54 protein-coding genes, 3 tRNA genes and 1 pseudogene (2 of these 58 only partly in view) are annotated in these 55,000 nt (G+C 66.7%); 29 read left to right on the top strand and 29 right to left on the bottom strand.

Features of this window, described 5'->3' with window-relative positions; all coding sequences use genetic code 11:
- Positions 1-855: the 5' portion of a GTP 3',8-cyclase MoaA gene (gene moaA, locus Q9235_RS06020; protein ID WP_306228131.1), read on the bottom strand. Its footprint begins 159 nt before the window's first position; only the first 855 of its 1,014 coding nucleotides appear in the window; it begins with the start codon at positions 853-855; its stop codon lies beyond the left edge, outside the window.
- A 160-nt stretch (positions 856-1,015) separates the two neighbouring features.
- Between moaA and Q9235_RS06015 the strand changes: the two genes are divergently transcribed.
- Positions 1,016-1,378, top strand: a complete 363-nt coding sequence (locus Q9235_RS06015) for a gamma-butyrobetaine hydroxylase family protein (protein ID WP_306225916.1) — start codon at positions 1,016-1,018, stop codon at positions 1,376-1,378.
- A 57-nt stretch (positions 1,379-1,435) separates the two neighbouring features.
- Here Q9235_RS06015 and Q9235_RS06010 read toward each other — a convergent pair whose 3' ends face one another.
- Together Q9235_RS06010 and Q9235_RS06005 are read right to left on the bottom strand one after the other, a co-directional pair.
- A complete protein-coding gene (locus tag Q9235_RS06010) occupies positions 1,436-2,014 on the bottom strand; it encodes a L,D-transpeptidase (protein WP_306225915.1) in 579 nt (192 codons plus the stop codon).
- A 178-nt stretch (positions 2,015-2,192) separates the two neighbouring features.
- Positions 2,193-3,128: a lytic transglycosylase domain-containing protein gene (locus tag Q9235_RS06005; RefSeq protein WP_306225914.1), complete on the bottom strand. Its 936-nt coding sequence runs from the start codon at positions 3,126-3,128 to the stop codon at positions 2,193-2,195.
- A 148-nt stretch (positions 3,129-3,276) separates the two neighbouring features.
- Between Q9235_RS06005 and Q9235_RS06000 the strand changes: the two genes are divergently transcribed.
- Positions 3,277-4,335, top strand: coding sequence for a hypothetical protein (locus tag Q9235_RS06000; protein ID WP_306225913.1), 1,059 nt, complete (start codon positions 3,277-3,279; stop codon positions 4,333-4,335).
- A 148-nt stretch (positions 4,336-4,483) separates the two neighbouring features.
- Positions 4,484-4,690: a hypothetical protein gene (locus Q9235_RS05995; RefSeq protein ID WP_306225912.1), complete on the top strand. Its 207-nt coding sequence runs from the start codon at positions 4,484-4,486 to the stop codon at positions 4,688-4,690.
- Positions 4,691-4,760: 70 nt separating this feature from the next.
- Here the strand turns inward: Q9235_RS05995 and Q9235_RS05990 are convergent.
- Positions 4,761-4,835 (bottom strand) — tRNA-Val (locus Q9235_RS05990).
- A gap of 28 nt (positions 4,836-4,863) precedes the next feature.
- Complete coding sequence (locus tag Q9235_RS05985; protein WP_306225911.1) at positions 4,864-5,562, bottom strand: HAD family hydrolase; 699 nt, start codon at positions 5,560-5,562, stop codon at positions 4,864-4,866.
- Positions 5,563-5,718: 156 nt separating this feature from the next.
- Between Q9235_RS05985 and Q9235_RS05980 the strand changes: the two genes are divergently transcribed.
- From Q9235_RS05980 to Q9235_RS05970, 3 genes are all read left to right on the top strand, one after another.
- Complete coding sequence (locus tag Q9235_RS05980; protein ID WP_422678279.1) at positions 5,719-6,105, top strand: hypothetical protein; 387 nt, start codon at positions 5,719-5,721, stop codon at positions 6,103-6,105.
- Positions 6,106-6,215: 110 nt separating this feature from the next.
- Positions 6,216-6,917: a ribose-5-phosphate isomerase RpiA gene (rpiA, locus tag Q9235_RS05975; RefSeq protein WP_306225910.1), complete on the top strand. Its 702-nt coding sequence runs from the start codon at positions 6,216-6,218 to the stop codon at positions 6,915-6,917.
- Positions 6,918-7,031: 114 nt separating this feature from the next.
- Positions 7,032-7,529, top strand: a complete 498-nt coding sequence (locus Q9235_RS05970) for a DUF2059 domain-containing protein (protein ID WP_306225909.1) — start codon at positions 7,032-7,034, stop codon at positions 7,527-7,529.
- Between the two features lie 72 nt (positions 7,530-7,601).
- Here the strand turns inward: Q9235_RS05970 and Q9235_RS05965 are convergent, their stop codons facing one another.
- Positions 7,602-9,032, bottom strand: a complete 1,431-nt coding sequence (locus Q9235_RS05965; protein ID WP_306225908.1) for an APC family permease — start codon at positions 9,030-9,032, stop codon at positions 7,602-7,604.
- A gap of 174 nt (positions 9,033-9,206) precedes the next feature.
- Here Q9235_RS05965 and Q9235_RS05960 point away from each other — a divergent pair, with 174 nt between their 5' ends.
- Complete coding sequence (locus tag Q9235_RS05960) at positions 9,207-10,250, top strand: SDR family oxidoreductase (RefSeq protein WP_306225907.1); 1,044 nt, start codon at positions 9,207-9,209, stop codon at positions 10,248-10,250.
- On the opposite strand, the gene Q9235_RS05955 is transcribed toward Q9235_RS05960, so the two are convergent.
- From Q9235_RS05955 to Q9235_RS05945, 3 genes are all read right to left on the bottom strand, one after another.
- Positions 10,231-11,730: a tripartite tricarboxylate transporter permease gene (locus Q9235_RS05955; protein WP_306225906.1), complete on the bottom strand. Its 1,500-nt coding sequence runs from the start codon at positions 11,728-11,730 to the stop codon at positions 10,231-10,233. The two genes, Q9235_RS05960 and Q9235_RS05955, sit on opposite strands and share 20 nt — an antisense overlap.
- 13 nt (positions 11,731-11,743) lie before the next feature.
- Positions 11,744-12,223, bottom strand: coding sequence for a tripartite tricarboxylate transporter TctB family protein (locus Q9235_RS05950; protein WP_306225905.1), 480 nt, complete (start codon positions 12,221-12,223; stop codon positions 11,744-11,746).
- A gap of 100 nt (positions 12,224-12,323) precedes the next feature.
- The gene (locus tag Q9235_RS05945) at positions 12,324-13,289 is read right to left on the bottom strand and encodes a Bug family tripartite tricarboxylate transporter substrate binding protein (RefSeq protein ID WP_306225904.1); all 966 of its coding nucleotides are present in this window, start codon (positions 13,287-13,289) and stop codon (positions 12,324-12,326) included.
- A 224-nt stretch (positions 13,290-13,513) separates the two neighbouring features.
- Here Q9235_RS05945 and Q9235_RS05940 point away from each other — a divergent pair, with 224 nt between their 5' ends.
- The 3 genes from Q9235_RS05940 (at position 13,514) to Q9235_RS05930 (ending at position 17,941) form a co-directional block, all read left to right on the top strand.
- Positions 13,514-14,785, top strand: a complete 1,272-nt coding sequence (locus Q9235_RS05940) for an O-antigen ligase family protein (protein WP_306225903.1) — start codon at positions 13,514-13,516, stop codon at positions 14,783-14,785.
- Positions 14,778-16,148, top strand: a complete 1,371-nt coding sequence (gene gor, locus Q9235_RS05935; RefSeq protein ID WP_306225902.1) for a glutathione-disulfide reductase — start codon at positions 14,778-14,780, stop codon at positions 16,146-16,148. Before Q9235_RS05940 ends, gor begins: the two co-directional genes overlap by 8 nt.
- A 407-nt stretch (positions 16,149-16,555) precedes the next feature.
- Positions 16,556-17,941, top strand: coding sequence for a class II 3-deoxy-7-phosphoheptulonate synthase (locus Q9235_RS05930; protein ID WP_173047230.1), 1,386 nt, complete (start codon positions 16,556-16,558; stop codon positions 17,939-17,941).
- Positions 17,942-18,020: 79 nt separating this feature from the next.
- Here Q9235_RS05930 and Q9235_RS05925 read toward each other — a convergent pair whose 3' ends face one another.
- The gene (locus Q9235_RS05925) at positions 18,021-18,995 is read right to left on the bottom strand and encodes an outer membrane protein (protein WP_306225901.1); all 975 of its coding nucleotides are present in this window, start codon (positions 18,993-18,995) and stop codon (positions 18,021-18,023) included.
- 47 nt (positions 18,996-19,042) lie between these two features.
- On the opposite strand from Q9235_RS05925, the gene gltX reads away from it, so the two are divergent.
- Positions 19,043-20,383, top strand: coding sequence for a glutamate--tRNA ligase (gltX, locus tag Q9235_RS05920; protein ID WP_306225900.1), 1,341 nt, complete (start codon positions 19,043-19,045; stop codon positions 20,381-20,383).
- 28 nt (positions 20,384-20,411) lie between these two features.
- Here gltX and Q9235_RS05915 read toward each other — a convergent pair whose 3' ends face one another.
- The 3 genes from Q9235_RS05915 to Q9235_RS05905 form a co-directional block, all read right to left on the bottom strand.
- Entirely contained in the window at positions 20,412-20,714 is a 303-nt protein-coding gene (locus tag Q9235_RS05915) for a hypothetical protein (RefSeq protein WP_306225899.1), read from the bottom strand.
- Positions 20,711-22,033 carry an MFS transporter gene (locus tag Q9235_RS05910; protein ID WP_306225898.1) on the bottom strand — a complete coding sequence of 441 codons (1,323 nt, stop codon included), beginning with the start codon at positions 22,031-22,033 and terminating at the stop codon, positions 20,711-20,713. The genes Q9235_RS05915 and Q9235_RS05910 overlap by 4 nt, the downstream gene beginning before the upstream one ends.
- Before the next feature lie 191 nt (positions 22,034-22,224).
- Positions 22,225-23,349, bottom strand: a complete 1,125-nt coding sequence (locus tag Q9235_RS05905; protein ID WP_306225897.1) for a DUF2865 domain-containing protein — start codon at positions 23,347-23,349, stop codon at positions 22,225-22,227.
- A gap of 303 nt (positions 23,350-23,652) precedes the next feature.
- On the opposite strand from Q9235_RS05905, the gene Q9235_RS05900 reads away from it, so the two are divergent.
- The gene (locus tag Q9235_RS05900) at positions 23,653-24,603 is read left to right on the top strand and encodes a phosphoribosylaminoimidazolesuccinocarboxamide synthase (protein ID WP_306225896.1); all 951 of its coding nucleotides are present in this window, start codon (positions 23,653-23,655) and stop codon (positions 24,601-24,603) included.
- Between the two features lie 12 nt (positions 24,604-24,615).
- Here Q9235_RS05900 and Q9235_RS05895 read toward each other — a convergent pair whose 3' ends face one another.
- Positions 24,616-25,113 (bottom strand): MarR family winged helix-turn-helix transcriptional regulator, encoded by a 498-nt coding sequence (locus tag Q9235_RS05895; protein ID WP_306225895.1) that lies wholly within the window; start codon positions 25,111-25,113, stop codon positions 24,616-24,618.
- Positions 25,114-25,132: 19 nt separating this feature from the next.
- The gene (locus tag Q9235_RS05890) at positions 25,133-26,218 is read right to left on the bottom strand and encodes a TRAP transporter substrate-binding protein (protein WP_306225894.1); all 1,086 of its coding nucleotides are present in this window, start codon (positions 26,216-26,218) and stop codon (positions 25,133-25,135) included.
- A 70-nt stretch (positions 26,219-26,288) separates the two neighbouring features.
- Here Q9235_RS05890 and Q9235_RS05885 point away from each other — a divergent pair, with 70 nt between their 5' ends.
- Positions 26,289-27,299: a fumarylacetoacetate hydrolase family protein gene (locus Q9235_RS05885; protein WP_306225893.1), complete on the top strand. Its 1,011-nt coding sequence runs from the start codon at positions 26,289-26,291 to the stop codon at positions 27,297-27,299.
- 195 nt (positions 27,300-27,494) lie between these two features.
- Positions 27,495-28,028, top strand: coding sequence for a hypothetical protein (locus Q9235_RS05880; RefSeq protein WP_306225892.1), 534 nt, complete (start codon positions 27,495-27,497; stop codon positions 28,026-28,028).
- Here Q9235_RS05880 and Q9235_RS05875 read toward each other — a convergent pair.
- Positions 28,009-28,560, bottom strand: a complete 552-nt coding sequence (locus Q9235_RS05875; protein WP_306225891.1) for a GNAT family N-acetyltransferase — start codon at positions 28,558-28,560, stop codon at positions 28,009-28,011. The genes Q9235_RS05880 and Q9235_RS05875 overlap by 20 nt on opposite strands.
- A 123-nt stretch (positions 28,561-28,683) precedes the next feature.
- On the opposite strand from Q9235_RS05875, the gene Q9235_RS05870 reads away from it, so the two are divergent.
- Entirely contained in the window at positions 28,684-29,199 is a 516-nt protein-coding gene (locus tag Q9235_RS05870; RefSeq protein WP_422678278.1) for a CreA family protein, read from the top strand.
- Between the two features lie 9 nt (positions 29,200-29,208).
- Here the strand turns inward: Q9235_RS05870 and Q9235_RS05865 are convergent, their stop codons facing one another.
- Positions 29,209-29,538: a hypothetical protein gene (locus Q9235_RS05865; protein WP_306225890.1), complete on the bottom strand. Its 330-nt coding sequence runs from the start codon at positions 29,536-29,538 to the stop codon at positions 29,209-29,211.
- A 331-nt stretch (positions 29,539-29,869) separates the two neighbouring features.
- On the opposite strand from Q9235_RS05865, the gene cysS reads away from it, so the two are divergent.
- Together cysS and cimA are read left to right on the top strand one after the other, a co-directional pair.
- A complete protein-coding gene (gene cysS / locus Q9235_RS05860; protein WP_306225889.1) occupies positions 29,870-31,330 on the top strand; it encodes a cysteine--tRNA ligase in 1,461 nt (486 codons plus the stop codon).
- 103 nt (positions 31,331-31,433) lie between these two features.
- The gene (gene cimA / locus Q9235_RS05855) at positions 31,434-33,032 is read left to right on the top strand and encodes a citramalate synthase (RefSeq protein ID WP_306225888.1); all 1,599 of its coding nucleotides are present in this window, start codon (positions 31,434-31,436) and stop codon (positions 33,030-33,032) included.
- Positions 33,033-33,069: 37 nt separating this feature from the next.
- On the opposite strand, the gene Q9235_RS05850 is transcribed toward cimA, so the two are convergent.
- Positions 33,070-33,408, bottom strand: a complete 339-nt coding sequence (locus Q9235_RS05850; RefSeq protein WP_306225887.1) for a hypothetical protein — start codon at positions 33,406-33,408, stop codon at positions 33,070-33,072.
- A 177-nt stretch (positions 33,409-33,585) separates the two neighbouring features.
- Here Q9235_RS05850 and Q9235_RS05845 point away from each other — a divergent pair, with 177 nt between their 5' ends.
- The 5 genes from Q9235_RS05845 (at position 33,586) to Q9235_RS05825 (ending at position 38,290) form a co-directional block, all read left to right on the top strand.
- Positions 33,586-35,496: an ABCB family ABC transporter ATP-binding protein/permease gene (locus Q9235_RS05845; protein WP_306225886.1), complete on the top strand. Its 1,911-nt coding sequence runs from the start codon at positions 33,586-33,588 to the stop codon at positions 35,494-35,496.
- Between the two features lie 99 nt (positions 35,497-35,595).
- Positions 35,596-36,087, top strand: a complete 492-nt coding sequence (locus Q9235_RS05840) for a hypothetical protein (RefSeq protein ID WP_306225885.1) — start codon at positions 35,596-35,598, stop codon at positions 36,085-36,087.
- A gap of 158 nt (positions 36,088-36,245) precedes the next feature.
- On the top strand, positions 36,246-36,947 hold the full coding sequence (locus tag Q9235_RS05835; protein WP_422678277.1) for a phosphatidylserine decarboxylase: 702 nt from the start codon (positions 36,246-36,248) through the stop codon (positions 36,945-36,947).
- 7 nt (positions 36,948-36,954) lie between these two features.
- Positions 36,955-37,380 carry a DUF4279 domain-containing protein gene (locus Q9235_RS05830; RefSeq protein ID WP_306225883.1) on the top strand — a complete coding sequence of 142 codons (426 nt, stop codon included), beginning with the start codon at positions 36,955-36,957 and terminating at the stop codon, positions 37,378-37,380.
- Between the two features lie 67 nt (positions 37,381-37,447).
- Entirely contained in the window at positions 37,448-38,290 is an 843-nt protein-coding gene (locus tag Q9235_RS05825; protein WP_306225882.1) for a CDP-alcohol phosphatidyltransferase family protein, read from the top strand.
- Between the two features lie 15 nt (positions 38,291-38,305).
- Here the strand turns inward: Q9235_RS05825 and Q9235_RS05820 are convergent, their stop codons facing one another.
- Complete coding sequence (locus tag Q9235_RS05820; protein ID WP_306225881.1) at positions 38,306-38,689, bottom strand: hypothetical protein; 384 nt, start codon at positions 38,687-38,689, stop codon at positions 38,306-38,308.
- A gap of 303 nt (positions 38,690-38,992) precedes the next feature.
- On the opposite strand from Q9235_RS05820, the gene Q9235_RS05815 reads away from it, so the two are divergent.
- From Q9235_RS05815 to Q9235_RS05790, 6 genes are all read left to right on the top strand, one after another.
- Positions 38,993-39,601 (top strand): Maf-like protein, encoded by a 609-nt coding sequence (locus Q9235_RS05815; RefSeq protein WP_306225880.1) that lies wholly within the window; start codon positions 38,993-38,995, stop codon positions 39,599-39,601.
- Between the two features lie 97 nt (positions 39,602-39,698).
- Complete coding sequence (locus Q9235_RS05810) at positions 39,699-40,520, top strand: SDR family NAD(P)-dependent oxidoreductase (protein ID WP_306225879.1); 822 nt, start codon at positions 39,699-39,701, stop codon at positions 40,518-40,520.
- Positions 40,513-40,719 (top strand): DNA gyrase inhibitor YacG, encoded by a 207-nt coding sequence (yacG, locus tag Q9235_RS05805; protein WP_306225878.1) that lies wholly within the window; start codon positions 40,513-40,515, stop codon positions 40,717-40,719. The genes Q9235_RS05810 and yacG overlap by 8 nt, the downstream gene beginning before the upstream one ends.
- A 140-nt stretch (positions 40,720-40,859) precedes the next feature.
- Positions 40,860-42,140, top strand: coding sequence for an NAD(P)/FAD-dependent oxidoreductase (locus Q9235_RS05800; protein WP_306225877.1), 1,281 nt, complete (start codon positions 40,860-40,862; stop codon positions 42,138-42,140).
- Between the two features lie 140 nt (positions 42,141-42,280).
- Entirely contained in the window at positions 42,281-42,610 is a 330-nt protein-coding gene (locus Q9235_RS05795) for a hypothetical protein (RefSeq protein WP_306225876.1), read from the top strand.
- Positions 42,611-42,778: 168 nt separating this feature from the next.
- Positions 42,779-42,854: transfer RNA gene (locus tag Q9235_RS05790), tRNA-Phe, on the top strand.
- A gap of 257 nt (positions 42,855-43,111) precedes the next feature.
- Here Q9235_RS05790 and Q9235_RS05785 read toward each other — a convergent pair.
- The gene (locus tag Q9235_RS05785) at positions 43,112-43,855 is read right to left on the bottom strand and encodes a creatininase family protein (protein ID WP_306225875.1); all 744 of its coding nucleotides are present in this window, start codon (positions 43,853-43,855) and stop codon (positions 43,112-43,114) included.
- 337 nt (positions 43,856-44,192) lie between these two features.
- Here Q9235_RS05785 and selD point away from each other — a divergent pair, with 337 nt between their 5' ends.
- Complete coding sequence (selD, locus tag Q9235_RS05780) at positions 44,193-45,266, top strand: selenide, water dikinase SelD (RefSeq protein ID WP_306225874.1); 1,074 nt, start codon at positions 44,193-44,195, stop codon at positions 45,264-45,266.
- 6 nt (positions 45,267-45,272) lie between these two features.
- On the opposite strand, the gene Q9235_RS05775 is transcribed toward selD, so the two are convergent.
- The 9 genes and pseudogenes from Q9235_RS05775 to fdnG form a co-directional block, all read right to left on the bottom strand.
- Positions 45,273-45,656, bottom strand: coding sequence for a hypothetical protein (locus Q9235_RS05775; RefSeq protein WP_306225873.1), 384 nt, complete (start codon positions 45,654-45,656; stop codon positions 45,273-45,275).
- A 76-nt stretch (positions 45,657-45,732) separates the two neighbouring features.
- Positions 45,733-45,828 (bottom strand) — tRNA-Sec (locus tag Q9235_RS05770).
- A gap of 105 nt (positions 45,829-45,933) precedes the next feature.
- Positions 45,934-47,748, bottom strand: a pseudogene (gene selB, locus Q9235_RS05765) (selenocysteine-specific translation elongation factor); the annotation flags it as partial.
- Positions 47,745-48,494, bottom strand: coding sequence for a tetratricopeptide repeat protein (locus Q9235_RS05760; RefSeq protein ID WP_306225872.1), 750 nt, complete (start codon positions 48,492-48,494; stop codon positions 47,745-47,747). The pseudogene selB and the gene Q9235_RS05760, both read right to left, overlap by 4 nt.
- Positions 48,481-49,887, bottom strand: a complete 1,407-nt coding sequence (gene selA / locus Q9235_RS05755) for an L-seryl-tRNA(Sec) selenium transferase (protein ID WP_306225871.1) — start codon at positions 49,885-49,887, stop codon at positions 48,481-48,483. The genes Q9235_RS05760 and selA overlap by 14 nt, the downstream gene beginning before the upstream one ends.
- Positions 49,888-49,912: 25 nt before the next feature.
- Positions 49,913-50,833, bottom strand: coding sequence for a formate dehydrogenase accessory protein FdhE (gene fdhE / locus Q9235_RS05750; RefSeq protein ID WP_306225870.1), 921 nt, complete (start codon positions 50,831-50,833; stop codon positions 49,913-49,915).
- A gap of 65 nt (positions 50,834-50,898) precedes the next feature.
- Positions 50,899-51,594 carry a formate dehydrogenase subunit gamma gene (locus Q9235_RS05745; protein ID WP_306225869.1) on the bottom strand — a complete coding sequence of 232 codons (696 nt, stop codon included), beginning with the start codon at positions 51,592-51,594 and terminating at the stop codon, positions 50,899-50,901.
- Positions 51,578-52,498 carry a formate dehydrogenase subunit beta gene (gene fdxH, locus Q9235_RS05740; RefSeq protein ID WP_306225868.1) on the bottom strand — a complete coding sequence of 307 codons (921 nt, stop codon included), beginning with the start codon at positions 52,496-52,498 and terminating at the stop codon, positions 51,578-51,580. The genes Q9235_RS05745 and fdxH overlap by 17 nt, the downstream gene beginning before the upstream one ends.
- A gap of 10 nt (positions 52,499-52,508) precedes the next feature.
- A protein-coding gene (gene fdnG / locus Q9235_RS05735) for a formate dehydrogenase-N subunit alpha (protein ID WP_306225867.1) crosses the window boundary here: on the bottom strand, positions 52,509-55,000 show its 3' portion. 592 nt of this gene lie beyond the right edge of the window; only the last 2,492 of its 3,084 coding nucleotides appear in the window; its start codon lies off the right edge, out of view; it ends in the stop codon at positions 52,509-52,511.

Genomic DNA, 55,000 nt, shown 5'->3' with positions numbered 1-55,000 from the left:
GGCGGCGTCCTCCTGACCGAGGCACATATAGAGCGTGCCGGTGCAGGTCAGGCGCACGCGGTTGCAGCTTTCGCAGAAATTATGGGTCAGCGGCGTGATGAAGCCGACGAGCCCGCCAGTCTCCTTGACGCGGACATAGCGCGCCGGTCCGCCGGTCCGATAGGGGTCGTCGACGAGCGTATACTTGTCCATCAGGCGCCCGCGCACCACCGAGAGCGGCAGGTACTGGTCGACGCGGCCGACCTCGATCTCGCCCATCGGCATGACCTCGATCAGGGTCAGGTCCATGCCGAGCCCGTGCGACCACAGCATCAGGTGCTCGATCTCGTCGTCGTTGACACCCTTCAGCGCGACCGCATTGATCTTGACCCGCATCCCGGCCTTGCGCGCCGCCTCGATGCCGTTGAGCACGACCTTCAGGTCGCCCCGGCGGGTGATCTCGCGGAACTTGTCGGGGTCGAGCGTGTCGATCGAGACATTGATGCGGCGCACGCCATAGCCGGCGAGCTCGTCGGCATAGCGATGCAGCAGCGAGCCGTTGGTGGTCAGCGTCAGTTCGTCCAGCGCGCCGGAGGTCAGATGGCGGGAGAGCGAGCGGAACAGGCTCATGATGTCGCGGCGCACCAGCGGCTCGCCGCCGGTCAGGCGCAGTTTGCGGGTGCCGCGCGCGACGAAGGCGCTGGCGATCCGGTCGAGTTCTTCCAGCGTCAGCAGTTCCTTGCGCGGCAGGAACTTCATGTCCTCTGACATGCAATAGACGCAGCGGAAATCGCAGCGATCCGTCACCGAGATGCGCAGATAGGAAATCTTGCGGCCGAACGGGTCGACCAAAGGCGACCGCGTCAGCGGCTTCATGTCGTCGAGCAGCACGTCTGCCTCACGTTCCCGCATTGTGGAGCGGCCGGTCCGCGCAGGATGCGGGCGCGCCTTCACATTGCTATAGCATGACATTGGCACTGCTTTGGCGAAGGTCAAGCGCCTGCCGGTCACCGCCTGCGAAGGACGAATACCGCCCATGTCATCCTGGCCGACCGAACTGCGCCTCTCCAAGGACCGCCGGACGCTGCACGTCGTCTTCGACGACGGCGCGAGCTTCGCGCTGCCAGCCGAGCTTTTGCGCGTCGAAAGCCCCTCGGCCGAGGTCCAGGGCCATCATCCCAGCCAGAAAACCATCGTGCCCGGCAAGGCCGCGGTCGAGATCCTCCGGATCGAGCCGGTCGGCCACTACGCCGTCAGGCTCGGCTTCGACGACATGCACGAAACCGGCATTTACGCCTGGGACTATCTGCGCGAGCTCGGCGAGCAGGGCGAGGAGAAGATGCGCGCCTATGTCGCGGCGCTGGCCGAGAAGGGCTTGTCGCGCGAGCGGAAGCGCTAGGCCACAACGAAAAAGGCCGGCATTTCCGCCGGCCTCTTCATCGATTGAAGCGGTCGCTCAGCGCGCGACGACGACGCGGGTGCCGACCTTGGCGCGCTCGTAGAGGTCGATGACGTCGTCGTTGAGCATGCGGATGCAGCCCGAGGACACCGCCTGGCCGATCGTCTCCGGCTCGTTCGAGCCGTGGATGCGGTACAGGGTCGAGCCGAGATAGAGCGCGCGCGCGCCCATCGGATTGTCCGGGCCGCCCGGCATGAAGCGCGGCAGGTCGGGGCGGCGCTTGAGCATCTGGGCCGGCGGTGTCCAGGTCGGCCATTCCTGCTTGCGGGAGATGGTCTGCGTGCCGGCCCAGTCGAAGCCGGGGCGGCCGACGCCGACGCCGTAGCGCACCGCCTTGCCGTCGGGCATCACGAAATAAAGGCGGCGTTCGGTCGAGTCGATCACGATGGTGCCGGGCCGCTGCTTCGTCGGATAGTCGACGATCTCGCGCGGAATGGCGGTCGCCTGCGCCTTGGTCGGGTCCACGTACTGGACGAGCGGCTGGCGGGTCAGAGGGTCGATTTCGGCTCGGGCGGCGGAGCCCAGGGCGAGCAGGCCAAGGCCAGCGAGCAAGGCCAGGCGAGTGGAGCGGGTCATCGGAGGAACCTCGGGCGGGTCGGGACGGCTGGTCGCGAAAATGACGCAGAAAAGTCAACGTCTCCTCAACGTCCTGTCAGCTTCCCCACAGCCGTGCAATCGTGCCGCAATCACATCGCCGGGAGCGATCGAGCTTTGCCGTGCTGCGTTGCGTGCATGCAACATCGGCCGCTGGCCGTCAGCTCCTCAGCACGACGCAGGCGCCGCGATCGGCCTGGATGCGTCGGCACAGCGCGACCGCCTCGGCGCGTGTCGCGGCCGGTAGTCGTACCCGGTAGAAGGCGCGTGTGCCGCGGCTGCGCAGACGTGTCCCGATCACCATCGGCGGCAGCGCTCCGATGATGGCGCGGTGGCGGGCGCCGGCCCTCTGGAAGGTGGCGAGCGCCCGCGCCTTCGAAAAATTGCCGGCAAGCTGCACGCCCCAGGGCGCGAAGGGCGCCTCCGCGATCGCGGGAAGGGCAGGGCGGGATTGCCGGATCGCGACCAGCGTCGGCGCGCAGCTCGCCTGTGCATCCTTGTCGCCGGTTGCCGGCGGCATCGGCGGCGAGCGTCCGTCGCCATTGGCGCGGTCGACCGCTTCCTCGGCCCAGTCCTCGGCGGTCCGGCCGGTGATGGCGAACACATAATTCTCGGTCTCGCTCGGCAGGAAGCGTGCCTGCCCGGCCTTGCGCGCGGCAAGCCAGCCCGCGACGCGGTTGGGTCCGCCATTATAGGCTGCCGCCGCGAGGCCCCAGTTGCCGAAGCGGTCGCGCAGTTCGCTGAGAAAATGCGCCGCCTTGGGTACCGCCTGCTCGGGATCGAACGGATCGACGAGGCCGCGCTCGCGCGCCGTGCCGGGCATGAACTGGGCGACGCCCTGCGCCCCGGCCGGGCTGGTGACGTTCGCGCGGAAGCTCGATTCCTGGAAGATCAGCCGGGTCAGGAAGGCGGCGGGCACGCCTTGCGCCTTCGCTGCATCGTCGATCAGGCGGCACAGCGCATCCTGGATGCCGGACGATGCCGGCAGCGGCTCCTCCGCGGCCTGCGCCGGGCAGATCAGCAGCGCGAAGGCGACGAGCAGCGCAGGCAGGCTGCGCGAAGCCTGGATCGAACGGCGGAGGCGGCGTGGTCGCATCGGCCTTCTCTGCCATGTTCGGTTGCCTGGGGCCATGTGGCGCGCCTTTCGCGTTGTGGCGAGGTGGCGGCCTGTGCGAAGAGGACGCCGCGCAGGCGCCCGTTCACCGGGGCAGCCGCGCTTCGGTTCGACGGAGCGGAAGGCCGGAATGGCGAGAGCCTGGATTCAGTGGTCGCGATGGTTCCTGGCGGCGGCGGCGGTCGCCGGCCTCCTGCTCTTCGCCTTCGTCGCGCTGCTCGATCCCTTTGGCATGCGAGTCCATGCCGGGCAGGCGCCGCGGCCGATCATGGATATCAACCAGCGCTTCATGTATCCGCAGCTCGTCCGCTCCGGCCGTTTCGATGCGGCGGTGGTCGGTACCTCTACGATGCGCCTGCTCGATCCGGAGGTTCTCTCGCGCGGCCTCGATGCCCGCTTCGTCAATCTCGCGATGAATGCGGCGACGCCCTGGGAGCAGGTGCAGATGGCGCAGCTCTTTCGCGAGCATGTCCGCGCGCCGAAGCGCCTGATCTGGGGCATCGATACGACCTGGTGCGAGGCCGATGCGACCGACGAGGGCAAGCGCCTGACGCCGCGGCCGGTGCCGGCCTGGCTCTCCCGCGAGGTCGGCTGGAGCGACTGGCCGAAGCTGCTCAACCTGACCAATCTGGAGATCGCCGGCCGGCTGTTGGCCTACCGGCTCGGCTGGTCGCGCGAGCGCATCCGCGGAGATGGCTACGAGGTCTTCACCCCACCGGAGGCGAGCTACGACCTCGCCCGGGCGCGCTGGCACATCTACGCGGGCCAAGGCGGTGCGGTCACCGACCTTGGGGCCTTGTCGCCACCGGCCGCCGTTGCGCCGGCCGAGAGCGCAGCCTGGCGTTTCCCGGCCCTGTCATGGCTGGAGGAGAGCATCGCCGCTTTCCCCAAGACGACGCAGGTCATGCTGGTGCTGCCGCCCGCCCATCTCGCCGCCTATCCGCGCGAGGGCTCGGCCGGCTGGCAGCGTTATGCCCGCTGCAAGGCCGATATCGCCGCTCTGGCCCGCCGCCACGGCGCAGTGGTCGTCGACTACGCCCGTGCCTCGCCGATCACGACGCAGGACGGCAATTACTGGGATCCGCTGCATTTCCGGCTGCCGATCGCGGCCCGCTTCGGCGAGGAACTCGCGCGCATCGGCAAGGGTGACGCGCCGTTGGTCGATGGGGCGGCGATCATTCTGCCCTGACGGCTGCGCCTTCTCGCGGCAAGAGATGCCGCCGGCGGGCCTTTTGCGCTCTCGGGGTTCGGCCGGTATTGGAGCAGAACGGCAGCGGGCCGATGTCCAGGCCACGTTCCTTTCGACACGAGATCGCAGCACAGGACCGAAACCGATCATGCCGAAGCTCTGCAAATTCACTTCGCCGGCCGATGGAAAGCCCGTCTACGTCAATCCTGAGCAGGTGGCCGTGGTCTATCAGTTCAAAGGCCAGCCGGCGGACACGATCATCGCATTCGGGAAAGACTTCCTGCTCGGCGTCAAGGAGAGTGTCGACGAGGTCGTGGCGGCCTTGGATCGGGCAAGGCTGGACAAGGCCGAGTAGGGCCGCGGGACCAGGCACAACTCGGCCAAGGCGCCGCTACGCTCAGGAGATATCGGAAAATCCGGAAAAATGGTGGGCGATACAGGGATCGAACCTGTGACCCCTCCCGTGTGAAGGGAGTGCTCTACCGCTGAGCTAATCGCCCGGACCCGGCCTCTCCTAGTCGGCGCGCCTCATGCCGTCAAGGACGTCCGGGGAGGAGATTTGAGCACGCGGCCGACAGCCCCGTGCAACTCGTCGAAATGCTGGATCACCAGATCGGGCTCCAGCGTCTCGATCGGCACGTCGGTATAGCCGAAGGGCACGCAGATCGTCGGGATGCCGGCGGCGCGCGCGGTCGCGATATCCGTGCGGGAATCGCCGATCATCACGGCCCGTGTCGGATCGGCCTTCGCCGCCGCGATCGTCAGGGTGAGGTGGCGCGGATCGGGCTTGAAATAGGGAAAGCTGTCGCGCCCGGCGACGGCCGCGAAGCGGCCGGCGATGCCGAAATGAGCGAGCATCAGGTTCGTGTGCAGGACCGGCTTGTTGGTGCAGACGGCGAGCGCATAGCCTTCGCCCGCCAGCGCATCGAGCGCGCCGAGCACGCCGTCGAAGAGATGGCTGCTTCCTGCCGTGTCCTGTGCATAGATATCCATGAACTCCAGGAAGAGCCGCTCCAGTGTTTCCGGATCGAGCGGCCGGCCGGAGACCTTGAAGCCGCGCTCGATCAGGACGCGCACGCCCGCGCCGACGAGTTCGCGCGCCCGCTCCAGCGGCAGCGTCGCCAGTCCCTCGCGCACCAGGATCAGGTTGAGGACCCGCATGATGTCCGGCGCGGTCTCGGCGAGCGTTCCGTCGAGATCGAAGACGACGATCGGGGGCAGACTCATGGTCGGAACCTTCGGAGTGATTCGGTCGGGCGCGATTCGGTTAGAGGTCGTTGCGGCCGGGCTGGCAAGCCCCGTTCGGCCACCTCCCCAAATTTGCCGCGCGAGATGGTATCGTGTGCGCGATTCGTCGCGCGGCCGGCGGCAGGGAAGATCATCATGTCGAATTTCACGGGAAGACGGGCTGGAATCGCAGGGCTGATGCTCGGTGCGGGGCTTGCGATGACGAGTGCGGCGCCGGCATGGGCCGCACCTTTCGAATTCGCACCCGCGCCGCAGAACGATCTCAACCGCGTCTATCGGATCGACAAGGCGACCGGCGAGGTCGGCGCCTGCCAGTTCCAGTTGAAGGAGGGCGGCGTCGGCCTGACCGTCTGCTTCCCCTCGGGCGAGGGAGCTGGCCCCCAGACACCGAGCGATTACGGCCTGATGCCGTCGCGCCACGAGAAGGAGGGCGGCATCTTCCGGGTCAATATCCGCACCGGCGAGATGAGCATCTGCTACGTCTTCGACGACAAGACGGTGTGTACGCCCCAGACGAAATGACGTCCGGACGCTTCGGCGCGCTGGACACGCACGGCCCTACGGGGCAGGAGAGCGCCGTCGTCCGGCCCGGGCGGCGGGCGTTTTCCACAACCTGAGCCGGACGAACCATCATGAATGCCGACGACCTGAAGAAGCAGGCTGCCGCCCGCGCGCTGGAGCTCGTGCAGCCGGGCATGCGTCTCGGTCTCGGCACCGGCTCGACCGCGAAGCATTTCGTCGACCTGCTCGGTGTGAAAGTCGCCGCCGGTTTCGAGGTGCTCTGCGTCTCGACCTCCGAGGCCACGCAGGCCCAGGCCGTCTCGCTGGGTATTCCGATGTCGACGCTCGACGAGACGCCGGAGCTCGATCTCACCGTCGACGGTGCCGACGAGGTCGATCCGCAACTGCGCCTGATCAAGGGCGGCGGCGCGGCTCTGCTGCGCGAAAAGATCGTCGCGGCGGCCTCTGCCCGCATGATCGTGATCGCCGATGACGGCAAGCTGGTGCAGACGCTCGGCCGCTTCCCGCTGCCGATCGAGGTCGTGCCCTTCGGGCTGGAGGCGACGCGCCGTGCCGTGGCCGCGGCCATCGCCGCATCGGGAGCCGAGGGCAAACTGACGCTGCGCCAGAAGCCGGACGGCGCGACCCTCGTCACCGATGGCGGGCATTACATCCTCGACGCGCATCTCGGCGCGATCGAGCGCCCGGAATTGCTGGCGCAGGCCCTGAACATTGTCCCCGGCGTCGTCGAGCACGGCCTGTTCATCGGCCTTGCCTCCGGCGCGATCCTGGCGGGTGCCGATGGCCTCAAGCTCCTCGGCAGGATCGAATGATTCCATTCCGGCGCGATCCACGCTAAGGAACGCGCCACAATGACCGGTCCGTCGTTGTCGGTGGCGCAATCGCGCGCTCCGGCGATGGTTCGCTGATAAAAGGGGTTTCAACGCATGATCCGTCGTTTTCTCGCCCAGGCTGCCCTAGGTTTGGCGCTTGTCTGCGCAGCTCCCGCCTTCGCCCAGGCGCCGGCGCTGACGCCGAGCCATCTCCAGGTGGCGCGCGAGGTCGCGGAACTGACCGGCATCACGCAGACCTTCTCGGGCATCTTCAACGAGTTCGAGAAGAACGTGCAGGAACTCCTCGCGACCCGGCCGGAGATGAAGAAGGACTCGGATGCCGTCGTCGCCGCGCTGAAGCCGGAAGCCGACAAGCGCATCGACGAGATGACCAAGACCGCGGCCGAGGTCTTCGCCCGGAAGATGAACGAGGCGGATCTCAAGGAGGTCGCCGGCTTTTTCAAGTCTCCGGTCGGACAGCGCTACAATGCGATGCGGCGCGAGGCGATGGACGACCTTTTCAGCGTCCTGCAGCCCTGGACCTTGCAGACCAGCCAGTATCTGTTCGACCGCTTTTCGCAGGAGATGCGCAAGCGCGGCCACTCGCTGTGATCAGGCGGCGTAACGGCGCTTCAAGACATCAAAGGCCGGCGAGCGATCGCCGGCCTTTTTTCTTGCGGTCGATCAGTTCACCGGCCCGCGACCGCCGATATCCTCCATCAGCGGGTCGCTCGCGGCGGTGCCGGTCTTGCGGTTGACGATGACCGTGACCACCCAGAGCAGCACGCCGACGCCGATCAGAACGCCGGCAATCGTGTACTGGACCGAGGCGCGCCCCGTCCATGGCCCGGCCAGGAAGGCGCAGGAGATCGCGCCGATGATCGGCAGGAAGGTCGGCGTGCGGAAATGCTGATGGTCGACCGTGTCCTTGCGCAGCACCAGCACGGCGACATTGACCACTGTGAAGACGCAGAGCAGCAATAGCGCCGTCGTGCCTCCCAGCGCCGGCACCTCGCCGACGAAGGTGATCAGCGCGAAGGCGAGCAGGCTGGTGAAGCCGATCGCGACATAGGGGGTGCGGCGCGTCGCATGGACCTTGCCCAGGATCGGCGGCAGCACATGCTCGCGGCTCATGCCGTAGACCAGCCGGCTTGCCATCAGCATGTTGATCAGCGCGCTGTTCGCGACGGCGAACATGGTGATGAAGCCGAAGATCCAGATCGGGAAGTTCGGCGCGCCGGCCTGCACCACCTTGAGCAATGGCGTCTCGCCCTCGCCGAGCTGCTCGGGCGGGACGAGCGTGATCGACGAGATCGAGACCAGCACATAGATCACGCCGGTAATGGCGAGGCCGGCGAGCAGGATTTTGGGGAAGATGCGGCTCGGGTCCTTGGTCTCCTCGGCCATGTTGACCGAGTCCTCGAAGCCGACCATGGCGAAGAAGGCCAGCGTCGTCGCCGCGATGACCGGCCAGAACACGCCGCCATCGGCCGTGGTCTTGAACTGCATGACGCGCGAGACGTCGCCCTGTCCGGCGGCGATCGCCATCATGCCGATGGTGATGATGATCAGAAGGCCAGTGAGCTCGACGCAGGTCAGCACGACATTGGCCTTCACGCTCTCGCCGACGCCGCGCAGGTTCACGATCGCGACGATCGCCATGAAGCCGAGGCCGATCAGCGTGATGCCCCAGCCGCCGGAGAGGCCGAGCCCGAATGCGTTGGACATGTTGGCCGCGAAGGCACGCGAGGCGGTCGAGGCCGAGGTTATCCCTGAACACATCACCGCGAAGGCGACGATGAAGGTGATGAAATGGATGCCGAAGGCTTTGTGCGTGTAGAGCGCGGCGCCGGCGGCCTGCGGATATTTCGTGACGAGTTCGAGATAGCTGAAGGCCGTCACCATCGCGACGGCGAAGGCCACCAGGAAGGGCAGCCAGACGACGCCGCCGACCTGGTTCGCGACCTGGCCGGTCAGCGCGTAGATGCCCGTTCCCAGGATGTCGCCGACGATGAAGAGAAGCAGCAGCCAAGGGCCCATGACACGGTGCAGGCTGGGTTCTGCGGCGGCTGGCTGACCGGTGCCGGCCTGCCCGCCTAGCGTGGTATCGCTCATCGATAGTCTCCCTCTGCCGCGACACCGCTGAGGATGCCGGCACCGGGACAACACGTTTCCGCCGCAATTGTTCACCCGTCGGCCTGCTCTGTTCATCGGCCTGCCGCGCTCTGGCGTCATGCCGAAACCGACGCTATGGCCGAGCGACTGAATTGAACTGGCGGAGCCGGCGACATGACCCGTGATCTCGTCCTCGTGACAGGAGGCTCCGGCTTCCTCGCGGGGCATTGCATCCTGACGCTGCTCGCGGCCGGCTACGATGTCCGCACGACGCTGCGCGATCCGGCGCGTGAGACGCCTCTCAGGGAGGCGCTCCGGGCTGCGGGGATGGATGCCGGAGACCGGCTGCAGGTCGCGGTCGCAGATCTGATGCGCGACGAGGGCTGGGCGGAGGCGGCCGCCGGCTGCACCAACGTCCTGCATGTCGCGTCGCCGGTCGCCGCGGCCGAGCCGAAGGAAGAGAACGAGCTGATCCGCCCGGCGCGGGAGGGCACGCTGCGCGTGTTGCGCGCCGCGCACCGGGCCGGGGTGAGGCGTGCCGTCCTGACCTCCTCTTTCGCCGCGATCGGCTATGGCCGCTCGGTGAAGCGCCCCTATGACGAGCGCGACTGGTCGAACGCGGCTGCGCCGGGGCTCGCCGCCTATCCGAAGTCGAAGACGCTGGCCGAGCGCGCCGCCTGGGATTTCGTCGATGGCGAAGGGCAGGGGCTGGAGCTCGCGGTGGTCAACCCCGTCGGCATCTTCGGCCCGCTGGTCGGGGCGGACCTCTCGCCCTCGATCCTGCTGGTCAAGACCATGCTGGATGGCCGGCTCTGGGCGGTGCCGCGGCTGATGTTCGGTGTCGTCGACGTGCGCGATGTCGCCGACCTGCATCTGCGCGCCATGACCGATGCGGCAGCGGCCGGCGAGCGCTTCCTCGCCACGGCCGGCGACTTCATGACGATGCAGGCGATCGCCCAGGCTCTGAAGGACGGGCTTGGCGAGAATGCGGAGCGGGTTTCGACCCGCGTGCTGCCGGACTGGCTGGTGCGCTTCGCCGCGCGCTTCAGCGCGACCGCGCGTCAGGCGGCGACGGCCGAACTCGGCCGCGGCAAGACTGCGACGAGCGCCAAGGCACAGGCCATGCTGGGCTGGCAGCCGCGCCCGGCGGCAGAGGCTCTCGTCGCCACCGGCGAGAGCCTCATCCGGCTTGGCCTGGTCAGTCCTCGGAAGCCTTGAACTTGTTCAGCCCATTCATCACGAAGGGTGCCACCAGCGCTATGAAGGCGATGCCGAGCAGTGTCGCCGAGATCGGGTTCTCCAGCAGGATCATCGGATCGCCCAGGCTGATCTGCAGCGCGCGGCGCAGTTGCTGTTCCGCCATCGGCCCGAGGATCAGGCCGACCACCATCGGCGCGACCGGATAATCGTAGCGGCGCATCAGGTAGCCGAGGAAGCCGAACAGGAAGAGCATGGTCAGCTCGACCGGCGAGCCGTTGACCGCGAGCGTGCCCATCGTCGCGAAGACGAGGATGCCGGCATAGAGCCAGGGCTGCGGGATCGCGAGCAGGCGGACCCAGAGGCCGATCAGCGGCAGGTTCAGAATCACCAGCATGACGTTGGCGATGAACAGCGAGGCGATCAGGCCCCAGACCAGGTCCGGCTTCTCGGCGAAGAGCAGCGGGCCGGGGTTGAGCCCGTATTGCTGGAAGCCGGCAAGCATGATCGCCGCCGTCGCCGAGGTCGGCAGGCCGAGCGTCAGGAGCGGGACCAGCGTGCCGGCGGCCGAGGCGTTGTTCGCCGCTTCCGGCCCGGCGACGCCCTCGATCGCGCCCTTGCCGAACTCGTCCGGGTATTTGCAGAGCTTGCGCTCGGTCGAATAGCTCAGGAAGGTCGGCACCTCGGCGCCGCCGGCAGGCAGGGCGCCGATCGGGAAGCCGAAGGCGGTGCCGCGCAGCCAGGGCGCCCAGGAGCGCTTCCAGTCCTCCTTGGTCATCCAGAGCGAGCCCTTGATCGGGATGATCTCCTCGGGGTCGCGGGCGCGCTTGGAGGCGACGTAGAAGGCCTCGCCCACCGCGAACAGGCCGACGGCCAGCGTGGTGACCTCGATGCCGTTGAGCAGTTCGGGCACGCCGAAGGTCAGGCGCGCCTGGCCGGTCAGCTTGTCGATGCCGACGAGCCCGAGCGTGATGCCTAGGAACAGGCTGGTGAGCCCGCGCAGGGGCGAGTCGCCGAAGGTCGCGGAGACCGTGACGAAGGCGACGATCATCAGCGCGAAATAATCCCAGGGCCCGAACTTCACGGCGAGTTCGACCAGCAGGGGCGCGAGGAACGCAAGGCCGATCGTCGCGATCAGGCCGGCGACGAAGGAGCCGATCGCCGAGGTCGCGAGCGCCGGGCCGCCGCGCCCGGCCTTGGCCATCTTCGAGCCTTCGAGCGCAGTGGCGAGCGAGGCGCTTTCGCCCGGGGCGTTCAGCAGGATCGCGGTGGTCGAGCCGCCATACATGCCGCCATAGTAGATGCCGGCGAACATGATCAGCGAGCCGGCCGGATCGAGCTTGAACGTCACCGGCAGCAGCAGCGCGACCGTCAGTGCCGGGCCGATGCCGGGCAGCACGCCGACGGCGGTGCCGAGGAACACGCCGATCAGGCAGAACATCAGCTTGGAGGGTTCGAGCGCGACGCCGAAGCCGGAGAGCAGGGAGAGCAGGGTATCCATGGCGGGGCTCTCCTCAGAGGAACAGGCGCTCGAGCGGGCCCGACGGCAGGATCAGCGTCAGGACCTTGGCGAAGACGAGGAAGATGATCAGGCCGAGCACGAAGCCGATCACGGCGTCCACGGCCAGTGCTTGCCGGCCCATGCCGCGCGCGGTGCAGGCAAAGACCACGGCGATCGCGATGACGAAACCGCCGCCGAGCCCGATGCAGGCGATCAGGAAGACCAGCCCCCCGGCGATCCAGAGCAGCGCCTTGTTGTCGGCGTCCTCCGGCTGCGGCAGGCCTTCGCGGAAGGCGACGACGAAATGCGCCAGCCCGAGGATGACGAGGCCGGCTGCCACGACATAGGGCATGGCGGTCGGGCCGACGCCATAGGTCGAGGTGATCGTCTGCTGCGAGGCGTCATAGCCGACGAGGGCGGCGGCGATCAGCAGCAGGACGCCTACCACGAGGGCCGGCTTGTTGGCGCCTTGGGTGCGCGTGTCGTTGGTCATGGCGTTCCCGCAGTGATGGCCGGCGTCGTTCTTGGCGCTTCTGGCGGTTGGAAAAGGGGCCGGTCGCCCGGCCCCTCCTGATTCTGGCGTCGCTGTCGGCTTACTTCACCAGGCCGACATCGACCATGACCTTGGAGACACGATCGATCTCGCCCTTCAGGAAGGTGTCGAACGCGGCGCCAGCGAGGAAGGAATCATCCCAGCCGCGGGCCTTCAGGATTTCCTGCCATTCCTTCGACTTGACCATTTTCTCGACCGTGTCGGTCAGGGCCTTGGTCTGCTCGGCCGAGAGGCCGGGAGGGGCGACGACCGAACGCCAGTTCAGGAGCTCGAGATCGATGCCCTGCTCCTGCAGCGTCGGTGCATCCGGCGCGTTCTCAAGGCGCTTGGACGAGGACACCGCGAGCACGCGCAGCTTGCCGGCCTTGATCTGGCCTTCGAACTCGCCATAGCCGGAGACGCCGGCGGTGACGCGCCCGCCGAGCATGGCAGCCAGAGCCTCGCCGCCGCCCGAGAACGGGATGTAGTTGATCTTCTTGGCGTCGGCGCCGACCGCCTTGGCGAACAGCGCGGCGAGGATATGGTCCGTGCCGCCGGCCGAGCCGCCCGCCCAGGTCACCTTGGCCGGGTCGGCCTTCAGGCGCTCGGCCAGGTCCTTGGCGGTCTTGAGCGGCGATTCCGTAGGCACGACGATGACCTCGGCCTCTGCGGTGAGGCGCGCGATCGGCGTGACCTGGGTCAGGTTGACCGGCGACTTGTTGAGCAGGATCGCGCCGACCATGACGAAGCCGTTGACCATCAACTGATCGCCGGCGCCCTTGGCGCCGATCAACTGGGCGAGGCCGATGGTGCCGCCCGCGCCGGTGACGTTGTTGACCTGCACGCTCTTGACGATGCCGGCGGCCGTCAGCGCCTGCTGCATCGAGCGGGCCGTGCCGTCCCAGCCGCCGCCCGGCGCCGCGGGCGCCATGATCTTCAATTCGTTGACCTGGGCGAAGGCGGCGGTGGAGAGGGCAGCCAGCGCCACCGCCGTCAGGGCCGTGCGCTTCAGGATGGATGTCAGCATGAATTCCTCCGCTTGCGGGCTTTGGCCCAAGGTTTCCTGGGCGGTCCGCCTGTGGCACCTTGCCGCTCCGGTCGTCAATTGCGCCAGATTGCATAATCGGAAGTCAAGAATTTTCGGCGGAGCTGCGCGTTGGCGGCAGAATCTACACCTTTTCTCCTACGACTATGGAGCTCGTGCGCGACAACGCGCTGGCGGCGTTTCCTGGGATCGCGTAAGCGCAAGCCATGAGCCAGACGCGTCTTGCCGATCGCCAGGAAACCGTGCCGGACGGCGGGCCGTTGCCGTCGCGCCTGATCGGCATCGGCGTCGCGCTGATGGTGCTGATGCCGATGGCGATGTGGCTCGCGAACCGCTCGTCGACGCTTGTGCTCGGGCTGGCGGTGATCCCCTTCGTTGCCGCGGCCATCGCATCGGGCGGGGCGGGCGCTTTCGCCGGGCGTATCGGGCGCCTTGTCGCGACGCCGCTTGGGCTGGCCCTGGCCGCCTTCCTCGCCTGGGCGCTCATATCGACGCTATGGAGCCACAGGCCGCTCGCCTCCCTGCGAGCCTGGGGCGAGCTCACGCTGCCGGTCGTCTTCGCCCTCGCCATCACCGCTTCCGGCCGGTTCAGGCCGCAGCCTGCCTGGCTGCGGGCGCTCGCCCTCGCGATCATCCTCGCCTGCCTGCTGGCGATGGTCGAGCTCGCGTCCGGGCTGTCGCAGCGGGCTGCGCTCGGCGTCGGCAAGCTGATGGGCTTCGTCTTCAACCGCCCCGCGATCACGGCGCTCGTGCTGGCCGTGCCGACGATCCACGGATTGTGGAACCTGCCGGGCACGCGCCGGTCCGATCGCATCCTGGCGATCGTTCTCGCCCTTGCCGTGGCCGTGCTGGCCCTGCGCTCGGAAAGCGCCTCGGCCCGGCTCGGTGTCGCCGTCTGCGCCGTCTGCTGGGGGCTGTCGGCCCTCTGGCCGCGCCTGACGCTGACGGCCGCGGGTTGCGCCTTCCTGCTTGCCATGATGGTGGCGCCCGTTCTCGGTATCGCCGCGCAGAACTGGCTGCCGTCGCTGATCCTGAACCGGTTCGCCGTAATGACCGGCCAGGCTCGTATCGATATCTGGCAGAGCTTCGGCGAGGTCGCGCGGGCACGGCCGATCGTCGGCGCGGGCTTCGGGACCTCGGCCACCATGCAGGATCATCCGGTCGCGGCTGAGGTTGCTCCCGCGCATCGCCCGCTCCTCGCGGCGAGCCATCCGCACGATATGCCGCTGCAGGCCTGGGCCGAGACCGGGGCGGTGGGAGCGGGCATTCTCATCGTGGTGGGCCTTCTGTTGCTGGCGCGTCTGCGCCACCTGCCGGCACGGGAGATGGCACCGCGCCTGGCGCTGTTCGCCGGCACCTTCGCGATCGCCGTCGTCGGACATGGCGCCTGGCAGGGCTGGTGGGTTGCCGTTCTGGGGGGCGCAATCCTCTGGTTCGGTCCGGGCAAGGCATTGCCCCAAGGAGAAGACCATGGCTGATTTCGACGTCGATCTCTTCGTCATCGGTGCTGGTTCCGGCGGCACGCGTGCGGCGCGCATAGCGGCCGGCCACGGCGCCCGCGTCATGATCGCCGAGGAGGACCGCATCGGCGGCACCTGCGTGATCCGCGGCTGCGTGCCCAAGAAGCTCTTCGTCTATGCCAGCCGCTTCGCCGAGGATTTCGAGGATGCGGCCGGCTTCGGCTGGACCTTGCCCCAGGCGCCGGTCTTCGACTGGCCGACATTGCGCGACGCCGTTGCCAACGAGGTCACCCGCCTGTCGGGCCTCTATCGCAAGGGACTCGAAGGGGCGAAGGTCCAGATTCGCGAGGAACGCGCTGTCGTCGAGGGGCCGCATCAGGTCCGGCTGGCGAAGAGCGGGGAGGTGATCCGCGCCCGCCATATCCTGGTCGCGACCGGCGGCTGGCCGTCCTTCGATCCGCCGATCCCCGGCGGCGAACTCGGCATCTCCTCGAACGAGATCTTCCACCTGCCGGCGCTGCCGAAGCGCCTGCTCGTGGTCGGCGGCGGCTATATCGCGCTCGAATTCGCCAGCCTCTTCGCCCGGCTCGGCGTCGCGGTGACCGTGCTGCACCGGGGCGACAACATCCTGCGCGGCTTCGATGAGGATATCCGCAACCGCCTGCGCGATGCGCTTGTCCATGCCGGCATCACATTGCGGCTCGGCTGCACCATCGATCGGATGGAGGAGCTGGCCGACGGCACCCGCCGCGCCCATTGCGCCAAGGGCGAGCCGATCGATGCCGATGTCGTTCTCGTCGCCACCGGCCGCCGGCCGAACACCAAGGGGCTCGGCCTTGAGCAGGCCGGCGTCGCGATGGGCCCGCTCGGCGAGATCAAGGTCGATGCGGCGTCAGTCAGCAGCGTGCCTTCGATCCATGCCGTCGGTGACGTGACCAACCGGGTCAACCTGACGCCGGTCGCGATCCGCGAGGGCCATGCCTTCGCCGACTCGACCTTCGGCAATCGCAACTGGACGGTCGACCACGCCACCATCGCCTCGGCCGTCTTCACGACGCCGGAGGTCGGCACGGTCGGCCTGACGGAGGCGCAGGCCGTGGCTGCGGGACACAAGGTCACCGTCTTCGAAACCGGCTTCCGCCCGATGAAGGCAACGATCTCGGGCCGGCAGGAGCGCATCTACATGAAACTCGTCGTCGACGCGCAGTCGGACAAGGTGCTCGGCGTGCATATCCTCGGGCATGATGCCGGCGAGATCGTCCAGGCGGTCGGGATCGCCGTGACGATGGGCGCGACCAAGGCCGATTTCGACCGCACCGTCGCGCTGCACCCGAGCGCGGCCGAGGAACTGGTGACGATGCGGACGCCGCGGGCGGGCTGAAGCTGAAGCAGCGAAACCACCCTTGTCATTCCGGGGCGCGCCACAGGCGCGAACCCGGAACCCACGATCGGGTGATACATTTCGTGCCCGGTTGCCGACTGCTCACCCGGTCGTGGGTTCCGGGTTCTTCGCTGCGCGAAGCCCCGGAATGACAAAGGTCGTGCGTTGAATCGCCCTGTGAAGCGCTTGAATCAGAATGCCAGGCCGTTGATTCAGCATGGCAACGGCGCTCGCTATCCCGTTGCGCGGAATCATCTTTCCCGATGCATGCGCTGAACGGCCGGGCCGCCCGCTACCGGGGCTTCCCTCGGAAGGTGGCCATTCCCACATCATCGGTGTATAGCCGCCCCTTCGCGCTACCAAGAGGTTAACGATGCGCGATCTCACAGTCAGGAGCACGTAGTCCCATGTCCGAGCGGTGGACGCCAGAGAGCTGGAGGGCCAAGCCCGTCCAGCAGATTCCGGAATATCCGGACCAGGCAGCCTTGAAGGCGGTCGAGCAGCAGCTCGCCGGCTTTCCGCCGCTCGTTTTTGCAGGCGAGGCGCGCAAGCTCAAACGGGCGTTGAGCAAGGTCGCCGCCGGTGAGGCCTTCCTGCTGCAGGGAGGCGACTGCGCCGAGAGCTTCGCCGAGCATTCGGCCGACAATATCCGCGACTTCTTCCGGCTGTTCCTGCAGATGGCGGTCGTCCTGACCTTCGCCGGCGGCTCGCCGGTGGTGAAGGTCGGCCGCATCGCCGGCCAGTTCGCCAAGCCGCGCTCGGCCCCGACCGAGACGATCGGCGGCGTCGAACTGCCGAGCTACAAGGGCGACATCGTCAACGACAACGAGTTCACGGCCGAGGCGCGCATCCCCGATCCGCGCCGCCAGCTTGAGGGCTATCGCCAATCGGCGGCGACGCTGAACCTGATCCGCGCCTTCGCGACCGGCGGCTATGCCAATCTCGACAACGCGCATCGCTGGATGCTCGGCTTCGTCAAGGATAGCCCGCAGTCGCATCGCTACCAGGAAGTGGCCGAGCGTATCACCGAGGCGCTGGAATTCATGCGCGCCATCGGCATCGACCCGGAGACCCATCCGGAGATGCGGACGACCGACTTCTACACCAGCCACGAGGCGCTGCTGCTCGGCTACGAGCAGGCGATGACGCGGACGGATTCGACGACCGGCGAGTGGTACGACACCTCCGGCCACATGCTCTGGATCGGCGATCGCACCCGCCAGATCGACCATGCCCATGTCGAGTTCTTCCGCGGCATCAAGAACCCGATCGGCCTGAAATGCGGTCCCTCGACCACGGTCGACGGCCTGCTCAAGCTGATCGACGTGCTCGATCCGCAGAACCAGGCGGGACGCCTCACGCTGATCGCGCGCTTCGGCGCCGACAAGGTCTTCGACCATCTGCCGGCGCTGGTGCGGGCGACGAAGCGCGAAGGCCGCAATGTCGTCTGGTCCTGCGACCCGATGCACGGCAACACGGTCAAGGCCGCCAGCGGCTACAAGACCCGGCCCTTCGATCTGATCCTGGGCGAGGTGAAGAACTTCTTCGCCGTCCACCAGGCCGAGGGCACCCATGCCGGCGGCCTGCATCTGGAGATGACCGGCAAGAACGTCACCGAATGCACTGGCGGTGCGCGCGGCATGACGGATGCGGACCTCAACGACCGCTACCACACGTTCTGCGACCCGCGCCTCAACGCGGAGCAGGCGCTGGAGCTCGCCTTCATCGTCGCCGAGTTGGTCAAGCGCCAGCGCGCCGGCCGGGCGCGGCCCGAGGTCGAGGCGGCCGAGTAAGCCGCTTCGCCAAGCCCAACAACAGGAAAGGCCGGGGCTTTCGCCCCGGCCTTTTTCGTTTATGCCGTGGTGGCCTGGATCAGAATTTGACGCCGAGCGCGGCGCGCGCGGTGTTGACCGTCGTCGTCGTGCCCTCGACATCGGCGAAGCGGACGAGCTGATATTCGCCGCGCAGGAACATGTTCTCCGCCAGCGCCCAGTCGACGCCGCCGCCGACCGCCAGGCCGAAACCGTAGACGTTCTTCTTCGACGCGCCGACCGTCAGCGGATAGCCAGCCGCGTCGAAATCCTCGACGGCGTTGGTGACGGGGTTGGTGCGTGTGACATGCCAGGTCGACGTCACCGTCGAAAGCGTGTTGAAGCGTCCGACCGCGCCACCGATGGTGGCGTAAGGCATGAACGAGCCATAGGCCCAGCCCACGCGCAAGCGTGCAGTCGCGTAATCCAGCAGCTTGGCGCCTTGATTGGTGGTCAAGGACCAGTCGTTCAGAGAGTTGTCGGACAGAACCGACCGCCGCGCAATATAGTCGGTGATGCTGTAGCTTTGACCCGAGCGGGTATAATCCGCTTCGAAGCCGAGAACGGCGTCGCCGAAGGTCCAGTTATAGCCCAGGAAGCCGAAATAGGTCGCTCCGCTATCCTGTTTCGACGGGAGGTTGTTGACGAAGGAGCCCATGTCGCGTTCGGCGCCGAGCGTGGTATTGCGGAACGAGTAGCGCGCCAGATCCTGAAGCCCCTCGCCGGGCTTGTATTTCGTATCGGATACGCCGGCGCCACCACCGAAATAGAAGCCCGACCAGTCGATGCCCCGCTCGAATGTCGCGGCGGCCTGGGGGGCTTCGTAGGTCTGCGTGCCACGCAGATAGTCCGCCGCAAGCGTCGGTGCGGCGAGAAGGCTGGTCGCGAGGGCCGTGGACCCAAGCATGAGCGCGATGGAACGGATGCGCATCCTGATCTCCTCGAGCAGCGGTCCGGATCCACCCGTTTCACCCTGCTCTGGGGATGATTCATGCCTTGGTAACCCTAATGCGGGGTTAACGATGCGGAATTCCACTGAGCCGCCGGATTGTCGCCCGCCGGCAAACGCGCCATAAGCCGGCCATGACCTCGCCTCTGGTTCGCTTCGCGCCGTCGCCCACCGGCTATCTCCATATCGGCAACGCCCGGCCGGCGCTGTTCAACTGGCTGTTCGCCCGCCGGCACAGCGGCCGCTTCCTGTTGCGCTACGACGATACCGACATCGCCCGCTCGAAGGCGGAATATGCCGATGCCATCGCCGAGGACCTTGGCTGGCTCGGCATCGTGCCCGATCAGGTGATCAAGCAGTCCGAACGGTTGGCGATCTATGACGCCGCTGCCGACAAGCTGCGTGGGGCAGGGCGGCTCTATGCCTGCTACGAGACGGCTGACGAGCTTGACCGCCGCCGCAAGCGCCAGCTCGCCCGCGGCCTGCCGCCGATCTACGACCGCGCCGCGCTGAAGCTCACCGACGAGCAGAAGGCGGCTTTCGCTGCCGAGGGGCGCAAGCCCCATTGGCGCTTCCTGCTGGAGGCGCGCGAGGTCGCCTGGGACGATCTGGTGCGCGGCGCCTCTCATGTCGATTGCGCCTCGCTCTCGGACCCGGTGCTGGTCCGCGAGGACGGCAGCTATCTCTACACGCTCCCCTCCGTCGTCGACGATATCGAGACGGGCGTGACCCATGTCATCCGCGGCGAGGACCATGTCACCAACACGGCGGTCCAGGCCCAGATCTTCGAGGCGCTCGGTGCGAGCCTGCCGGCTTTCGGCCATCATAACCTGCTGACCACTGCGAGCGGCGAGGGGTTGTCCAAGCGCCTCGGCCATCTCTCTTTGCGCGGCCTGCGCGAGACCGGCGTCGAGGCGTTGGCCGTGGCGGCGCTGGCCACGCTGGTCGGCACCTCCGATGCCGTGCGCCCGGTCGCAAGTCTCGACGAGCTTGCCGGGCTGGTTGAGCTCGCCCATGTCTCGCGCGCTCCGGCCAAGTTCGACGAGCACGAGCTGGAGGCGCTGAGCGCGCGCACGCTGCACCAGTTGCCGCTTGCTGCGGTGGCCGCCCGGCTGGCGGCGCTCGGCGTCGCTGCCGACGAGGCGTTCTGGCAGGCCGTGCGCGGCAATCTCGCGAAGCTCGACGAGGCGGCCCAGTGGTGGCGCGTGGTGAAAGGGCCGCTTGAGCCCGTGATCGCCGACCAGGGATTCGCTGCCGCAGCGGCCGGACTGCTGCCGGCGGAACCTTTCGACGCGACGACCTGGAAGAGCTGGACGCAAGCCGTCTCGGCTGCGACGGGGGCCAAGGGCAAGGCACTGTTCATGCCGCTGCGCCAGGCCCTGACCGGGCTCGACCACGGGCCGGAACTCGCGGCCCTATTGCCGCTGATCGGGCGGGCCAAGGCGCTGAAGCGGCTGGCTGGCGAAACGAGCTGATCAACCTTTCCGAACAGTGAGAAGCCGCTCAGCGAATGGTGTAGCGGCTCCATGGCCGGTCAACGCTATCTCTCCCAAAACTGACATCAGGTGCCTCTTCAGCGAGAAGAGCAGCTATCGTCTCGTCACGGGCGATGATGTGGTTCAGCCCCACGGGGCGAAAGTTCTTGGGGAACTCATCGCCTTCACCGTGATCATCCTGTCCGCAGTCGATCTGGATTTCTCCGTCATCGAAGAAAACGACATGGCAAACAGGCCTTTCGTGCAGAAAGACGTGGTTGCAGGCAAAACATCTCCGCTCCATCTGCTCGCCTGCAAGGTCGTGCTTCACTCGTGCCGCTCCATCGCCGAGGCGTGCTTGGTATCGCGCATGGTCGCATAGACCAGGAACGACAGGAAGATGACGCCGGCGAGGTAGTAGTAGAACCACTGCTCGTGGCCCTGCTGCTTGAAGAACAGCGCGATGGCCGGCGCCGTGCCGCCGAAGATCGAGACGGTCACGGCATAGGGCACGGCAACGCCGGTGGCGCGGATCGCGGTCGGGAACAGCTCCGCCTTCACCACGGCGTTGATCGAGGTGTAGCCGGCGGTGAAGATCCAGGCGCCGCAGATCAGCAGGAAGGCGGTGAAGGCCGATTTGGTGTCGGCGAGCGCCGTCAGGATCGGCACGGTGAGTAGCGAGCCCGCGAGCCCGAAGAAGATCAGCATCGGCTTGCGGCCGATCCTGTCCGAGATCATGCCGTAGATCGGCTGCAGCACGGCCGCGAAGATCAGCGAACCCGCGATCACATAGGTCGTCGTCATGTCGGAAAGGCCGACCGTCTGCCGGACGAAGGTCTGCATATAGGTGGTGAAGGTGTAGAAGGCCGCGGTGCCGCCGGCTGTGAGACCGACCACGATCGCGACCTCGCGCGGATATTTCAGCAGGCCTTTCAGCGAGCTTTCCTTCTTCATCGTCGCCTTGGCGGCCTCGAAGGACTCGGTCTCGTGCATGTGCCGGCGCATCAGCATGGCCGTGACGGCGAGCATCGCGCCGATGACGAAGGGGATGCGCCAGCCCCAGTCGACGAGTTGCTCATGCGTCAGAAAGACGTTCTGGAGCAGGAGCAGCACCAGGATGGCGGTGAGCTGCCCGCCGATCAGCGTCACGTACTGGAAGCTCGAATAGAAGCCGCGATGCTCGGGATCGGCGATCTCCGAGAGATAGGTCGCGCTCGCCCCGTATTCGCCGCCGAGGCTCAGGCCCTCGATGATGCGCGCCAGTGCCAGCAGGGCTGGCGCCGCGAAGCCGATCGTCGCATAGGTCGGCGTCACCGCGATGATCAATGAGCCGAAGCACATCATCACGACCGAGACGGTCAGCGACAGCCTTCGCCCGTAGCGGTCGGCGAGATGGCCGAAGAGCCAGCCGCCGATCGGCCGCACGATGAAGCCTGCCGCGAACAAAGTCGCGGCATTGAGCTGCTGCACAACCGGATCATGCGAGGGGAAGAAGGCCGGCGCGAAATAGAGAGCGAAGGCCGTGTAGGCGTAGAAGTCGTACCATTCGACGAGATTGCCGACCGAGCCGATGAAAATCGCCTTCAGGCGGCGCCTGGCATCGTCGAACTGGATGGGATGGTGGGGAGCTGTCGCGGTCGTGTCGGACATGGCGGCCTTCTGAGCTGGGGAGCGTCAGAAGCGGGCGCGCGGCATGATCGGGCCGTGGGACGGGTCTGGCGGCCTCCCGGAGGCGGCTTGGATGCCCCTCTTATGCTGCCGTAACAGTCATGCGTCCAGGGGGCATCGCGGAGTCCTGGAGTAATCTTCCATGCAAAAATCGCATGGAACTTTTTTTGGGCTCAGGGCCGCGCGGCCTGCGGATTCAGATTGGGCGCAAGGTTGGGCGCGACGATCCGAACTGCCCGGCGCTCGCCGGTGATGCTCTGCGATTCGCTCTTCAGCCCGTCCTTCTTGTCGAGCACCTTCTCGCCGACGATGTCGGGACCGACGCCGGCCGACTCGGTGCCCGCCGTCGGCGAATCCTCGGATGGCATCGGCTTCTCGTCGGGAACTGTCGGAACAGGCGCCGCCGCAGGCTGGGTCGCAGCAGCGCCCTTGCGCTTGGGGTCGGCCTTCGGGCGCGACAATTCGGCCGCGCGCTGCTCGCTGACGATGACATCGCCCTTGCGCTTGTCGAGCAGGTACTCGGCGTCCTTGAGGGCGGCCGACCAGCTCTGCCCCTGGCCGCGGCAGGTGCAGGCGGCGTCGAAGCTGCGTGCATATTTCCCGGCATTGGGGAGCGAGGAATAGGGTTGCCCGCTTGCACGCGAGGCGGCGTTCTGGATATCGCCGCCGGCACTCATGCCATAGGCCAGCGTTTCGGTGCCCGGGCACAGCGCCTGGCACATCTCGTCGCCATTGCCGGTGTTGTTCGAGAGCGGGAAGAAATAGCCGTCGCAGGTGCGCACGCAGACGGTCTGCGGACCGCCGAGGCGCGGCTTCGCCGGTTCGGTCGGCTGCTCGGGATCGAGCTCCGGCAGGGTCGAATCGATCTCGCCGGGGCCGGGATCGCGCCCGAAGATCGTATCGAAGAAGCCGCGCGGCTGCGCCCGGCAATTGTTGTTGATCGCCGCCGCGAGCTGGGCACGGCGCTGTTCGATGCCGCCGCCCTCTGCCTGGCTCTGCAACTGGCCGTACTGGTTCTGCAGTTGGCCGAGCTGCTGGCGGATGAAATTGCATTGCGGCGGCGGCGAATCGAAGAAGCTGAAGCCGCGGTCGCAACCCATGGAGCGATATTGGTTGCTCAGTTGCGCAAGCTGGGCGCCGACGCGCCGTGCGGCCTGCCCCGCGCGCGGATCGCCGCCACTGCGGCCCTGCAGGCTTTCCAGCTCGGCGCGCCAGGCATTGCAGGACGCCGACTGCGCCACGGCGGTGCCACCGAGGGCCGCCAGCATCAGAAGGGCCATGCCGAAGCGTCTGGTCAATCGCAGCATCATCGCAGGTCGGGTCACGTCATCCGTAGTCGCGCCGGCGAGCCGGCTCTGTTCGCAAACTGTGGTCCAGAACACCCGCCAAACACGACGGAACTATGGAGCGGAGCCTCGCCTGATAGGCCGCGGGGACGCTCCATCGCGAGGGCCTCGCATGCCACATTCAGGCAGGCGCAGCAATCCGGGGACGCATGCGCCACGCCGATGGTGGAAAACTTCCGTTGTGGTTAGAAGACCTGCGGCAGCGGCCCGTCCGCGCCGGCCTTCCGTGCAGCGCCAATGAGGCAAGCCCCGCCCATGTCCGACTATCTGCCTCTTCACGAAGCCGTCATCCCCGAGCTGCCGAACTATTATCGCGGCAAGGTCCGCGAGAATTATGACCTGCCCGACAACCGTCGCATCCTGATCTCGACCGACCGGCTCTCGGCCTTCGACCGGGCGATCGCCTCGATTCCGCTGAAGGGCCAGGTGCTGACGCAGACCGCGCGCTACTGGTTCGAGCAGACCGCAGATATCTGCCCCAACCATGTCCTGGAATATCCCGATCCGAATGTCGTCGTCGGCCGGCGGCTGGAGATCCTGCCCGTCGAGATGGTGGTGCGCGGCTATCTCGCCGGCACGACCGGGACCTCGATCCTGACGATGTACAAGCAGGGCCGGCGCGAGATGTACGGCATGACCCTGCCGGAGGGCTTGCGCGACAACGAGGCGCTGCCGCAGGCGATCATCACCCCGACCAGCAAGGCCTTCGACGGAGGCCATGACGAGCCGCTCTCGGCCGAGCAGATCGTAGGCGAGGGGCTCCTGACGCAGAAGCAGTGGGACGAGGTCTCGGCTTATGCGCTGGCGCTCTTCGCCCGCGGCCAGAAGCTCGCCCGCGAGCGCGGCCTGATCCTCGCCGACACCAAGTACGAGTTCGGCACCGATGCCGAGGGCCGCATCGTGCTGGCCGACGAGATCCATACGCCGGATTCGAGCCGCTACTGGTTCGCCGAAAGCTATCCGGCGCGCTTCGCCGCCGGCGGCAAGCCTGAATCCTTCGACAAGGATTTCGTGCGCAACTGGGTCGTGGCGCGCTGCGACCCCTATACGCAGGACCTGCCGCCGATCCCACAGGAACTGATCGACCAGACCTCTTCGGTCTATGTCCGCGCCTATGAGGCGATCACCGGCACCGCTTTCGCCTATCCGCCGAAGGGCGAGGACCCGGCTGAGCGCATCCGGCGCAATCTCGCCCAGTATTTCTGAGCGGCGGGGCGCTCAGGCCCCGTCTTCCTCGCGATAATTCCCCGCAAGGTGCCGGCCGCGCTCGGTCAGGGTCGAGAGCACGCGCTCGAACACCTTGAGCTCGTCGGGGGCTATGCCCTCGATCCAGCGCGCCTCGAAGCCGAGCGCCAGCGGCACGATCTGGTCGTAGATCCGCTTGCCCGCCGGCGTCAGCGCGACAAAGGATTCGCGCCGGTCCTGCCGGTTCTCGGCGCGGGAGACGAGGCCGCGCTTCTCCAACTCGCCGACGGCGCGCGAGACCTTGGTCTTGTGCATCTGGGCGAGCTCGCCGATGTCGCGCGAGGTCAGCTTGCCGAATTCGCCGAGCTGCGCCACCACCCGCCATTCCGGGATGCCGATGCCGAAGCGCTCGCCATAGATGCGTCCCAGCGCCCGGCCGCCTAGCGTGCCGACAACATTCAGGCGGTAGGGCAGGAAGCGCTCCAGATGGAGCGCTTGATCTTCCGCATCGGCGGCGGGCTTCTTCGTCATGATGATGACCGCTCGCGCCTCAGCGCGCCTTCAGCCGGTTCATGAACGAATCGTAGGACAGTTCCGCGATCTGCCACCAGAGCAGGTTCTCGCCACGGAACGCGACCATCGAATCGTAGCCCTTCTTGAAGTCCGGGCTCTTGGCGCTGGTCTCGGCGTAATACTCCTCGGCCGCCTTCAGCGCCGCTTCCATCACCGGCAGCGGGAAGCCGCGCAACTGCGCGCCCTGTGCCACGAGACGGCGCAGGCCGCCGGGGTTCACGAAGTCGTACTTCGCCAGCATCCAGTTATTGGCCGCCTCGCAGGCGTTCTGGACGATCGCCTGGTAATGCTTCGGCAGCTTGTTCCATGCCTCCTTGCCGATGATCAGGTGCAGCATCGCGCCGCCCTCCCACCAGCCGGGATAGTAGTAGTACTTGGCGACGCGGATGAAGCCGAGCTTCTCGTCGTCGTAGGGGCCGACAAACTCGGCCGCGTCGATCGCGCCGCGCTCCAGCGCCGGATAGACGTCGCCGGGCGCGATCTGCGTCGGCACCACGCCGAGCTTGGCGAGAACCGCGCCGCCCATGCCGCCGATGCGGAACTTCAGGCCCTTGAGGTCGTCGATGCTCTTCAACTCGTTGCGGAAGAAGCCACCCATCTGGCAGCCGGAATTGCCGCAGGGGATCGAATAGGCGTTGAAGCGGTCGAGCACGCCGTTCACGATCTGCTCGCCGCCGCCGAAATACCACCAGCTATGCTGCTGGCGGGCATTGAGCCCGAACGGGATGCCGGTGCCGAGACCCAGCGTCGGGTCCTTGCCGATATAGAAATAGGTCGGCGAGTGCGCGCACTCGACGGTGCCGGAGGAAACCGCGTCGAGCGCCTGCAGACCGGGCACGATCTCGCCGGGCGCGAAGACCTGGATCTCGAACTTGCCGTCCGTCGCCTCGGAGACGAGCTTCGAGAACTGCTGGGCCGTGCCGAAGATCGTGTCGAGCGACTTCGGGAAGCTCGATGTCAGCCGCCATTTCACCTCGGGCTGCGACTGCGCGATCGCCGGCATCGCGACGGTCGTCGCGGCGGCGGCCAATGCCCCCGATTTCAAAAAGCTGCGACGTTCCATATGGTTTCCTCCCGGGGGATTGTTATGCCTTTATGCCCTTATTGGCGCGTCCGGGAAGGAATGAAAAGACATGAAGCTTGCCTCGCTCGCGCATGGCCGTGACGGCCGCCTCGTCGTCGTCTCCAGGGATCTGACCCGCGCCACCGATGCCTTTCCGGTCGTACCGACGCTGCAGGCGGCGCTCGACGACTGGGGGCGCCACGCCCCGCGCCTCGCCGATCTGGCCGAGGGGCTGGAGCACGGTTCCGTCCCGTCCTTCCGCTTCCACGAGCATGACTGCGCCGCGCCACTGCCGCGCGCCTATCAGTGGCTCGACGGTTCGGCCTATGTGAACCATGTCGACCTCGTCCGGAAGGCGCGCGGGGCGACCATGCCGGAGAGCTTCTGGACCGATCCGCTAATGTACCAGGGCGGCAGCGACGCCTCGCTCGGCCCGCGCCAGGCCGTGCAGGCCCGCAGCGAGGAGGACGGGATCGATTTCGAGGCGGAGATCGCGGTCGTGACCGGCGACGTGCCGATGGGTGCGACGCGGGAGGAGGCGCTTCAGGCCATCCGCCTCGTCATGCTCGTCAACGACGTGAGCTTGCGGAATCGGATTCCCAGCGAATTGGCGAAAGGCTTTGGATTCGTTCAATCAAAGCCGTCCTCGGCCTACTCCCCGGCGGCGGTGACGCCGGACGAACTTGGCAATGCCTGGCGCGACGGCCGCCTGCACCTGCCGCTGCTGGCCCAGGTCAACGGCACGCTCTTCGGCAAGCCCGATGCCGGCACCGACATGACCTTCGATTTCGGCACGCTGATCGCCCATGCAGCGGCGACCCGTAGGCTCTCTGCGGGGACGGTGATCGGTGCCGGCACGGTCTCGAATCGCGACGCCGATGGCGGGCCCGGCCGGCCGGTGGCGGAGGGCGGGCGGGGCTATGCCTGCATCGCCGAGCAGCGCATGGTCGAAACGATCCGGAGCGGCGAGGCGAAGACGCCCTTCCTGCGTTTCGGCGATACCGTCCGCATCGAGATGAAGGATGCCGGCGGGCATTCGATCTTCGGAGCGATCGAGCAGGAGATCCTGCCCCAGGGCTGACCGTTCCCCGGCTGTCCCGGCTTGGCGGCAGCCGGGCAGCCGGATAACCTCACGCCTCAAAGCGCCACGGCATCGGATCTCTCCGAAAAATGGAGTGCATTTTTCGGAGAGATCCGATGCAATAATAAAAAGCTAGACCGGCACGCGTCCGATCGGGCGCACGATGGTCTAGGCAGACGCGAGAACCGAGACGCCATGACCGAGACCGTGCCGTTCTATTCGACCACCATCCCGCTGGCCTTCTTCATCTGGGGGCCGGTCCTGGTGGTGGTGCTGTTCTGGGCGGTCGGCGTCTGGTCGAGCCGGCAGGGCGTACCGCGCATGCTGGAAAGCGATTGGGACGGCTACAGCGTCGCCGATGTCGAGAAGCTTTTCACGCTCTATGGCGAGGACAAGCGCGCGCGCTATCGCAATCGCGTGCTGCCGGCCGATGTAGCCTGCGCCTTCACCTATGCGATCGTCGGCGCCCTGATCGTCGCCGGGCTCGCGATGCGCGGCCAGCCCTGGTGGGTGGCGGCGCTCTGCGGCGGCGGCTGGCTCCTCGGCGGGCTCTGCGACGTCGCCGAGAATTTCGCCGTGGCGCGATTGCTCGACCGCTACCCGCAGGTCGATGGCGGCAATGTCGCCTTCGCCAGCACCATGACGCGGCTGAAGCTGGTTCTCTTCGCGCTGGGCGTCATCGGTGCGCTCGCCGCGGCCTATCTGGTCTTCAAGCCGTTGGCGGGTTGAGGTTGCGCCACGTCTCGGCGGCAAGACGGAAGCGTGTGGCGATCACGGCGGGATGGCCGATCAGGATATCCGGATCGGCCGGCGCGGGCGTGAAGCCGAGCCGTTCGGCCAGACGCAGCGACGCCGGATTGAGCGGGTGCGTGGTTACGGCGACGCTTGTCAGCGCCAGCGTCTCGAAGCCGTGCCGCAGCAGGCGTGCTGCGGCCTCCCGCGCATAACCACGGCCCCAGCTCGCGACGGTGAAGCGATAGCTCAACTGGACGTCCTCGGCCGCATCGCCGTCCGGAATGAGCCCGACATAGCCGAGGAACACGGCCGGCTCTGCCTTTGCGAAAACCGACCAATAGCCCAGGCCACGGCCGATATGGCTGAAGCTGCGGGCCGTGACGGCGTCGCGGCTCATCGCGGGGTCGCCCACCGCGGCGATATGTTTCATCACCAGCGGATCGGCGTTCATCGCCGCGATGGCGTCGATATCGCCGAGCGTCCGCGGGCGCAGCAGTAATCTGTCGCTTTCCAGTTCCGGCAGCATGGGGTGGTTGGTTCCGGTCGTTGTTCGCTTGTCGAGATTGTGCAGCGCAGAACTCTGGTGCGCCGCCGTCCGGCTTCCCATATCCTGCCGGGCGCCATGCTGAAACGCGCCGGGAGAATGGGAATGCTGCTTCGTCGTTGGGTCCTGGCCGCTTTGGCCCTCACCCTGTCGGGAATGACGCTGTCGCCGGCCACGGCGCAGGAAGATTTGATCTTCAGGAAATCGACCGTCTGGAAGATGCTGACGCCGAACGACAAGCTCGCCGTCTACGGCGTCGACGATCCCATCGTCGAAGGTGTCGCCTGCCATTACACCGTGCCCGAGAAAGGCGGCGTTTCCGGCATGTTCGGCGTGGCCGAGGAGGTATCGGAGGTCTCGCTGGCCTGCCGCCAGATCGGCCCGATCAAGTTCAAGGAGAAGGCGGAGCAGGGCGATGTCGTCTTCCGCGAGCGCCGTTCGCTGATCTGGAAGAAGATGCAGATCGTGCGCGGCTGCGATGCCAAGCGCAACGTGCTGGTCTATCTCGTCTATACCGACAAGCTGATCGACGGTTCGCCGCAGAACTCGACCTCGACCGTGCCGATCATGCCCTGGGGCGCGTCGGGCGAGCCGCCGAAATGTGCGGAATGGATTCGCTGAACTCGAAAATTACTCGCCGCAGGTGATGCTCAGCGGCTGTTCGGCCGCCTGCGCCGGGCTCGGCTTGGTGACGGAGCCGGTGAAGTCCTCGCGGGTAGCGACGCCGAAGGCGACCGCTTTGCCGAAGCCCTGCGACTCGCACCAGGCATTGGCGACGATCTTGCCGCATTCGGCCTTGGACGAGATGCAGTCGGCGACGCCATAGCCGTCGCTGGCCGGGATCAGGAAGGTGCGCGGCTCGTTCGAGGCAGCGGCGGTGTGGCTGGTCGGCATGATCGACAGCGAGATGCCGCCGGCAATGATACCGAGCAATCCGACGAAGGCCACGGCGCGGCGCATGAATTTGAGTTCCTGATGGGTTGCGGGCGCAGAACCCGCGAATCGGGAGGATGGTTCCGGCCGGTTAAATTTGAATGAACCGCGCAACCTTCGGGCAATGCTGCATTGCAGCAACGGGTCGCCCTCTTGACGGAAAGCTCGCGGAAAGGCAATCAGGTCCGATCATGACGCGAGCCGCCATCAACAGCACTTGCATTATTTGCCGCTAGCTTTCGCTGGCCGGCTGCTCACGTCCTCGTCCTGAAAAACGAACCGACAAAAGCGCCCCCGGCCAGCGGCCAGGTCGCCATTTCGTATTTCGCCGTTCGTTTCGTTCCAGGATTTAGCCCCGATGTCGCCGACCCTGAGGCTCTACAACACGCTGACGCGGACGAAGCAGGACTTCGCGCCGATCGATCCGTCGAATGTCCGCATGTATGTCTGCGGCCCGACGGTCTACGACTACGCCCATATCGGCAATGCCCGCCCGGTCATCGTCTTCGACGTGCTCTACCGGCTGCTGCGCCATATCTATGGCGCGGATCACGTCACCTATGCCCGCAACCTCACGGATGTCGACGACAAGATCAATGCCCGTGCGGCGCGTGACTATCCCGGCCTGCCTCTGAATGAGGCGATCGCCAAGGTCACGCAGACCACGACGGCGCAGTTCCATGCCGATATCGACGCGCTCGGCACTTTGCGCCCGACGACGGAACCGCGCGCCACCGAGCATATCGAGGAGATGAAGGCGATCATCGAGCGCCTGATCGCGCGCGGCGTCGCCTATGTCGCCGAGGAGCATGTGCTCTTCCATGTCCCGGCCGTCGCCCATCTCGCCAAGGCGCCGAAATACGGCACGCTCGCCCGCCGCTCGCTCGACGAGATGCTGGCTGGCGCCCGCGTCGATGTCGCGCCCTACAAGCGCGACGCGATGGATTTCGTGCTCTGGAAGCCGAGCCGCGACGGCATCGACCCCGGCTGGCCGTCCCCGGCCGGCATTGCCACGCCCGGCCGCCCCGGCTGGCATATCGAATGCTCGGCCATGTCGATGGCGAAGCTGCTGACCCCGTTCGGCGGCGGGCTCGCCTGCGACGATCCCGAGAAGAACGTCTTCGACATCCATGGCGGCGGCATCGATCTCGTCTTCCCGCACCACGAGAACGAGATCACCCAGTCCTGCTGCGCCTTTGGCGGGGCGGAAGGGCAGCCGCTCATGGCCAATATCTGGATGCATAACGGCTTCCTGCAGGTCGAAGGCGAGAAGATGTCGAAATCGCTCGGCAACTTCGTCACGATCAACGAACTGCTGGAGACGGATGTTTTCGGCGGCCGCAAATGGCCGGGCGAGGTGCTGCGCCTCGCGATGCTCAAGACGCATTACCGCCAGCCGATCGACTGGACGGTGAAGGCGCTGGAGGAGGCGGAGAAGACGCTGCAGGACTGGGCCGAAGCGGCGCAGGGCGCCACGGCGTCCAAGCCTTCGGCCGAATTGCTCGACGCACTGGCGGACGATCTCAATACCGCACGGGTGCTGGCCGAGTTGCATGCCTTGCGCAAGGCGGGTGACCTGCCGGCGCTGCTGGCCGGCCTCGAGTTGCTGGGCATCGACCTGCCGGAGGTGGCGTCGCCGGCTGTGGTCGCCCCCGAGGTGGAACGTCTGATCGCCGCCCGCCTCGCCGCCCGCCGTGCGAAGAATTTCGCGGAGTCCGATCGTCTTCGCGACGAGCTCGCCGCGATGGGCATCGCGCTCAAGGACGGCAAGGACCTCGCCACCGGCGAGCCGACGACCAGCTGGGAGGTGAAGCGATGAGCCCGAAGATCCGCCCGGCGGGCTCGCTTTCCTTCGCCATCAAGCTGGTCATGCTGGCGATGGTCGTGCCGCGCGTCGTCCGCTTCAAATTGAGGCGGGAGCGATGAGCGCGGCACGCGTCTATCTCTTCGACACGACGCTGCGCGACGGGGCCCAGACCACGGGTGTTGACTTCTCGCTCGACGACAAGCGCGCGGTCGCGGCGCTGCTCGACCGGCTCGGCGTCGACTATGTCGAAGGCGGCTATCCCGGCGCCAACCCGCTGGATACAGCCTTCTTCGAGGAGAAGGCGACGAAGCGGGCGAAATTCGCCGCCTTCGGCATGACCAAGCGGGCAGGGCGCTCGGCCGCCAACGACCCCGGCATCGCCGCGCTGCTGGAGGCGAAGGCCGACGCCATCGTCTTCGTCGCCAAGGCCTGGGACTATCATGTCCATGTCGCGCTCGAGATATCGCTGGAAGAGAACCTCGCCGGCATCCGCGAGAGCGTCGAGGCGGCAAAGGCCGCCGGCCGCGAGGTCATGCTCGACTGCGAGCATTTCTTCGACGGCTACAAGGCCAATCCCGATTATGCGCTCGCCTGCGCCCGCACGGCCTATGAGGCCGGCGCCCGCTGGGTCGTGCTCTGCGATACCAATGGCGGCACGCTGCCCGACGAGGTCGGCGCGATCGTGCGCGACGTCGCCAGGACCGTGCCGGGCGATCATCTCGGCATCCACGCCCATGACGATTGCGGCTGCGCCATTGCAAACTCGCTGGCGGCGGTCGAGGCCGGCGCGCGCCAGATCCAGGGCACCCTCAACGGGCTCGGCGAGCGCTGCGGCAATGCCAATCTCGTCACGCTGATCGGCGCGCTGAAGCTCAAGGAGCGCTATCGCGACCGCTTCGCGCTCGGCGTCAGCGAGGCCCAGCTCGGCGATCTCACCCATGTCTCGCGCGCGCTCGACGAGATGCTGAACCGCGCGCCGAACCGGCACGCGCCCTTCGTCGGCGCCTCGGCTTTCGCCACCAAGGCCGGCATCCATGCCTCGGCCGTGCTGAAGGACCCGCGCACCTACGAACATGTCGTGCCGGAAGCGACCGGCAACACCCGCAAGGTCCTGATCTCCGACCAGGGCGGCAAGTCGAACCTCGTCGCCGAGCTGGAACGCATCGGCGTCACGCTCGGCCGCGACGACCCGCGCCTGAACCGGGTGCTGCAGGAGGTCAAGGACAAGGAGGCGCAAGGCTATGCCTTCGAGGGCGCCGACGCCTCGTTCTTTCTGCTGGTGAAGCGCATCCTCGGCGAGGTCCCGGAGTATTTCGCGGTCGAGCGTTTCGCCGTGAATGTCGAGCGCCGCCATAATGCGGTGGGCGAGCTCGTCACCTTCTCCGAGGCGATCGTGAAGGTGAAGGTCGGCGACGAGGTGCTGATCTCGGCGGCGGAGGGCGATGCCGGCCCGGTCAACGCGCTCGACATCGCCTTGCGCAAGGATCTCGGCCGCTACCAGTCGCTGATCGGCGGCTTGCGGCTGGTCGACTACAAGGTCCGCATCTTCCAGGGCGGCACCGATGCGGTGACGCGCGTGCTGATCGAGTCGGGCGACGAGACCGGCGAGCGCTGGACCACGGTCGGCGTCAGCGCCAACATCATCGACGCCTCGTTCCAGGCGCTGGTCGACTCGATCACCTACAAGCTGGTCAAGGCCGGCGCGACGGCTTGATTGTCTCCTTCTCCCCCGAGGGGAGAAGGGAGCAACCTCACTCCGTCAGGCGGATCACCCGGTCCTTGCACAGGTCCATGTCGGCGTCGCTCTCGGCTTCGTCGTCGAACTGCGCCTGCACCGTATAGGTGCAGCCCTGTGGCTTGTTGAGCTTGAGCGCGACGCTCTTGCCGGGGGGCAGGGGCTTGGCGAGCTTGGCGACGAGGCGCGGCTGGTCGCCCGGCGTCGCGATCGCGAAATTGCTCAGCGGCACGGTGCGCTGGTTGGTGATCGTGATCTGCGGGTGTGGGCGCGAGCCCTGCGCCGCGGCGGGCAGCGCGAGGAGGAGGGCAGCGGCGATGCCAGCCCCGGAGGCGACAAGCTGTTGAGCCTTCATGATGTTTCCTTCCCCGATCATGAGCGTCACATGCTCTGACAGGGATCAGATACCTGCGATGGGGCGATGGCAAGGCCGCTTTCGGGCAGCCCGAGCCATGTTCCCCACGCAACGACATTCCCCTGCAACGGCGCGCGATTGCGTCTATATGAACGCGCCAACTGGAATCGTTTGAAAATGTCCGCGCCGTCAGCGCCGCCCCCGGGGTCGAGCTTCCATCGCTCTGCCGTCATTCGGCCGGGGTCCGGCTTCTTCGCCACCTTCCGCGCGCTCTGGCCCTATCTCTGGCCGGTGGAGCGTGCCGATCTGCGCACGCGCGTCGTCGCGGCCTTCGCCCTGATGGTCTGCGGGCGGCTCGTGCTGATGGGTGTGCCCTTCACCTTCAAATGGGTGACGGATGCGCTGGCCGGCTCCTATTCCAATCTCGAGAAATGGCTGCCCTGGCTGGTCGGCGCGCCGCTGGCGCTGACGGTGCTCTACGGACTCGCTCGCGTCGGCGCCGCGGCTTTCGTCCAGATGCGCGATGCCATATTCGCGCCGGTCTTCATGCATGCGGTGCGCACGCTCGCGCTCCAGACCTTCGGCCATCTCCATCATCTTTCGCTGCGCTTCCATCTGGAGCGCAAGACGGGCGGGCTCACGCGCGTGCTGGAGCGCGGCCGCAACGGCATCGAGGAGATGGTGCGCCTCGGCCTCAACCAGCTCGTGCCGGTGATCATCGAGGTGACGCTGATCATCGCCGTGCTGCTCTATCTGTTCGACTGGCGCTATGTCGTCGTGCTGGTCACGATGGTCACGGCCTACATGACCTACACGATCAAGGCGACGGAGTGGCGCATCGCCATCCGCTCGGCCATGAACGAGTCGGACACCGATGCCAATGCCAAGGCGATCGACTCGCTGCTCAACTACGAGACGGTGAAGTATTTCGGCGCCGAGGCCCGCGAGACCGCGCGCTACGACCAGTCGATGGCGCGCTACGAGCGCAACTCGATCAAGTCCTACACCTCGCTTGCCTGGCTGAACTTTGGCCAGGCCGCGATCTTCGCGGTGGGGCTGACGCTGTCGATGGTGATGGCGGTGCGCGGCTTCCAGGCCGGCACCAACACGGTCGGCGATCTCATCCTGATCAACGCGATGTTGATCCAGCTCTACCTGCCGCTGAACTTCATGGGCACCGTCTATCGCGAGATCAAGCAGGCGACGCTCGACATCGCCCAGATGTTCTCGCTGATCGGCCGCGATCCCGAAATTCAGGACAAGCCCGGGGCGAAGCCGCTGGCGGTCCCCGCCGGCGAGGTCGCCTTCGAGGACGTGCATTTCGCCTATGTGCCGGAGCGCCCGATCCTGCGCGGCGTCTCGTTCAAGGTCCTGCCGGGCCAGACGGTCGCCATCGTTGGCCCGTCCGGCGCCGGCAAGTCGACGATCTCGCGCCTGCTCTTCCGCTTCTACGAACCGCAAACCGGGCGCATCCTGATCGACGGCCAGCCGATCGCCGATGTCCAGCAGGTCTCGCTCAGGGCCGCGATCGGCATGGTCCCGCAGGACACGGTGCTGTTCAACGACACCATCGAATACAACATCCTCTATGGCCGCCCCGAGGCGACGACGGCCGAGGTCGAGGAGGCCGCACGTCTCGCCCAGATCGACCGCTTCATCCGCCTGCTGCCGGAAGGCTATGCGACCTCGGTCGGCGAGCGCGGCCTGAAGCTCTCCGGCGGCGAGAAGCAGCGTGTCGCCATCGCCCGCACCATCCTGAAGGGGCCGCCGGTGCTCGTCCTCGACGAGGCGACCTCGGCGCTCGATTCCTTCACGGAGAAGGAAATCCAGGACGCGCTCGACCGGGTCAGCGAGGGCCGCACCACGCTGGTCATCGCCCACCGGCTCTCGACCGTGGTCAATGCCGACGAGATCATCGTGCTCGACAAGGGCCAGATCGTCGAGCGCGGCCACCATCGCGACCTGCTGGCGGCGAACGGCGTGTATGCTGCGATGTGGAACCGCCAGCGCGAGGTCGACGAGGCCAAGGCGACGCTCCAGCGCGCGACCGAAGCCGAGGGCGAGAGCGTCCGCGTGACGTTGGCGTAGAAGCTGGGCCGGCGGCGCTCGCCGGCCAGTTTGAAACCGCTCGCAACGGCGGTCCGTTTCCTGCATTCTGCCCCGGCAGGGTGAGGCTGGGGGGCTGCCATGTTCGATCCGACAACATTCGTAGGTTTTCACACCTGGCTGAGCCTGATCGCGATCGTGGCCGGCTTTCCGGTGACGGCCGGATTGCTTCAGGGGCACACGCGGCCGGGCTGGACCGGCGTGTTCCTGTCCACAGCCTTCGCCACCAGCGCGACCGGCTTCGGCTTTCCGTTCAACGGTGTTTTGCCCTCGCATATCGTTGGGGCGATCCACATCGTGCTGGTCGTGATCGCGGCCTACGCGCTCTATGGACGGAGGCTGGAGGATGGCTGGCGCCGCCTCTACGCGATCATGGCGGTGCTCTCCTTCTATCTATTGATCTTCGTGCTGGTCGCCCAGCTCTTCGGGAAGGTTCCGGCTCTGCATGCCCTGGCCCCCACACAGTCCGAGCCGCCCTTCGGCATCGCCCAGGGAATCGTTCTCGTCGTCTTCGCGCTGTTGACCTGGAAGGCGGCGGTGCGCTTCATCCAGGTGCCGCACCGGACAGCCTGACCGGACCGGCCGCGACGTCGCGCCGCTGACCGGCGCGCGGCAGGGCTTTCCCTTCGCATCGGAACCCCCTAAATCAGCGCAACGCTCGCTGCCGGCTTTCGGCGGCGACCATGCCATTCCCGTGCGCCCGGCGCCGGCAGCCCAACGGAACCCGCCTCATGTCCCTCGTCGATTCCGCCCGCAAGGTGATCGTGCCCATCCACAAGGAGGGCTATGTCTTCATCGCGATCGGCCTCGTGGCGACGATCATCCTCGCCAATCTCTGGTCGCCCTTCGGCTGGATCGGCGCGATCGTCACGATCTGGATCTGCTACTTCTTCCGCGATCCGATCCGCGTCACGCCGCAACGCGAGGGGCTGGTGATCTCGCCGGCCGATGGCCGCATCAGCCAGATCGCGCAGTCGCTGCCGCCGCCGGAGCTCGAGCTGCCGGCCGAGCCGATGATCCGCATCTCGATCTTCATGAACGTCTTCGACTGCCATGTGAATCGCGCGCCGGTGCCCGGCCGCATCGCCAAGATCGCCTATACGCCCGGCCTCTTCCTCAATGCCGAGCTCGACAAGGCGAGCGACGACAACGAACGCAACGCGCTGGCGATCGAGACCAGGTCCGGCATCGTCGGCGTCGTCCAGATTGCCGGTTTGATCGCGCGGCGCATCGTGCCCTTCGTCAAGGAAGGCGACGTGCTGGGTACCGGCGAGCGCTTCGGCCTGATCCGCTTCGGCTCGCGCGTCGACGTCTACCTGCCGTCGCATGTCGTGCCGCTGGTCGGTGAGGGCCAGACCGCGATCGCCGGCGAGACCGTGCTGGCCGACCTGACCGGCAACGAGCCGGTGGCGCGCAGCTTCCGCGATATCTGAGGGTAGCTTGGGCGAAGTCTCCGAGACTGCCGCATCACTACGTTTCAGCGGAGATGAGCTCGATCCCGCTGAAATCTCTCGGTTGCTTGGTGCGGCTCCAACAAAGTCCTATCTCATGGGAGACCCTTGGATACTGCCGAACGGGCAGCAGAACTCTCACGGGCGGAAGACGGGGTTCTGGAGTTTGAGTGCCGCTCGAACCCGGCCCGGCAATCTCGACAAACAAATTTTCGAGCTGTTTAATTCACTCACCCAAGATTTGAGCATTTGGCGGGATTTATCGCGACGCTTCAATGGGGATGTCTTCGCCGGCCTCTTCACGAAGAGCTGGAATGAAGGTCTCCAACTGCAGCCCGAAACGATAGTGGCGCTGGCTTCACGCGGCCTGCGTCTCGACCTGGATATCTATGGGGCAGCCGACGAGAAGGAATGAGTGGAGACAGGTTTGCATTGAGGTGTTCCGCTAGCTTCGGTGCGGAAAACCGCGTATTCCGGCTGACATGAGCGACCTGTTTCCTCCCTTCGAGCCCGAGCGCGCGGAATCCAAGCGCGCCCGCTTCAAGCCGATTCCCTTCAGGCTGCTGGCGCCGAACGTCATCACGCTGCTGGCGCTTTGCCTCGGCCTCACCGCGATGCGCCTCATTGTCGAGGGCAAGCTGGAGACGGCGACGATCTGCATCCTGATCGCGGCGGCGCTCGACGGTGTCGACGGCCGTCTGGCCCGCCTGCTCAAGGGCACGTCGCGCTTCGGAGCCGAGCTCGATTCGCTCTCCGATTTTGTCAATTTCGGCGTCGCAACCGGCTATGTGCTCTGGATCTTCGTCCTGCAGGATCTAAAATCCTTCGGCTGGATCATCGTGTTGACGCTGGCCTGCGCCATGGCCTTGAGGCTCGCGCGCTTCAACGTGATGATCGACGATCCTGATCGTCCGGAATGGCAGAAGAACTTCTTTGTCGGCATGCCGGCCCCCGCGGGTGCGATCACTGCCCTGTTGCCGGTCTATCTCCACATCATCGGCGTGCCCGTGCAGGAATACGGCGCGCTCCCTGTCGGCATCTACATCCTGTTCATCGCCTTCCTGACGATCTCGCGCATTCCCTGCTATGCCGGCAAGACGCTCGGCACGCGTGTCCCGCGCACGCAGGTCCTGCCGATCTTCGTCGCGGTGGTGATCGTGGCAGGCCTGCTCTTCGCCTACACCTTCGAGGTGCTGACGGTCGTCGTGCTCGCCTATCTCGCGCTGATCCCGGTGAGCGTCGCGCGCTATCGCAAGCTGGAGCGCGCACATGCGCTCGCGACGCCCGTTCCGGCGGCGGAAACTGTTTCCGGCAGTCAGGTCTGATCGTGAATTGAAGCCTTAGCGGCGGTAGCCGCTGAGGCGCGCCGCATTGGCGCGGGTGCGTCGCGCGAAGGGCTCCAGCGTGCTGTCGGCAACCTTGACCGCCGCCATCGCGAGGTCGAACTGGCCGGGCGGGTTGAGCGCCAGCCCCCACCAGAAGGCGGTCGCGGCCTGCGTCGCGGCGACGCTGCTCTCGAACACGGCCGAGACTTTCTCCATCACGGCCTTGGTGGCCTCGCGCTGGCCGCGGCTGTCGCCGAAGGCGCCCTTCATCAGCAGCGGCATCCGCATGGCGATCGTCAGGCCGGCTTCCGCATGCATGGACATCAGGCGGGCCGCGAGAACCTGCGCCTCCGCCCCGGTCGCGAGGGCGGAGCCCGTCGATTTGCGCGGTTGGGGCATGAGGGGAACTCCGGAAGGCCAACAAGAAGAGATGGCGGAACGCCGAGGGGCATGAAGTCTGCCGTCAACAGCTCGGCTTGGCAATGCCTGGTATACCAGCAATCCCGCCCGGATTTCAGGCAGAGGGCTGGCTGTGGGGATGGAGAGCCTGAGGTTTGGCCTCACCCCGCGCAGCCGGGTGGATTTATCGACCCGCCGAAATGCTCTAAGGCTTGACCTGCGCCGCAGCCCTGCGGCCCCGGAATCCTGTCGAGCAGCCTGTTGAGCCTTTTCTCCACTCCCAAACATCCCGGCTGGCGGCCGATGCTCGTCCTCGCATCGGCGTCGCCGCGCCGCCTCGCGCTGCTGGAGCAAGCGGGGCTGAAGCCGGACGCGCTGCTGCCGGCCGATCTCGACGAGGCCCCGCTGAAGGGCGAGCGTCCGCGCGATCTCGCCCGCCGGCTGGCCCGCGAGAAGGCGCAAGCCGCGCGTGAGGGCGCCAAGGCACGCGCCGATCTCGAAGGCTGCTATATCCTCGCGGCCGATACGGTCGTCGCCGTCGGCCGGCGCATCCTGCCCAAGGCCGAGATCGTCGACGAGGCCGCGGCCTGCCTGCGCCTGCTCTCTGGCCGGGCGCACCGCGTCTATACCGGCGTCGCATTGGTGACGCCCTCGGGCACGATCCGCGACCGCATCGTCGAGACGCGCCTGCGCTTCAAGCGCCTCTCCACCGAGGATATCGAGACCTATCTCGCCTCGGGCGAGTGGCGCGGCAAGGCCGGCGGCTATGCCGTGCAGGGCATTGCCGGCTCCTTCGTCGTCAAGCTCGTCGGCTCCTATACCGGCGTCGTCGGCCTGCCGCTCTACGAGACGGTCAATCTCCTCGGCGGCGAGGGCTTCCCGATCCGCTTCGGCTGGATGAACGCAGCCTGACACGGCGTCCATGCGGGTTGCCTGAACGCGTCTCGCGGCTGATCCTGCCGCCGGGAAACGCGACGCGCTGGAACGCGCCGATGAGGGGAAGGCAAAGATGACGGGACGTCTGAGCGGCAAGGTCGCGATCGTGGCAGGGGCAGGGTCGATCGGCCCGGGCTGGGGCAATGGCAAGGCGACGGCGACGATCTTCGCGCGCGAGGGCGCGAAGGTGGTTTGCGCCGACATCAACCGCGACGCGGCCGAGGAGACGGCCGGCATCATCCGCAACGAGGGTGGCGAAGCCTTTGCCATGCAGGCGGATGTCACCCGGGCGGAGCAGGTCGCCGAACTCGTCGCCCATGCGCTCGGCCGCTACGGCCGGATCGACATTCTCGACAACAATGTCGGCATTGCCGAGGTCGGCAGCGTCGTCGATCTCGCGGAGGAGGTCTGGGAGCGTGTCTTCCGGGTCAACCTCACCGGCCCCTTCCTGGTGATGAAGCATGTCATCCCGGTGATGCAGCGTCAGTTCGAGGAGACGGGAGAGGGCGGTTCGATCATCAACATCTCGTCGATCGCCTCGATCCGCCACACCGGCGTGCCCTATGCCAGCTATTCCGCGACCAAGGCTGCGCTGAACCAGCTCACCCGCACGACGGCGGTGCAATACGCCCCACAGAAGATTCGTGTGAACGCGATCCTGCCCGGTCTGATGAAGACGCCGATGGTCGAGCATTCCGCCGGCCTCGCCGCCGTCTATGGCAAGGGCGATGTCGATGCGATGTGGGCCGCCCGCGCCGCGCAGGTCCCGATGGGGCATATGGGCGAGGCCTGGGACGTGGCCAATGCCGCGCTCTTCCTCGCCAGCGACGAGGCGCGCTACGTCACCGGCATCGAGCTCGTCGTCGATGGAGGCATCACGCTCAAATATGACTGACACCGACAAAGCCCCGCCGGCTGCAAAGCCCTGTCCGATCTGCGGCAAGCTGGCGGTCGCGCGCTTCAAGCCGTTCTGCTCGGCGCGCTGCGCCGATATCGATCTCGGCCGCTGGCTGAAGGGCAGCTACGTGATTCCCGGCGAGCCCGTCGACGAGGCGGAGGAGGGTGCGCCGCAGCAGCGCGAGCGCGAGGACTGAGCCTTCGGCCACGCTCTCTCGTGGCGAGACGGTTGTGGGAAGCATGGGGCCGGGGCGCTTGGAACCGGCCGGTCTCACGGAAGGCGCCATCGTCCCTGACGATGGCAGCGTGATCTATCAGGTCTCGGAGCGCTCGACACATGAGCAACGGCAGCGATCATCACGTCGTCATCGTCGGCGCCGGCTTCGGCGGGCTGGAAGCCGCCCGCAATCTCGCCGGTGCGCCGGTCAGGATCACGCTGATCGACCAGCGCAACCATCACCTGTTCCAGCCCTTGCTTTATCAGGTCGCGACCGCCTCGCTGCCGACTTCCGAGATCGCCTGGCCGATCCGCTTCCTGCTGCGCGGGCACAAGAATGTCGCGACCCTGCTCGGCACGGTCGCGGGCGTCGACAAGGCCGCCAAGCAGGTGTTGCTGGAGGGTGAGCGGCCGATCGGTTTCAACATGCTGATCCTCGCGACCGGCGCCCGCCATTCCTATTTCGGCCATGACGAGTGGGAGCCCTATGCGCCGGGCGTGAAGACGCTGGAGGATGCGACCCGCATCCGCCGTCGTATCCTCTCCGCCTTCGAGCAGGCGGAATGGGAGACCGATCCGGTGCGGCGCGCCGAATGGCTGACCTTCGTGATCATCGGGGCAGGGCCGACCGGCGTCGAGCTCGCCGGCACCATCGCGGAGCTCGCGCATGACACGCTCCGCGGCGATTTCCGCAATTTCGACACGCGCAGTGCCCGTGTGATCCTGGTCGAAGCCGGCCCGCGCATCCTCGCCGGCTTCACGGAGGATCTGTCCGCCTATGCCGAGCGGGCGCTGAACCGACTCGGCGTCGAGATCAGGCTGGGCCAGCCGGTCTCGGAGTGCCGCGCGGACGGGATCACGCTCGGCGCAGAGACGCTCCCGACCCGAACCGTCCTCTGGGCGGCAGGCGTTGCCGCGTCGCCGGCGGCGGAATGGCTGGGGATGACCGGCGACCGGGCCGGCCGTGTCCGCGTCGAGCCCGATCTGACGGTGCCCGGCGAGCCCGATATCTTCGTCATCGGCGACACTGCCTTCGTCGCCGGTGCGGACGGCAAGCCGGTGCCCGGCGTGGCGCCGGCAGCCAAGCAGCAGGGGCGCTATGTCGCCGACCTCATCAAGGCGCGGCTGCAAGGCAAGCCGGCGCCGCCGCCCTTCGCCTACAGGAATGCCGGCAATCTCGCGACGATCGGCAAGCGCGCAGCCATCGTCGATTTCGGCTGGATCAAGCTGCGCGGGCGCCTGGCCTGGTGGATCTGGGGCATCGCCCACATCTTCTTCCTGATCGGCCTGCGCAACCGGCTCGCAGTCGCGCTCAACTGGCTGTGGATCTATGTCAGCGGCCACCGCAGCGCCCGGCTCATCACGCAGCGCGATCCGGGGAGCCCGCGGAGCCCACCGTAACGCCGTCGTCGCGGGCCTTCCGACCCGGTCGGAAAGGAGCAGCTAACCAAACGGCAGCTTTGGCGCTGCCGCTGACCTCGCTTCGATGATAGCCTGATGTTTGCTGGCCTGTTGGTGCAATCTCCTGCGACGGAGGGGCGATGGCCGATCGGATGAAGGATCTGCTGGCGCGCGATATCGAAGCGCTGCGCGTCGACGTGCTCAAGGCCGGCGTCCTCAATGCCAAGGCCCTGCAGGAAAGCGCGGAATCTCACGTTGCGCATCTCCACGGCGTGCTGCGCGAAACCCGCGAGCTGCACGAAGCTTCGTTCCAGGTGGTGAATGACACGATCGGCTTCGCCAAGCTGCTCTATGGCCACGCGAACATCGCCGAATCGGAACAGGCCCGGCGCGCGGCGCTGGCTGCCATCGACCGCCTCGCCGGGTTGATCGGGCATTGTGAATGCCGGGAGGCGGTGGCCTCGTCCTGATCGAAATCATTTGCCTGGGTTTAAGGCCGATTTCGGCGTGCTCAATCCACAGGGTCGAGGTCTGTCGACGTTGTATTGAAGAAAGCCGGCTGAAGTGACTGGACAGGCCGAGCGGCTGCCTCTATATCGCCCCCACCAACACGGACGGCCCCGCGCCGCTCCCGGTTCGCCCAGGTAGCTCAGTTGGTAGAGCATGCGACTGAAAATCGCAGTGTCGGCGGTTCGACTCCGTCCCTGGGCACCATCCACCCTTCCAAGAGCTTCCACAGTCCTCCAAAAAGCCCGAAATTTCGGGGCTTTTGATCCAGCCTGAGCCTTTCGGCTTCCATCGACAGCTAACTCAAGTGTTGGCCGCGCTGCTTCTATCGGCCTCAGCGGTCGAGCACGGTCAGCGGCGTCTCGCGACGAGCCGAAGGCCTTGCGCGATGCGATCGAGAAGGCTGGCATTGGGATCGAGGCCGCGGCACCAGGCGGGACGATTGGTGCCGCGTCCGACAAGCACTAGGCCAGGAACGCGCGATAGGCGTCGATCATATCATCGACGGCAGCCGCAAAAAGCCTTTCGCCGTGCTGCGGAGTGGAGAGCGACGGATCTGAGCCGATGCGACCGTCCGGATAGCGCTTGCGATAGTCAAAGCAGTCGAAGAATGACGTGCTCGCCGGCGCCACCTTAGGAGCCATCTGCGCATGCTTGATCGCTTCCGGATGGTAGAATTGCGCGAGTGAGACCTCGGCCGCCGTTGCATGCGAGCCGTTGACACCGGGGTACAATTCCTCGGCGATATCGGTTGCGCGCTTGCCGTTCGACCACATCATCATCCGGCAGCGTATCGGAGAAGGCTCGCCATTGGGCAGCAGTGAGAGCGAGGCATAGACTTCGTCGAAGGCGGCCGTCACGGTCGCGATATTGCCGCCATGCCCGTTGATGAAAAAGAAGCGCTCGAAGCCATTGCGAGCAAGTGAGCGCACGATATCCCCAACCATTGCGATCATGGTCGATGGGCGCAAGGTGACCGAGCCTGCGAAACCCAGATGATGCTGCGACATGCCATAGGCGAGCGTCGGGGCGACCATCGCGCCGATCTTGTCGCCGACACCCTTGGCGATGAACTCGGCGTCGAGATGGTCCGTACCGATCAGGCCGTTGGGCCCATGCTGCTCGGTGGACCCGACGGGCACGATAATGCCGCGCGACGTTTGGAGATATTCTTCGACTTCGTGCCAGGTCGCGAGAGCCAGTTGCATGACCAGATTTCTCCAAACGTGTCGTAATGCCTATCGATCTGGCTCGAAACCTAGGAAGCGAGAAAGCCCAGGGTCAACCGCCTCCAGGTACCTGACAGCCATGCGTTCGCGCGATCCGAACAGCCGCTCGACAGCGTTGGCGCCAGTTAAGGCCGGAGATCAGCCAAAGGAAGCGTTGACGCTGCCGGCCGATGCGGAAACGATGGAGCATGCTTGCTGCTGAGGCTCCCGCGTGCCGGGGCGCTGACCGGCCGGGTTTGCGACCGCAACGCGTCCGCGCGAAGCCCGGCGCTTTGCCGCTGCACCGCCGAATCCCGACCTCCCGGAGTTCCCGACCATGAACCAGACGAGCCCGCTCGCCGCGGAAGCGCATGCGCCGTTGCGCCTCACCAGCCTGGCCCATGGCGGCGGTTGCGGCTGCAAGCTGGCGCCGGCCGTGCTTCAGCAATTGCTTGCCGGGCATCCGGCCGCCGGCCCCTACAGCCCACTCCTCGTCGGCACAGAGACCGGCGATGATGCCGCCGTCTGGCAGATCGACGAGAACACGTGCGTCGTCGCGACCACCGATTTCTTCATGCCGGTCGTCGACGATCCCCACGATTTCGGCCGCATCGCCGCGACGAATGCGATCTCCGATGTCTATGCCATGGGCGGGCGCCCGATCATGGCGCTGGCGATCCTCGGCATGCCGCTCGACAAATTGCCGCTCGAGATCACCCGCGAAATCCTGAAGGGCGGCGCCTCTATCTGCGCCGAGGCCGGCATTCCGGTCGCGGGCGGCCATTCGATCGATGCGCCCGAGCCGATCTATGGGCTTGCGGTCATCGGCCTGCTCAAGCCGTCGAACCTGCGCCGCAACAGCGGTGCCAGGTCCGGCGACGCGCTGATCCTGACCAAGGCGCTGGGCGTCGGCATCTATTCGGCCGCCTTCAAGAAGGGCGAGCTCTCGGCTGCGGCCTATGACGAGATGATCGCCTCGACGACGTTGCTCAATCGCGTTGGCGCCGATCTGGCGGGAGATGCGGACGTCCGCGCGATCACCGACGTCACCGGCTTCGGCATTCTCGGCCATGGGCTGGAGATGGCGCGCGGCTCCGGCGTCACGTTGAAGCTCAGGCTTTCCGACCTGCCGCTCCTGTCGCAGGCCGAACGCCTGGCGCAGGAGGGCAGGGTGACTGGCGCCTCCCACCGCAACTGGGCGAGCTATGGCGAGGGTGCCGTCCTGCCCGCAGGCTTGCCGGACTGGCAGCGCCATCTGCTCACCGATCCACAGACCTCCGGCGGCCTGCTGGTTTCCTGCGCAGCCGAGCGGGCCGAGGCCGTGCTGGCGCAGATCAGGGAGGCGGGCTACCCGGCGGCAAGGATCATCGGCGCGGTCGAGGCCGGGCCCGCGCAGGTCGTCATCGACTGACGGGCTTCAGCGCGCTTCCTGGATTTCGAGGTTCCGGCCCCAGACGTCGAAGAAGGCGCCCTTGTTGAGGACGAGGCGGTCCTCGCGCAGGGCGGTCTCCAGTTCGCGCAGGCGATTGCGGGCGATGGCGTCCGGCACAAGGCCGCCATCGTCGTCGCGCGTCGGGAAGAAGGCGGCACCGTGCCAGTTCACGCCGGCGCCGCGCAACATCAGCACGATGTCGCCCCAGTCGATCTCGTCGCCGACGACATGGACGAAGGTCGAGCGCAAGGGCTCGACCTTCGGCTCGGCGATCTTCACCAGCACGATCAGCGCCGTGAACGGACCCTTGCGGAAGAGCTTGCCGAGCCAGCGGTCGAAATCGGTTCCGAGACCTCTAGAGGTCGGCATGAGACAGACCGAGCAGGCGGCTGGCGACGAAGGCGAGGGGAGAGGTATCGGCGTCCGTCATGGCCCCTCAGGGAACTGGCGGAAGAGAATGGGAGTCGAACCCACCAGAGACCGTCTGACGGCCCCTCCCGGATTTGAAGTCCGGACGCCCCACCGGGGACGTTTCTCCTCCATCGCTCAAGCCGGGTGGCGGTCCGAACAGGTCGAGCCGCCGCCGGTTGATGCGTCTCAGGTCGCCGCGGCGGATGGTGATGCCGTGGCGATCGAAGAACTCGAGAATCTGGATAGCGACCTTTCGGCCGTTGTCGAGCCTGTCGCGGAACTGGGCTGCATTGAAGCCGGCCGGATGAAGCCCGGCAAGCTCGATCGCGATGCCGACCATCTCGGCGAGCGTGCTGCGGAGGAAGAAATGATCGAGCGCGACCTCATGGACATCGCCGCGCCGTCCGGTGAGCCGCAGCAGCCGCCGGATCTCCTCCTCGGGCCGCCCGAGCATCTGGCCGATATCGCGCACGCGTGGCGGGCGGAAGCGCTCGCTATCCGCGATCAATGGCGTGACCCGGTCCCAGAGCGCCTCGTCCTCCGGCGACAGCCGGGCCTCGTGACCAGGCCGCCTCAGCCATGACCCGGCCGGCACCAGCACATCCTCTCCCGCGAGCCGGGCGAGGGCCTGCCGGAACAAGGGCGCGGGCCAGCGGGGCGCAACGGTGAAGCGCAGGCGCTCCAGCCCCATGCCCGGCAGGTCGGGATGTTCGGCATGGAAAGCGTCGAGCTGCTCGGTGGCGGCCTGTGCCAGCGCCTGCCAATGCAGGGGCAGCATTGCCAGCGGGCCAATCCTGACGAGGCCGAGATCGCGCGCCAGCTCTCCCTCCGCATCGGAGCCAAGCGCGCGGTCGCGAGCGAAGCCGCTGAGATCGGCATGATGCGGCGGCGCCGACAGCAAGCCTCGCAAGGCCTCGGCCGGATCGGACAGGCGAAGCGCCGTGAGCTGCGCCAGGCGCTCCGGGTTGCGGCGCCGACGTTCCGGCGCGCGCAGGTCGAGGAAGCGCCCACCGCCTATGGTGCGCGAGGCGCTGGTGTCGCGCAGCACGAAGCTGTCGAGCACCGTGGCTGCGAGCGGTTCGTCGAGCACGAGCTGGATCAGGCCCTCCTCACCGGGCGCAGTCGCATCGCCCAACAGCACGATACGAGCGCCGATCTCGGCTGCGGCATGGTGCAGACGAACCGGCTGCCACATCGTCAGAGCCCTCTCGCCGGGCAGCAGCGACGCCTCGGCATCGATGCGCGTCGTTGGCGAATGGAGCGCCGACGCCAGCACCATGTCTCCGTGCCGGATGGCGTCCTTCGCGATGCCGGCGCCGGCGAGATTGAGTGCGCAACGCTCGCCGGCAATGCCGCGCTCGGCCGGGCGGTTCTGGGCGTGGATCGAGCGCACCCGCGCCGGCAAGCCGCTGGGCGAGACGGTGACGCTGTCCCCTACGCTGACGCTGCCGGAGAGGACGGTGCCCGTCACCACTGTCCCGGTGCCCTGCAGGGTGAAGCAGCGATCGACCGCGAGGCGAAAGGCGCCATCGCCTTGCCGGGCCTGGGCTCCGCGGGCGCGTGACGCGAGCAGGGCGGCGAGCTCGGGCAGGCCTTCTCCGGTCACGGCGGAAACGGGCAGCATCGGAGCTTTGGCGAACGGGCCTGAGGACAGCAGCGCCGCGATTTCGGCCTCGACCATCGCGGTCCGCCCGGCCTCGACCAGATCGGTCTTGGTGATCGCGACGATAGCCTCGCGGATGCCGAGCAGCCGGGCGATGGCGACATGTTCGCGGGTCTGCGGCATCACGCCGTCATCGGCCGCGACGACCAGCAGCAGCAGGTCGATGCCGGCGGCGCCGGCCAGCATCGTATGCACGAATTTCTCATGGCCGGGCACGTCGATGAAGCCGACGACCGAGCCGTCGGCCTGCGGCCAATAGGCGAAGCCGAGCGCGATCGAGATGCCGCGCGCCTTCTCCTCCTTCAACCGGTCGGTATCGACGCCGGTCAAGCGCCGGACCAGCGAGGTCTTGCCATGATCGATATGGCCGGCGGTCCCGATGATCATGGCGCAGGCTCCGCCGGAGCGGCAGCGGCGCGCGCAGCCTTGATGAAGGGGGCCGCGAGCGGGCTGCCTTTGCCTTCGGCGCTGAGCAATAGCGCGAGCGCGCGCTCCGCATCGGCCGGCACGCCCTGGCCGAGCAGCGTCGCGGCGCCGAGCATGGCTTCCGAATCCGGATCGCCGGCGGCCATGCCGCGCTGCCACCATTGCGCGGCGGTGTCGGCGTCGCGGTCTACGCCAAGCGCGTCATGATGCATCATCCCGAGCCGGGTCATGCTGGTGGCGATGCCGGCCTCCGCCGCGGCTTGCGCCCAGCGTAGGGCTTCAGCCCGGTCGGCAGGGTTCCCGCCTTCGAGCAGCATCCATGACAGCATATCCTGTGCCGGGGCATCGTCCTGTTCAGCGGCGAGTCGATAAAGCCGCATCGCCTCGGCATCGCTCTGCGCGACGGCTTCGCCCTTGAAATGCAAAGCGGCCAGATTGCGTTGCCCGACCGGATCGCCGCCTTCCGCCGACAGGCTCAGCCAACGCAGCGCCAAAGCCGGATCGCGCGCGACGCCGAGACCTTCTGCGAAACAGGCGCCGATATTGTTCTGCGCTCGCCCGATGCCGGCATGGGCAAGCGGCCCCCATAGGGCGAGCGCAGCCGCATGGTCGCCGCGCTCGACCGCCGCCGTAGCCTGCGCCATCGTTGCGGCGACATCACCATCGGCGGTTTCATCCCGGCCGAAAAGGCGCTCAAGCCAGCGCATCGGGTAGTCCGGGCTTCAGCGCATCGAGCTGCGCCGCGAACAGCGCCTCGTCCTCCAGGCAGCGCAGGTCGAAGACGAGTGCGCCTTGCGCAATGCGCCCGACTACAGGCACCGGCACGGCGCGGAAAGCCGCTGCCAGCTTCTCGACGGCAGAGCCTGTGGTCTTGCCGGCTGGCCGCAGTGCAAGCCCCGCGCTCGGCAGCGTCTCCAGAGGTAACGCGCCGGAACCGATCTGACTGGCGCAATTGGTCGTTTCGACGATCCAGCCAGCGCCGATCGCCGCCGCCACCTTGGGCTGAACACGCTCGGCCAGCGCGCGCAGCTCTTCCGCCTTTCGGGTGAACAGCCTGAGCGTCGGCAAGCGTTCTGCCAACCGGTCGGGGTCGCGATAGAGCCTGAGCGTCGCCTCCAGCGCCGCGAGCCGGAGCTTGTCGAGACGCAGCGCCCGCTTCAGCGGGTTCTTCGCCAGTTTCGCGATCAGGTCCTTGCGCCCGGCGACGATGCCGGCCTGCGGCCCGCCGAGCAGCTTGTCGCCGGAGAAGGTGACGAGATCGGCGCCGCCCTTCAGCGCATCCTGCACCGTCTTCTCGCGGCGAAGGCCCCAGCGCGCGAGATCGATCAGCGTGCCTGAGCCGAGATCGTCGACGAAGGGCAGCTCGTGCCGGCGCGCGAGCTCGGCGAGCTCGGCCGGTTCGACCTCGGCCGTGAAGCCCTGCACCACATAGTTCGAGGTGTGGACCTTCATCAGCAGGCCGGTTTCAGGCCCGATCGCTTCGGCATAGTCCTTGAGGTGCGTGCGGTTGGTGGTGCCGACCTCGCGCAAGGTCGCGCCGGCCCGCGCCATGATGTCCGGCATGCGGAAGGCGCCGCCGATCTCGATCAACTCGCCGCGCGAGACGATAGCTTCGCGGTCTTTCGCGAGGGTGTTGAGCACGAGCAGCACGGCGGAGGCATTGTTGTTGACGAGAATCGCGTCCTCGGCGCCGGTCAGCTCGCGGATGAGGCCGCGGACATGCGCATCGCGCTCGCCGCGTTGCCCGGCTTCGATCTCGTATTCGAGATTGGTTGGGGCGCGCATGGCCGCGACCACGGCCTCGATCGCCTCCTCGGCCAGCAGAGCGCGGCCGAGATTGGTGTGCAGCACGGTGCCCGTCAGGTTGATCACCGGGCGTTGCGAGGGGCGATTCTTCTCCTCAAGCCGGTCCAGCGCCATGCCGCCGACCTGCTCGATGGAGGCCGCCATCGTCTCGCCGCCGGCCCGCAAACGCTCGATCGCCTGCCGGATTGCATCGGTCGCAGACGCACGTCCATGCTGCGCTATAGCAAGCTCGCCATTGGCGCTGCGCAACACCGTGTCGACCGATGGCGGGCGGAAGCTTTCCGGCTTGTTCATCAGGCTCCCTCCGGGAGACGCTTGATCAGTATCCGAGCAGGAATGGGTTCACTCCCGCCCGATGCCAGCCGGCCTCGGTCACCAGCAGGTCGAGCCCGAGGCTCGCAACATCGTCCGCGACCGGCTCCAGCTCCGGGGCCTTGCGGCGATTCAGGATCTTCACATAGGTCCGGCACTCGTCGCAGGTCTCGGCCTTGATCGTGTCGGCGATGCCCTCGATCTCCTGATAGGCGATGCCCTTGGTCGAGCCGCAGGAGACGCATTTCACCCGGACATGGTTCCATTGCGCCGCGCAGAGCGAGCACTGGATGTAGCGTACGCCCTCGACATTGAGATCGGCGACGACCGCGCTCGCGACCGGCGGCCCGCCGCAGCAGGGGCAGACGCCGTCGGCAACCGGCTGGGGCAGGGCGGGGTCGAGCCGGGCGCTGCGACGGGCCGCGACGACCTGCAGGGCGGCGGCGGCGAAGATATGCTCGGCGACCGCCTCGACCGGCACGGCATCGGCCAGCACGGCGGCGAACATCGCCTGCCGCGCCTCCGGCCCGGCCGAGACGGCGCGTGCAAGGGCGGCGCGTGCGAGGTCCGGCATGGCGACGTTGGTCAGCCGTTCCGCGAGCCGGTCGAAGGCGTCCGACACCGCCGGGTCACTGGCCAGTTCCTCACGCGGCAGCACCGGCATGGCGTTGACTGCGCGCATCCGCAATTCGTCGGGTGAGGGCATGCCGGGCGGCTCGGCAGATTCCGCCAACGTCGCCTGGGCGCGGCTCAACCCGGCGAGAAAGGCGAGATAGGCTTCGAGCTGGTGCCCCGGGGCGAGAGCGGCGAACCGCTCTGCCCGTCTGGCAAACAGCGTCGCGGGCTCCGGCAGGCGCAGGAAAGGCGGCTTGTCGCGTTCCGGCGTGCCGACATCTTCAAAGGTAACCAGGTCTTGGTCGTCGCTCATTCCAGTCCTCTCGAACCGCACGGGTCACGGGAGGCGGAGCAGCTTGCGCTGCCCCGCAGGCGAAGTCATTCGGCAGGGCCGGGGCTATGGCGGCGCGGCGGCGTCTGGCGCTCGTCGATGACACCCTCGCGCGCTTCCTGCCGCAGCCAGAGCCGGTGGTGGCGGAAGGCCCAGCCCCCCGTCACCTTGCCCTCGGTCATGGCGCTGATCGTGCCACGGACATAGAAGCCGGCATAGATATGGACGATGACGACGAGCAGCATCGCGATCGCCGCCAATGCATGGATGATATGGCCGAAGCGCTGCTGCTCGATGGTGAAGCTCGCGCCGAAATACTCGTACCAGATCACGATGCCCGTCCCGAACAGGACGAGGATCAGCAGCGTCATCAGCCAGAAGACGATCTTCTGCGCGCCGTTGTATTTGCCGATCTCGGGCAGGTTCTCCTCGCGGCCCGACATCACCTCGCCGATATGGCCCATCCATTTCGTGTCGGCCTTCGTCCAGAAATTGTACTTGACCATCTGGACGAACAGGATCGCGAAGCTCGCGAGCAGGACGACGCCGATCCAGGGATGCAGCATCCGCGTCGCCGAGCCGCCGCCGAACAGGCTCGACAGGAAGAACAGCGACGGATGGAACAACGCGGCCCCGCTCAGCGTGAGCAGGATCAGCGAGATCGCGGTGACCCAGTGATTGACGCGCACGCGGCCGGGATAGCGGTCGACGGTCGTGCGTTCCTCTTCACGCCTGACGGCCACGGGAAGCCTCCTCGTCGATCAGATGCTCTGCCTCGCGATCCTCCGCGCGGCTGACATCGTTGCGTCGCGCCACCGTCGCATGGACGAAGGCGAAGGCGGCGGCAAAGCCGACAGCCGCCATGCCGGCATACTTGGTCAGCCCCTTCCAGAGCTCGACGACCTGGCTGATCCTCGGGTTGTTGGGCAAGTTGGCATAGAGCTGCGGCTTGTCGGCGTGATGCAGGACATACATCACATGGGTGCCGCCGACGCCGGGCGGGTCGTAGATCCCGGCATTCTTGAAACCGCGCGATTTGAGGTCGGTTATGCGGCCATTGGCATGGTCGAGCATCGCCTTCTTGGTGCCGAACACGATCGCGCCGGTCGGGCAGGCCTTGGCGCAGGCCGGCGCCTGGCCGACCGAGACCCGGTCGGAGCAGAGCGTGCATTTATAGGCCTTGTGGTCGGCCTGGCTGATGCGCGGGATGTTGAACGGACAGCCCTTCACGCAATAGCCGCAGCCGATGCAGTTCTCCGAGACGAAATCGACGATGCCGTTATTGTACTGCACGATCGCGCCGGGCGAGGGGCAGGCCTTGAGGCAGCCCGGATCGGCGCAATGCATGCAGCCGTCCTTGCGGATCAGCCATTCGAGATTGCCGCTCTCCGGGTTCTCCCATTCGGTGAACCGCATCAGCGTCCAGGTGTTTTCGGTCAGGTCGTGCGGGTTGTCATAGACGCCCCGGTTGATTCCAACTTCCTCGCGCAGGTTGTTCCACTCGAGGCAGGCCGATTGGCACGCCTTGCAGCCGATGCATTTGGAGACGTCGATGAGCTTGGCCACCTCGAAATCGCGGCGGACATCCGGCGGCCTGAAGGTGGTCGCCGAGATGCGGGCGAAGTCCTGACTTTGCAATCCAGCCATTGCTTCCTCCCTAGCTCGTCGCCGGTCCGTTGGACGGCTCGACATTCACCAGGAACGCCTTGAACTCGGGCGTATCGGTGTTGGCGTCGCCGACGAACGGGGTGAGGCTGTTGGGGCCGAAGCCCTTCTTGGCCGCACCGGTGAAGCCCCAGTGGAGCGGGATGCCGACCACGTGGACGGTCTTGCCGTCGCAGACGAGCGGCTTGATGCGCTTGGTCACCACTGCCTTGGCATAGACCGCGCCACGGGCGGACGAGACCTTCACCCAGCCGCCCTTGTGGATGTTCTTCTCCGCGGCTAGCTGCTCGCTGATCTCGACGAAGAACTCAGGCTGCAGGACGGCATTCACCCAGACATGCTTCGTCCAGAAGTGGAAATGCTCGGTCAGGCGGTAGGAGGTCGCCGCATAGGGGAACTTGTCGGAGGTCCCGAGTGCGGCGAGGTCGTCCTTGAAGATGCGCGCGACCGGGTTGCCGCGGATCTTCGGAGCCGTGACGTTGGCGATCGGGCTTTCGAACGGCTCGTAATGGGCCGGGAAGGGGCCGTCCCGCATCAGGCCGCGCGAGAACAGCCGCGCCGACCCTTCCGGGTTCATGATGAACGGTCCGACATCCCGCGGCTTGGCGTTCACCGCGATGTCGGGGACATCGTAGCCGGTCCAGGCCGTGCCGTTCCACTCGATCAGCTTGCGCCTGGGGTCCCAGGGCTTGCCGTCGAGATCGGCCGAGGCGCGGTTGTAGAGGATGCGCCGGTTGGCCGGCCAGGAGAAGGCCCAGTTCAGATAGGCGCCGGTATTGCCGGGGTCGTTGGTGTCGCGCCGGGCCATCATGTTGCCCCGCTCGGTCCAGCTCCCCGAATAGATCCAGCAGCCGCAGGCGGTCGAGCCGTCGTCGCGCAACTGGCCGAAGGCATCGACCTGCTTGCCCTTTTCCAGCAGCACCTTGGTGGGGTCTGCCGGATCGGTGACGGTAGAGACGACGTAGCCGTTGAGCTCTTTGGCGATCTCGTCGGCCTGCGGGTCCTGCGGATCGCGATAGGGCCAGTGCAGGTTGACGATCGGATCGGGGAAGGCGCCGCCTTCCTTGGCGTAGAGCGCGCGCAGGCGCATGTGGATCTGCGCCATGATCCAGGCGTCGGTCTTCGCTTCGCCCGGAGGTTCCTGGCCCGGCCAGTGCCATTGCAGCCAGCGGCTGGACGAGACCAGCGAGCCTTCGTCCTCGGCGAAGCAGGTCGTCGGCAGTTCAAAGACCTCGGTCTGGATCGACTCGGGCTTGACGTCGTTATGGACGCCCTCGTCCTTCCAGAAACGCGATGTCTCCGTCTGCAACGGGTCCATCACCACCAGGAACTTCAGCTTCGACAGCGAGGCCGTGATCTTGCCCCGGTTGGGAGCCGAGAGCAGCGGGTTGAAGCCCTGGCAGAAATAGCCGTTGACCTTGCCCTGATGCATCAGGTCGAAGGTCCGCAGCATGTCGTAGCCGGCGACGTCGAGCTTCGGCAGCCACTGGTAGGCGAAGTCGTTCTCGGCCGTCGCGGCCGGTCCCCACATCGACTTCAGGAAGCTCACCATGAACTTCTTGTAGTTCTGCCAGTAGCTCATCTGGTTGGGCCGCAGCGGCTTGAAGCCGCGCGTCGACATATAGGTCGAAAAATCGACCTCCCGGTCCTTCGGGATCGCCAGATAGCCGGGGATCAGGTCCGACATCAGGCCGATATCGGTCAGTCCCTGGATGTTGGAATGCCCGCGCAGCGCATTCATGCCGCCGCCGCGCACGCCGATATTGCCGAGCAGGAGCTGCAGCATCGCCATCGAGCGGATGTTCTGCGCGCCCTTGGAATGCTGCGTCCAGCCGAGCGCGTACATCGACGTCATCGTCTTGTCGCGCGTCGAGCATTCCGCGATCATCTTGCAGATCGCCAGGTACTTGTCCTTTGGCGTGCCGCAGATGCGCTCGACCATCTCCGGCGTGTAGACGGAGACGTGCTTCTTCAGGAGCTGGTAGACCGAGCGCGGATGCTGCAGCGTCTCGTCGACCTGGACATAGCCGTCCGGCCCTAGCTCGTATTCCCAGCTCGAGCGGTCGTAGTCGCGCTTGGCCTCGTCATAGCCGGTGAAGAGGCCGTCCTGATAGTTGAAGCCGTCCTTCACGATATAAGGCGCGTTGGTGAAGGCGCGCACGTAGTCGTGCTGGATCTTGTCGTTGTCGATGCAGTACTTCATCACCCCGAGCAGGAAGGCGATGTCGGTGCCTTGCCGGATCGGCGCATAGAAATCCGCGACCGAAGCCGAGCGCGTGAAACGCGGGTCGACGACGATCAGCTTGGCGCCACGCTGGGCTTTCGCCTCAGTGACCCATTTGAAGCCGCACGGATGCGCTTCGGCGGCATTGCCGCCCATGATGATGACGAGGTCGGTGTTCTTGATGTCCGTCCAGGAGTTGGTCATCGCACCGCGACCGAATGTTGGGGCCAGACTGGCCACCGTCGGTCCGTGTCAAACGC

This window comes from Bosea beijingensis, assembly GCF_030758975.1.
GTDB classification, from domain to species: domain Bacteria; phylum Pseudomonadota; class Alphaproteobacteria; order Rhizobiales; family Beijerinckiaceae; genus Allobosea; species Allobosea beijingensis.
Note: the sequence above shows the minus strand (reverse complement) of the source record. Positions and strands in the feature narration are given on the sequence as shown.

Coding starts and splice junctions, on each gene's coding strand:
- gltX (WP_306225900.1), top strand. CDS start 19,043: ATGACCTCGCCTCTGGTTCGCTTCGCGCCGTCGCCCACCGGCTATCTC.
- yacG (WP_306225878.1), top strand. CDS start 40,513: ATGACTGACACCGACAAAGCCCCGCCGGCTGCAAAGCCCTGTCCGATC.
- Q9235_RS05840 (WP_306225885.1), top strand. CDS start 35,596: ATGTTCGATCCGACAACATTCGTAGGTTTTCACACCTGGCTGAGCCTG.
- Q9235_RS05825 (WP_306225882.1), top strand. CDS start 37,448: ATGAGCGACCTGTTTCCTCCCTTCGAGCCCGAGCGCGCGGAATCCAAG.
- gor (WP_306225902.1), top strand. CDS start 14,778: ATGGCTGATTTCGACGTCGATCTCTTCGTCATCGGTGCTGGTTCCGGC.
- Q9235_RS05890 (WP_306225894.1), bottom strand. CDS start 26,218: ATGGAACGTCGCAGCTTTTTGAAATCGGGGGCATTGGCCGCCGCCGCG.
- Q9235_RS05845 (WP_306225886.1), top strand. CDS start 33,586: ATGTCCGCGCCGTCAGCGCCGCCCCCGGGGTCGAGCTTCCATCGCTCT.
- Q9235_RS05950 (WP_306225905.1), bottom strand. CDS start 12,223: ATGACCAACGACACGCGCACCCAAGGCGCCAACAAGCCGGCCCTCGTG.
- Q9235_RS05930 (WP_173047230.1), top strand. CDS start 16,556: ATGTCCGAGCGGTGGACGCCAGAGAGCTGGAGGGCCAAGCCCGTCCAG.
- Q9235_RS05810 (WP_306225879.1), top strand. CDS start 39,699: ATGACGGGACGTCTGAGCGGCAAGGTCGCGATCGTGGCAGGGGCAGGG.
- cimA (WP_306225888.1), top strand. CDS start 31,434: ATGAGCGCGGCACGCGTCTATCTCTTCGACACGACGCTGCGCGACGGG.
- Q9235_RS05970 (WP_306225909.1), top strand. CDS start 7,032: ATGATCCGTCGTTTTCTCGCCCAGGCTGCCCTAGGTTTGGCGCTTGTC.
- Q9235_RS05995 (WP_306225912.1), top strand. CDS start 4,484: ATGCCGAAGCTCTGCAAATTCACTTCGCCGGCCGATGGAAAGCCCGTC.
- Q9235_RS06010 (WP_306225915.1), bottom strand. CDS start 2,014: ATGACCCGCTCCACTCGCCTGGCCTTGCTCGCTGGCCTTGGCCTGCTC.
- selA (WP_306225871.1), bottom strand. CDS start 49,887: ATGAACAAGCCGGAAAGCTTCCGCCCGCCATCGGTCGACACGGTGTTG.
- Q9235_RS05800 (WP_306225877.1), top strand. CDS start 40,860: ATGAGCAACGGCAGCGATCATCACGTCGTCATCGTCGGCGCCGGCTTC.
- Q9235_RS05815 (WP_306225880.1), top strand. CDS start 38,993: ATGCTCGTCCTCGCATCGGCGTCGCCGCGCCGCCTCGCGCTGCTGGAG.
- Q9235_RS06000 (WP_306225913.1), top strand. CDS start 3,277: ATGGCGAGAGCCTGGATTCAGTGGTCGCGATGGTTCCTGGCGGCGGCG.
- Q9235_RS05850 (WP_306225887.1), bottom strand. CDS start 33,408: ATGAAGGCTCAACAGCTTGTCGCCTCCGGGGCTGGCATCGCCGCTGCC.
- Q9235_RS05760 (WP_306225872.1), bottom strand. CDS start 48,494: ATGCGCTGGCTTGAGCGCCTTTTCGGCCGGGATGAAACCGCCGATGGT.
- Q9235_RS05980 (WP_422678279.1), top strand. CDS start 5,719: ATGTCGAATTTCACGGGAAGACGGGCTGGAATCGCAGGGCTGATGCTC.
- Q9235_RS05940 (WP_306225903.1), top strand. CDS start 13,514: ATGAGCCAGACGCGTCTTGCCGATCGCCAGGAAACCGTGCCGGACGGC.
- Q9235_RS05775 (WP_306225873.1), bottom strand. CDS start 45,656: ATGCCGACCTCTAGAGGTCTCGGAACCGATTTCGACCGCTGGCTCGGC.
- Q9235_RS06015 (WP_306225916.1), top strand. CDS start 1,016: ATGTCATCCTGGCCGACCGAACTGCGCCTCTCCAAGGACCGCCGGACG.
- rpiA (WP_306225910.1), top strand. CDS start 6,216: ATGAATGCCGACGACCTGAAGAAGCAGGCTGCCGCCCGCGCGCTGGAG.
- Q9235_RS05985 (WP_306225911.1), bottom strand. CDS start 5,562: ATGAGTCTGCCCCCGATCGTCGTCTTCGATCTCGACGGAACGCTCGCC.
- Q9235_RS05865 (WP_306225890.1), bottom strand. CDS start 29,538: ATGCGCCGCGCCGTGGCCTTCGTCGGATTGCTCGGTATCATTGCCGGC.
- Q9235_RS05880 (WP_306225892.1), top strand. CDS start 27,495: ATGACCGAGACCGTGCCGTTCTATTCGACCACCATCCCGCTGGCCTTC.
- Q9235_RS05900 (WP_306225896.1), top strand. CDS start 23,653: ATGTCCGACTATCTGCCTCTTCACGAAGCCGTCATCCCCGAGCTGCCG.
- Q9235_RS05785 (WP_306225875.1), bottom strand. CDS start 43,855: ATGCAACTGGCTCTCGCGACCTGGCACGAAGTCGAAGAATATCTCCAA.
- Q9235_RS05945 (WP_306225904.1), bottom strand. CDS start 13,289: ATGCTGACATCCATCCTGAAGCGCACGGCCCTGACGGCGGTGGCGCTG.
- Q9235_RS05955 (WP_306225906.1), bottom strand. CDS start 11,730: ATGGATACCCTGCTCTCCCTGCTCTCCGGCTTCGGCGTCGCGCTCGAA.
- fdhE (WP_306225870.1), bottom strand. CDS start 50,833: ATGAGCGACGACCAAGACCTGGTTACCTTTGAAGATGTCGGCACGCCG.
- selD (WP_306225874.1), top strand. CDS start 44,193: ATGAACCAGACGAGCCCGCTCGCCGCGGAAGCGCATGCGCCGTTGCGC.
- Q9235_RS05910 (WP_306225898.1), bottom strand. CDS start 22,033: ATGTCCGACACGACCGCGACAGCTCCCCACCATCCCATCCAGTTCGAC.
- Q9235_RS05965 (WP_306225908.1), bottom strand. CDS start 9,032: ATGAGCGATACCACGCTAGGCGGGCAGGCCGGCACCGGTCAGCCAGCC.
- Q9235_RS05835 (WP_422678277.1), top strand. CDS start 36,246: ATGTCCCTCGTCGATTCCGCCCGCAAGGTGATCGTGCCCATCCACAAG.
- Q9235_RS05820 (WP_306225881.1), bottom strand. CDS start 38,689: ATGCCCCAACCGCGCAAATCGACGGGCTCCGCCCTCGCGACCGGGGCG.
- Q9235_RS06005 (WP_306225914.1), bottom strand. CDS start 3,128: ATGCGACCACGCCGCCTCCGCCGTTCGATCCAGGCTTCGCGCAGCCTG.
- Q9235_RS05795 (WP_306225876.1), top strand. CDS start 42,281: ATGGCCGATCGGATGAAGGATCTGCTGGCGCGCGATATCGAAGCGCTG.
- Q9235_RS05875 (WP_306225891.1), bottom strand. CDS start 28,560: ATGCTGCCGGAACTGGAAAGCGACAGATTACTGCTGCGCCCGCGGACG.
- Q9235_RS05870 (WP_422678278.1), top strand. CDS start 28,684: ATGCTGCTTCGTCGTTGGGTCCTGGCCGCTTTGGCCCTCACCCTGTCG.
- Q9235_RS05885 (WP_306225893.1), top strand. CDS start 26,289: ATGAAGCTTGCCTCGCTCGCGCATGGCCGTGACGGCCGCCTCGTCGTC.
- Q9235_RS05895 (WP_306225895.1), bottom strand. CDS start 25,113: ATGACGAAGAAGCCCGCCGCCGATGCGGAAGATCAAGCGCTCCATCTG.
- Q9235_RS05960 (WP_306225907.1), top strand. CDS start 9,207: ATGACCCGTGATCTCGTCCTCGTGACAGGAGGCTCCGGCTTCCTCGCG.
- cysS (WP_306225889.1), top strand. CDS start 29,870: ATGTCGCCGACCCTGAGGCTCTACAACACGCTGACGCGGACGAAGCAG.
- fdxH (WP_306225868.1), bottom strand. CDS start 52,498: ATGGCTGGATTGCAAAGTCAGGACTTCGCCCGCATCTCGGCGACCACC.